Genomic DNA, 55568 nt, shown 5'->3' with positions numbered 1-55568 from the left:
CCCCCCGGATGTGTTAGGTGGTTGTGTGGGCTCGGAGGGGTGTAGAAGAGACAGGATGGGGCTTTATCGATAAAGCCCTATCGCGGCTGACGCCGCTCCTACGAGGAGCTGGGGGCAATCAGATTTCCGCTTCGTCGTCGGTGGTATCGGCTGCATCCGGTATGGCCGGCTCATCCAGCGCCGCGTCTTCGCCCAGCAGCGCCGTGGCGTCCTCGCCCGACAGTGACTCGACGCCGCGCAGGCGGCGTTCGATGGTGCGGGTCTTGCGGCTGGCCTCGCCCAGGCTCTTGCCGACGGTGTTGATCTGCTTCTCGGCCTTTTCCAGGATGCCGGCGAACTTGCCGAACTCGCTCTTGACCGCGCCGAGCAGGCCCCAGACCTCGCTGGAGCGCTTCTCGATCGCCAGGGTGCGGAAGCCCATCTGCAGACTGTTGAGCAGCGCGGTCACCGTGGTCGGACCGGCGATGACCACGCGGTGCTCGCGCTGCAGCAGGTCCATCAGGCCGGGGCGGCGGATGGTCTCCGCATACAGGCCCTCGGTGGGCAGGAACATCACCGCGAAATCGGTGGTGTGCGGCGGCACGATGTACTTGTCGCCGATCGACTTGGCCTGCACGCGGATCGCACGTTCCAGCTGCGCGCCCATCACCAGCACCTGTTCCTGATCGCCCAGCTCCTGCGCATCGAGCAGGCGCTCGTAGTCGTCGCGCGGGAACTTGGAATCGATCGGCAGCCACAGCGGCACGTCGTCCTGGCCGCGTCCGGGCAGGCGCACGGCGAAATCCACCGCCTCGGCGCTGTCCGGGCTCAGCCGCACGCTGCGTGCGTACTGGTCCTGGGTCAGGGTCTGTTCGAGGATGTTGTCCAGCTGCACCTCGCCCCAGCTGCCGCGGTTCTTGACGTTGCTCAGCACGCGCTTGAGATCGCCCACGCCGGTGGCCAGCTGCTGCATCTCGCCGAGCCCGCGCTGCACCTGCTCCAGCCGCTCGGAGACCAGCTTGAAGCTCGAATCCAGGCGCTGGTTGAGCGTGCTCTGCAGCTTCTCGTCGACGGTGGCGCGCATCTGTTCGAGCTTGGCCGAGTTGTCGTTCTGCAGCGCCTGCAGCTGCTGCTCCAGCGTGGCGCGCATCTCGCCGATGCGCTGCTCGTTGCGCTGGGTCAGCTCGACCAGGCGCAGGTTGAGCGAATCGGCGAAGCGCTGCTGCGACTCGCCGGACTCCTGCCGCCCCTTGCGCGCCTCCTCGGCGATCGATTCCTTGAAGTTGCCCATGTGCGCGTCGGTGCGCGTGGTCAGCTCAGCGAGCTGGCGGCCGAAGGCGAGGATGCGGGTTTCCTGCTGCTGGCCGAAGGTTTCCAGCTGCTGGCGCATCTCCTGCAGGCGGCCGGCGAGCAGATCGGTGCCGCGCTGCTGCGCCTGCACGCTTTCCTCGCGCGCCTTGCGGCCGTCCTCGGTCAGCGCCTCGCGCAGCTGGTCCAGGCGCGTGTCGGTGCGGGTGGACAGGTCGGTGAGGTTGCGTGCGAACGCGTCGAGCTGCTCACGCAACTCACCGCGGCTGGCGCGTGCTTCCTCGCGCAGGGATTGTTCGAGGCGGGAGGCGTCCTGGCGCCACAACAGCGCCACGATCTGCAGGACGAGGACGACGCAAAGCAGGCCGCCGAGGATCATCAGTTCAGGAGTCATGCCACCAGTGTAGCGGTGCCGGTCTCAGTGGTTGCGCCGGAGACGCCGGGGCGTGTTTTCATTGCCGCCTCCTCCTTCCCACCTGTCGAGATCCGCCATGCTGGAGCTGTTCGGTCATTCGCGTTCGATCAACGTGCGCAAGGTGCTGTGGCTGCTGGATGAACTGGCGCTGCCGTTCACCCATGACGAAGCGCCAACGCCCGACACGTTGCGCACGTTCAACCCGAACGCACTGGTGCCGGTACTGCGCGATGACGGCTTCGTACTGTGGGAATCCAACACGATCTGCCGCTACCTGGCCGCGCGCGCCGGCCGTACCGACCTGTTGCCGGTGGAGCCGGCGGCGCGGGCGCGGGTCGAACAATGGATGGACTGGCAGGCGACCGAACTCAACAACGCCTGGCGCTACGCATTCATGGCCAAGGTCCGGCACAGCGCGGCGCACACTGATCCGGCAGCGATCGCCGCCAGCGAGGCGACATGGAACCGCCACATGCGCATCTTGAATACGCAGCTGGCGCAGGGCGGCCCGTACGTGCTGGGCGAGACCTTCACCCTGACCGATATCGTGCTGGGGCTGTCCACCCAGCGCTGGTGCGCCAGCCCGATCGAACGCGAGGATCTGCCGGCAGTGGCGGCGTATTACGCGCGGTTGCAGGAACGTGCGGGGTTCCGTCGACATGGATGTAATGGATTGCCGTAGAGCCGAGCAAGCTCGGCTCTACGATTCAGGGCGCAGGGATGATTGCTGTTGCTGTTGCTGTTGCTGTTGCTGTTGCTGTTGCTGTTGCTCGTGATTTTGCTGTCGCTTTTGACTTCCCGGGGCCCCCATCCACAGCGACGGAGCCAGCGGGAAAAACCCGAAGGGCGACGCACATGGATGTGCGTCGTTTTCTGCCGCGGCATGGATGCCGCGTCAGAAAATCCCGCTGGCGCAGTGGACCCGTAGCGCAGCGAAGGGCGCGAGGACTGGGGCGTGCTTTCTTTGGGTTACCTTTCTTTGCACGAGCAAAGAAAGGTAACTCGCTCCGAAGGAGCGAAAGCCGTTGCCTTTGCCGTCGCTGTTGCCGTCACTGCAACGTCAAACCCAACAAGCAACGTCCATGGATCTTCGATCCCCGGCCATCGGGCATAGCTCGATGTCGCTCAGCACCACGCGAGCCAGTGGCTCGCAAGCAGTGGCGCTTCGCCCCCGCGTTCGCGGGGATGACGATAGACAGATAGTGACAACGGTGAGACGACGCGGAAGTCGCTGGGTCCCCGCCTCGCGGGAACGACGGTTGATAGATGACTTGGAAGGCGCAGGCCCTCCGTGTCGCCTCGCTCAATCAAACCCTTCCAGCACGATCTTCCCGCACGCGCGACCACTCTCGATCAACGCATGCGCCCGCCGCAAATTCTCGACGGTGATCGCACCATAGTGCTCACCCAGCGTAGTCCGCAGCGTGCCGGCATCAACCAACTCAGCAACACGTTCGAGCAAACGATGCTGCGCGATCATGTCCTCGGTCCCGAACAGCGAACGAGTGAACATCGACTCCCAATGCAACGACACACTCTTGCGCTTGAGCAGCAGCACGTCCAGCGACGCCGGATCGTCGATCAGCGCGAACCGGCCCTGCGGCGCCATCAACTCGGCGATCTGCGGGTAGTGCACGTCGGTGTGGGTCAGGCTGATCACCAGCGGCACCTGCGTGATGCCGAGCCGCTTGAGGCCCTCGGTCAGCGGCTCGCGGTGATCGATCACGTGATGCGCACCCAGCGCCTGCACCCAGTCCCGGGTCTCCGGGCGCGAGGCGGTGCCGATCACGGTCAGCCGGGTCAGCTGGCGGGCGAGCTGCACCAGGATCGAGCCGACGCCGCCGCCGGCGCCGACCACCAGCAGGGTCTGGCCCTCGCCGCCACCTTCGGCAACACCGAGCCGGTCGAACAGCAGTTCCCAGGCGGTGATCGCGGTCAGCGGCAATGCGGCGGCGGCGGCATCATCGAGGCTGCGCGGGGCGTGGCCGACGATGCGCTCGTCCACCAGGTGGTATTCGGCGTCGCTGCCGGGGCGGGCGATCGAGCCGGCGTACCAGACCCGCTCGCCGGGCTTGAACAGGCTGACTTCGGCGCCGACCGCATCGACGATGCCGACCGCGTCCCAGCCGAGCACGCGCGGGGTTTCGGTCGGCATGTTGCGGCGGACCTTGGTATCGACCGGATTGACCGAGACCGCGTGCACCTTGACCCGCAGGTCGCGCGGGCCGGGTTCGGGCGTGGGCAGGTCGACCTCGACCAGCGCCTGGGGATCTTCGATCGGCAGGCCGTTGCGGGTGTAGGCGATGGCTTTCATGGCGGGTACTCCAGCGGGGACAAGACGGCCATGGTCGACCGCGCGGGCCATCCCGGAAAGCCGCAAAATGCACCAGCACTTTCATTGCTGGAGTGAAAATGATCCGGTTCGACGATCTTGCCCTGTTCGCGCGCACCGCGGCGCTGGGCAGCTTTTCGCGGGTCGCGCGCGAAGTCGATCTGCTGCCCGGGCAAGTCAGCGCCGCGATCGCGCGGCTGGAGCGCGAGCTGGACCTGCGCCTGTTCGTGCGCACCACCCGCAGCCTGCGCCTGACCGCCGAGGGCGAGCAGTACCTGCCGTATGCGCAACAGGTGCTGGACACGCTGCGCGAGGGCCGCGAGCGCCTGCACGGTGCCGATGCCGAGCTGCACGGCCTGCTGCAGATCGCCGCGCCGTCGGACCTGGGCCGCAATCTGCTGCTGCCGTGGCTGACCGAATTCGGCCGCGCGCATCCACGGTTGAGCCTGCGGCTGCATCTGTCCGATCAGGTCGCCGATGTGTTTCGCGATCCGGTGGATGTGGCGCTGCGACTCGGCCATTTCGACGATGCACGCTACGTCGCGTTGCCGCTGGCGCCGGACAATCGCCGCATCCTGGTGGCCGCACCGGACTATCTGGAGCGCCACGGCCGTCCGGCCACATTGGACGCGCTGCGTGAACATGCCTGCCTGACCTATGTGCTCGGCAGCCGCGCACACGACCGCTGGAGCTTCAACCTCGATGGCCGCCGTCATACCGTCAGCGTGCGCGGCGCGATGCTGTGTGACGACGCCGACGTGGTGCGACGCTGGGCGATCGCCGGTGAAGGCATCGCCTACAAGTCGTGGCTGGACGTGGCCGAGGACGTGCGGGTCGGACGACTGGAGGCGCTGTTCGCGGGCCATGGCGAAAGCGTGCCGTTGAATCTGGTGTGCCCGCATCGCAAGCAGTTCTCGCCGGCGATCCGGCGGTTGCATGAACTGCTTGGGGAGCGGTTGCGGGAGTTTTTGCGGCGGTTTCCGCTGCCAGGATAGGCAGCTATTCGCCTTTGTGGGAGGGACTTCAGTCCCGACGGGCTTTACCGGTAACGCCCGTCGGGACTGAAGTCCCTCCCACATGGGGCATTACCATAGCTCCCCCGCACACCGACCTCGCCGCCATGTCCTGGATGGGCATCCATAACCTGTGGACCTTCGTCATCGCCGTGCTGGTGTTCCTGGCCTTGCCCGGTCCCGGCACGTTCACGCTGCTTACCGCGACCGGTCGCAGCGGCATCCGCGGTGGCTACACCACGCTGGCCGGGTTGCTGCTCGGCGATCAGGTGCTGATGTGGCTGGCGGTGGCCGGGGTGGCCGCGCTGTTGAAGGCCAATCCGCTGCTGTTCCATGGCATGCAGTACCTGGGTGCGGCGTATCTGGTGTGGATCGGACTGCAGCTGTTGCGCACGCAGAAGCCGGGCGCGCCGAGCGGCATGATCACGCTGCGGCCCGGCCATTATTTCCGTCAGGGATTGCTGGTCACGCTGTTGAACCCGAAGGCGATCGTGTTCTACATGGCGTTCTTCCCGTTGTTCATCGACCCGGCCACGCACCGCGGGTTGCCGACCTTCGCGACGATGGCCGCGTTGATCGCGCTGCTGGGCGTGGCGTGGTGTTCGCTGCTGATCCTGCTCGGCCATGCGCTGACGCGGCGGTTGTCGGCGCATCCGCGGGTGGGGGCGTGGCTGCGGCGGGGTGCGGGGGTGTTTCTGGTGGGGTTCGGGGTGCGGCTTGCGGTGAGTGGTTAGTTGGAAAGCGCGAACACTTTCACTCGTCATTCCCGCGAAAGCGGGAATCCATGGACGTTACTCATTGAAAACAACGTCCTTGGATTCCCGCTTTCGCGGGAATGACGAGTGAAAGAGTGGAGCGGCTTGGGCCTCTCCACACCTCAATCCCGCGTACTGATTTCCCAGCTCGCATGCGCGACACCAGGTTGGCGTTCCAACTGGCTGACCACCGCGTCCATCTCCTGCGGATCGACCGCGGTGCTGACCAAAGTCGCGACCAGTTCGACCTGCTCCTCGCCCTGTTCGTGCTGTTCGACATCGCCGACCGGGTAGTCGGCGGCCTCCAACTGCTCGACCAGCCGCGCGCGCAGCCGGGGCAGCGAATCGGGATCGGTGGTCAGCCGCACCTCGTAGGTCGCCTCGCTGGCCTTTTCGTTGATCGGGATGCGGTTGATCGCGTTGACCAGCGGCCGCAGCAAGGTGTTGCCGGCGATCACCAGCACGGTCAGCAGCGCGCCTTCGGCAAGCATGTCCGCGCCGGTGCAGCAGCCGACCGCCGCCGAGCACCACAGCGTGGCGGCGGTGTTGAGGCCGCGCACGTTCATGCCCTCCTTCATGATCACGCCGGCACCGAGGAAACCGACGCCGGAGACCACGTAGGAAATCACCCGCACCGCTTCGGCATTGCCGGCGATGCGCATGCCCAGATCGACGAACGCGGCCGCGCCCACCGCGACCAGCACGCAGGTGCGCAGGCCGGCGGTGCGTTGGCGGTACTGGCGCTCGGCGCCGATCAGGGTGCCGAGCACGAACGCGGCAACCAGGCTGATCACCGTGTCGAGGAAGGGCCAGAGCTGGAAGGTTTCGATGAAGCGCATGGCCGCTCCCGTCAGGTCGGGTTGTCCAGGGTGAGCAGGCCGGCCTGCTCGTCGTAGGCGAAATATTCGCCATAGCGCGCCCAACTGATCACCGCGCGCAGGGTCTGGGTCGCGCTGTCTTCGGACATGTGGTCCTCGAGCTCGTCGCTGAAGCGGCTCAGCGGCGCGCGGTGGCTGGCGCGGTCGTCGAGCACGCGGCGGATGTGCATGGCCAGCGGCACGTAGGTGGCCAGCTGCTGGCTCAGCAGATGCTTGCGCGCATCGGTACCGGCCTCGACGAAGCGCTGCCCGGTCGGGGTCAGGCGCAGGTCGCCGCTTTCCAGTTCGGCCAGGCGTAGCAGCTGCAGCACTTCGGCGATCGGGAACAGTTCGTCGATCTCCAGTTGCAACCCCGCCGCCAGTGGCGGCAGGTCGGCCTGGCCGTGATAGGGCTCGGCGGCGACCGCTTCGAGCAGGCCGGCCAGCAGGTTCGGCGACACCCGCGGCAGCACCATGCCGATGCCGGTGCCGGGGAACAGGCCCTCGCGCGCCGGTGTCGTCGGGCGTGCGGTCATGCGCGCATAGATGTCCTCGACCAGCGCGCGGAACGCCGGGTCGAGACGGTTGCGCGGCTGCGGCAACGTCACCTCGATCTCGCCGATCACCCGCCCCGGGTTGGAGCCGAAGATCACGATGCGATCGCACATCAGCACCGCTTCCTCGATGTTGTGGGTGACCATCAGGATCGACTCGATCGGCATGCGGCCTTCGCTCCACAGATCGAGCAGATCGGTACGCAGGGTTTCGGCGGTGAGCACGTCGAGCGCCGAGAACGGCTCGTCCATCAGCAGCAGCTTGGGATGCACCACCAGCGCGCGCGCCAGCCCGACACGCTGGCGCATGCCGCCGGACAGTTCCTTCGGATAGGCATTCTCGTAGCCGTCCAAGCCGATCAGGTCGATTGCCTCCAGCGCGGCCGCGCGCCGCTGCTCGGGCGCGACGCCGCGTGCTTCCAGGCCGACCTCGACGTTCTGCTGCACGGTCAGCCACGGGAACAGCGCGAAGCTCTGGAACACCATCGCCAGCCCGTCCGGGCCACCGTCGCGATAGACGATCTCGCCGGCGCTGGGCTGCAGCAGTCCGGCGATCGCACGCAGCAGCGTGGACTTGCCCGAGCCGGAGCGGCCGAGCAACCCGACGATCTCGCCCGAGCGCAGGCTCAGGTTGACGTCCTCCAGCACCACCAGCGAAGCGGCGGCACCCTTGTCGTAGGTCTTGCACACGTCACGCACGCTGACCAGCGGGCGGTCCTGGACCGGGGCGGACACGTTCATCGGCAACTCCTCACATCGAAAGCGTTGGAAATCGGAAGCAACATGGAAGTCAGTCCAGGCGCAGCCGGCGCTCGGCATAGGCATACAGGCGGTGCCACAGCGCGCGGTTGAAGGCGGTCACGAACACCGACATCACCGCCACGCCCAGCACCACGCGCGGGAAGTCGCCGGCAGCGGTGGCACGGGCGATGTAGGAGCCCAGGCCGTAGGCCTCGACATGCTTGTCGCCCCAGCTGGCCAGCTCGGCGACGATGCTGGCGTTCCACGAGCCGCCCGACGCGGTCAGCGCACCGGTCAGGTAGTACGGGAAGATCCCCGGCAGGATCACCCGCCGCCACCAGGTCCACGAACGCAGCCGGTACACCTGCGCGGCCTCGCGCAGATCGGTCGGGAACGCGCTGGCACCGGCAATCACGTTGAACAGGATGTACCACTGCGTCCCCAGCACCATCAGCGGCGACAGCCAGATGTCCGGGTTGGCGCCGGTGGCGACGATCGCCACCACCGCGAACGGAAACAGCACGTTGGCCGGGAACGCCGCCAGGAACTGCGCCAGCGGCTGGATGCGTTGCGCCAGCGCCGGGCGCAGCCCGATCCACACCCCGATCGGCACCCACACCAGCGAGGCCAGCGCGATCAGCACCACCACGCGCAGCAGCGTGGCCAGGCCACCGCCGAACGCCTGGCGCAGATCGGCGAAACCGAGCGTGCGGCTGGCGTAGTCGAACACCAGCCAGGCGCCGGCCAGGCTCGCCACCACGATCACGCCCTGCCAGAGCCGGTCGCCCCAGCCACCGATCACGGCCCTGCGCTCGCGCTGCGGGCGCACGCCGGCGCGGCGCGGCCAGCGCACCAGCAGCGCGCGGCGGCCCAGTGCCGCCACCGGCGCGACCAGGCGCCGCAGCAGGCGGGTGCGGCGCATCCCGTCGAACAGCCACGAATGCGGCACCACCGCGCTGGCGGTCTGCTCGACCCGGAACTTGTCGGCCCAGGCCACGATCGGGCGGAAGAACAGCTGGTCGTAGAGCACGATCAGCACCGCCATCGCCGCCACCGCCCAACCCACCGCGGCGAAGTTCTGCTGCTGGATCGCCAGCGCCAGATAGGAGCCGATGCCGGGCAGGGTCACGGTGGTGTCGCCGACCGTGATCGCCTCGGAGGCGACCACGAAGAACCAGCCGCCGGACATCGACATCATCATGTTCCAGACCAGCCCGGGCGCGGCGAACGGTGCCTCCAGCCGCCAGAAGCGCAGCCACGGCGAGAACCCGAAGCCGCGCGAGACCTCCTGCAGATCGGCCGGCACGGTGCGCAGCGACTGGTAGAACGAGAACGCCATGTTCCAGGCCTGGCTGGTGAAGATCGCGAACACCGCCGCGCATTCGGCACCGAGCTGGCGGCCCGGGAACAGGCCGAGGAAGAAGGTCACGGTGAAGCTGATGAAGCCCAGCACCGGCACCGACTGCAGGATGTCCAGCGCCGGCACGATCACCATCTCGGCGCGACGGCTCTTGGCGGCCCAGCTCGCGATCACGAAGGTGAAGACCAGCGAGGCCGCCATCGCCGCGAACATCCGCAGCGTGGTGCGCAGGCCGTATTCGGGCAGGCGCCATGGATCCAGCGACACCGCCTGCACCGACAGCCCGCTCAGCGGCGCGCGCGCATCCTCGGCGCCGTGCACCAGCAGCACGCCGAGCGCGAGCAGCAGCGCCATTGCGGCGAAGTCGTAGAGATTGGGCAGCAGCCGCGGGCGCGCCAGCGACGCGACGGGAGGGGCGGAACGATCACGGAAAGCGAAGGCCATGACGACGTCTCGGAACGGAACAGACAGGATGAGGCCCGCTTATTGCGGGAACAGGACGTTCAAGCCAGGCATCAGCCGGTGGTCAGTGTCGCCATCATGTCGAGGGTGGCGTTGGCAGGCGCGGCAGCGGGCCAGGCCAGCAGCGCGACCCGCGGCAGGACAAGTACGGCGGTGGGCAGCATCGGCGAACTCCGGAACGAAATGACGGAGCGCCCGAGACCGGCCTCCCGGAATCCGGAAGCGGTTCGGTACAGCGATGGGGAATGCGGACGTGGCGAATGCCACGTGCAGGGCCCCGGTCCCGAGTCACGGAACCGGCCCTGGAATCGGACGGTCCGTCGGCTCAGGCGCCGTATCGAGATCGACTGCAGGATTCCAAGGAGCGGCCTCAGGGGCGGCAAAAGGTGGCGCACGATAGGCCGGTCACCCGACCGCGTCAACCAAGCCAGGGCTTCATCTGGGCTGGGGGTGTATCGACGTTCATGGTGTGGGCAGGGGCGGTTGTTTTCAGTCGAAGAGCGCGGGCTCCGGGCACCCGCAGCGTTTTCCCTTCTCCCACTTGCGGGGTGAAGGGAACGATCGGCTTCTTCACCCCTGCGGCCACCGTCGCCACGCCGGGCGATCCCGCCCGCGGATGGCTTTGCTGCACCGCATTCGGCGACACTCACGGCCGTTCTTCTCGCTCCCTTTGAGGTCCGAATGCAGTCCTGGCTCCGGCGCAAGCCCCTCGATCAGGTCACCGTGCACGAAGCCGGTCGCCGCCTGGTACCCACCCTCAGCTGGCCACACCTGGTGGCGTTGGGCATCGGTGCGATCGTCGGTACCGGTATCTACACCCTGATCGGTGTTGGCGCCGACAAGGCCGGCCCGGCGGTGCTGCTGTCGTTCGTCGCCGCCGGCCTGGTCTGCGCCTGCGCGGCCCTGGCCTACGCCGAGATGGCCACGCTGATGCCGGCCGCCGGCAGCGCCTACACCTACAGCTACGCCGCACTCGGCGAGACCATCGCCTGGGTGGTCGGCTGGAGCCTGGTGCTGGAGTACTCGCTGGTGGTCAGCACCGTGGCGGTGGGCTGGTCGGGTTATTTCGTCGGCTTCCTGCATTGGGCGGGGGTGGACCTGCCGCATTTCCTGGTCGCCGGTCCACACGCCGGCGGCATCATCAATCTGCCGGCCGTGGCGATCACCTTCCTGGTGGCCGGCATGCTGATGGCCGGCACCAAGGAGAGCGCCACCCTCAACGCGGTGCTGGTGGTGATCAAGCTGATCGCACTCGGCGTGTTCGTCGCGATCGCGCTGCCGGCGTTCAATGAGGACAACCTGCATCCGTTCATGCCGTATGGCTTCCCCAAGTCGATCGGTGCCGACGGCGCCGAGCACGGCGTGATGGCGGCGGCGGCGATCATCTTCTTCGCCTTCTACGGTTTCGATGCGATTTCCACCGCTGCCGAGGAGACCAAGAACCCGGCCCGTGACCTGTCGATCGGCATCGTCGGTTCGATGATCGGCTGCACGCTGATCTACGTGCTGGTGGCGCTGGCCGCGGTCGGCGCGATGAACTACACGGTGTTCGGCAAGAGCGCCGAGCCGCTGGCGTTGATCCTGCGCGAGCTGGGCCACGGCAAGGCGGCGGCGGCGATCGGTATCGCCGCGGTGATCGCGTTGCCGACGGTACTGCTGGCGTTCCTGTACGGCCAGAGCCGGATCTTCTTCGTGATGTCGCGCGACGGACTGCTGCCGCGCGGCTTGTCCAAGGTCAACGCCCGCACCGGCACGCCGATCGCCACCACGTTGTTCACCGCGATCCTGGTCGCGGCGCTGGCCGGCGTGGCGCGCCTGGACGAAATCGCCGCACTCGCCAACGCCGGCACGCTGGCCGCGTTCGTCGCGGTCGCCGCCTGCCTGCTGGTGCTGCGCAAGCGCGAGCCGGGGCTGAAGCGCACCTTCCGCACGCCGCTGGCGTGGGTGGTCGGCCCGATCGCGATCCTGGGCTGCCTGTACCTGTTCTGGAGCCTGCCGAGCCGCACCCAGCTGTGGTTCCTGGCCTGGAACGCATTCGGGCTGGTGGTCTATTTGTTGTACGGCCGTGGTCACGCATTGCTGGGGCGCAAGACCGCGTGAGGTTGCAGCTGCACCCCTGGCGACCCGCACTGCAGGCAGGACTGCAGTTCGGCATCGTCAGCGCGGTCGGCTATTTGCTCGGCTTGGGCGTGGGCGAACTGATGCACAACAGCTCACCGGCGATTGGCGCGCTATGGTGCGCGATCGCCGCGATGAGCGTGCTGGAAACCACCTTCGTCGCCGCACGCGCCTCCGCACGCGGCCAGATCGTCGGCACCGGCATCGGCGCGGCGATCTCGTCGGTGTACCTGTTCTTCCTGTCCTACAGCGGCATCGGCATGGCGGTCTGCATCGGCGCCACCGTACTGGCCTGCAACCTCACCCGTTTCGCCAACGACGGCCGCTCCGCCGCGATCAACGTCGCGGTGATCATGGCCATCTCCAGCCAGCACCCTGATTTGAACCCCTTCGCCAACGCCGCACTAAGATTTCTGGAAGCCTGCATGGGCACGGCGGGTTCGATGGGCGTGATGTACCTGTGGTATCGGCACAGGTATCTGGAGCGGCAGAGCTGAGCAACGAGCAGCTGTGGGTTGCCGTTGCCGTTGCTCGTGATTTTGCCTTTGCAGTTGCTTTGGACTTTGACTTTCCCGGGGCCCCCATCCGCAGCGACGGAGCCAGCGGGAAAAACCCGAAGGGCGACGTGCATGGATGCACGTCGTTTTCTGCCGCGGCATGGATGCCGCGTCAGAAAATCCCGCTGGCGCAGTGCACCCGTAGCGCAGCGGAGGGCGCGAGGACTGGGGCGTGCTTTCTTTGGGTTACCTTTCTTTGCACGAGCAAAGAAAGGTAACTCGCTCCGAAGGAGCGAAAGCCTTGGCTGTTGCTGTCACTTCAACGTTAAACCCAACAAGCAACGTCCATGGATCCCCGCGTTCGCGGGGATGACGATAGTGAGATGGCTGAAGACTGAGGGATCGTGCGGAAGTCACTGGGTCCCCGCCTACGCGGGGCCGACCGTTGATGGATCACGCGAAGGTGCTGGGTTCGTACCTAGGTGGGCAGATGACGCGCAACGCACCATCCCCTACACCCCATCCAACGCCCGCCGCAAAGCCACCACCGTCCCCACATCACTCCCCTGCCAATCCGCCGCCAACCCCGCCAACACCGGATTGCGCCACCGCATCCCCGAACGCACCACCTGCTTGGCCGAAGCATGCACATCCGCAACACCGGTTGCACGCACCAACCCAGCGATGTTGTCGACCGTAACCCCCGCACCGGCCATCACCTCGATACGCCCGGCCGACTGCCGAACCAACGCCGCGATCACATCCGCGCCGGCCGGCGCACTCGCCCGCCCACCCGAAGTCAACACACGCCGACAGCCCAGCGCGATCACCTGCTCCAACGCACGCACCGGATCCGGCGTCACATCGAAGGCACGATGGAAAGTGACATCCAACCCGGCCGCCGCATCGATCAGCCGACGACACAGCGCCACATCGATCCCACCATCGGCATCCAGCGCACCGATCACCACGCCATCGCAACCCAGCCGCGCGCACAGCTCGATATCGCGCAGCATCGTCTCGACTTCATGCGCCGTGTAGAGGAAGTCACCCGCGCGCGGTCGCACCAGCACATGCAGGCCGATACGCAGACGCTGGCGCGCCAGCGCGAGCGTGCCGTAGGACGGCGTGCAGCCGCCCTCGCCCAGGTTCTCGCACAGCTCGACGCGATCGGCGCCACCGTCCTGCGCGGCCAATGCCGAACCCAGCGAATTGGCGGCGATCTCCAACCGCAATGACGAAGGTGCGCTCACTTCTGTTCGTTGGTGTAGATCGACGCCGAATCGCGCAGGTCGTCCTGGCGCTGCGCATCGCAGACCGCGTAGACGAAGCCGTGATGCAGCGCGAAGCCGCCGACCTCACCGTGCTTGTTCAACGCCAGGAAGCACACCTGCAAGGTCTTGCTGGCTTCCGGGCGCTTGCGCAGCACGCGTTCGATCGCCTCGCGGCAGGCGTCGGCCGGCGAGCGGCCCTGGCGCATCAGTTCGACCACCAGGAAGCTGGCGGCGTTGCGGATCATCTCCTCGCCCACGCCCGATGCGGTGGCGCCACCGACCTCGTTGTCCACATACAGGCCGGCGCCGATGATCGGGCTGTCGCCGACGCGGCCGTGCATTTTCCAGGCCATGCCGCTGGTGGTGCAGGCACCAGCCAGCTTGCCGTCGCGGTCGATCGCGAGCATGCCGAGGGTGTCGTGGTTCTGGCTGTTGCCGGGGATCAGGCGCCGCTCGGCGTTGATCTGCGGCTGGTACTTCGAGGTCTTGCGCCATTCCTCCCAGGCCTGTTTGGCCTCGGGGGTCAGCAGCGGTTTCCTGGCGAAACCCTGTTCGATCGCAAACTGCTGTGCACCACCGCCGACCAGCAGCACGTGCGGGGTCTTCTCCATCACCGCGCGCGCCACCGAAATCGGGTGGTCGATGTCCTCGATCGCCGCGACCGCGCCGCAGCGGCCGTCGCCGTCCATGATGCTGGCGTCCAGGGTCAGCACGCCGTCGCGATCGGGATAGCCGCAATGGCCGACGGTTGGATTGCACAGCTCGCTTTCGACCCAGCGCGCGCCGGCCTCGACCGCGTCGAGCGCGCTGCCGCCAGCGGCCAGCACCTTCCACGCGGCCTGATTGGCCGGTACGCCGAAATCCCAGGTCGACACCACGCGGGCGCCGGTGGCCGTGGTGCGAGCGGTGGTACGGGCGGCGGCGCGCACGTCCGGCAGCGCGAGCGCGCCGGCCACGGCCAGTCCGGCTTGCAGGAAGTGCCTGCGGTCGGTCATCGGGATCTCCTGGGTGGGGGGGTGATCTGGGAGAGAACAGCCTTCAGCGCGTGCTCTGGCGCCACGCATGCCAGGCGGCGGCGCCAAGCACGCCGAGTTCGCCGTGCTCCACGCGCCAGACCGGCACGTGCGCCAGCACTTCGCCGAGCACGCCCTTGCTCAGGAAGCGCTCGCGGAACCCGCCGCGCTTCAGGAACGGCTCGATGTGCCCGGCCAGACCACCGGCCAGGTAGACGCTGCGCGCGCCGAAGTCGATCGCCAGATCGCCGCAGGTGCTGCCGAGCCAGCCACAGAACACCTCCAGCGTCTCGACCGCCAGCGCGTCGTCATCGCCCATCGCGGCCTCGACCAGTTGCTCCGGCGTGGTCCAGCGCGGGGTGGCGCCGCGGATCTCGCACAGGCACGGATACAGGTTCATCAGGCCGGTACCGGACAGCACGCGCTCGGTATCCACATGCGGCCAGCGCTGCATCAGCCGGCCGAGGATTTCCAGCTCCAGCGCATTGCCCGGCGCCAGCGCCGAATGCCCGGCCTCGCTGGCCAGCACCGGTTGTGCACCATCGGCCAGGCGCAACGCCGCGCCCAGGCCGGTACCGGGGCCGAGCACCAGCGCCGGCCATTGCGGCGTGCGCGGCTGTTCGCCGTTGAGCGCGACCAGCGATTGCAGCGGGACATGCGCGATCGCATGCGCCACCGCCTCGAAGTCGTTCATCAACTCCAGCCACGCCAGCCCGGCATCGCGGCGGGTCGCCTGCAGCGACACCGGCCACGGCAGATTGGTATTGACCAGATGGTCGCCGTCGAGCACGCCGGCGATCGCCACCGTCGCCCCGTTCACCGCACGTCCCTCGGCCTGGCGGAACTCGCGCAGGATCGCCGCAAGCGAGGGGTAGTCGGCACAGGCATAGCGGCGCAGCGCGAGGATGCGCGGGGCGCCGTGCCGGGGAATTTCGGCCAATGCCACGCGGGCGTTGGTGCCGCCCACATCGGCGGCGAGGATCGTCGATGCCGGCGCCGGCGCGTCGAAAACCGGGGGTGCTGCCTCCGCCGCGGAGGGCTGCGACGCCGTATCGTCCATTCGCTGCTTCACTACCTGATTCGGGGAAATCGACCAGGCCACGCTGGTCGTCCCCGTAGTCTAAGCGGACGGGGCGGATCGAGGATCGTGCAGGCGTCTCTGTATGAGGGTGTTCGGGTGCGGAATTGCCGGGCGGGCGAAGGCGGGAAGCGCTTTTCAGCCGCCGCAGGCTGATCATCCGGGGGACTTCCACCCTGTCTATCCGCCGTCACCCCGCGAAGCCCGGGCGGGGATCCAGCGACCCATGCCGCTCGCGGCAATGCCGGCATCCCCGGGTCCCCGATACCGGTGACCGGCGCGCGAGCCTGAGGTATTTCAACCCCGCGCGGCTGCGACCGCCAGGCCCTGCACCACGCCGAACGAAGGATCGCCGTGCACCTGCGGCACGCGCGGGAACGCGGCTTCGATCGCAGCGCGCACATACGGCGCACGCGACATGCCACCGGTCAGGAACACCGCGCCCGGGTCGTGACCGATGTCGGCAGCGACCTGATGCAGCAGCGCCGACAGCTCGCCGATGAAACCACCAGCCGCATCGGCCAGGCCGCGCGTCTGCAACGACGCACTCAGGCCGCGCTCGATGTAATCCAGCGCATCGTCGTGCGTCGGCTGCGAACTCAGCGCGATCTTGCTGCGTTCCACCGCCCGCGCCAGCCGCGCGGTGTTGCCGGTGTCCTGCAACGCGCGCATGCGCGCCCCGAACGGCGCCTCGACCCCGGCGTAGTCGTGACGCTGGAAATCGCGCTGCCGGGTCAGGTCGTGCACGGTCGCGGCCTCGACGTAATGATGGTTCGGCACACGCGTGCTGCCCCGCCCGAACAGCGGCATGTAGCCGGCCAGGCTCAACGCCAGATCGACATCGGTACCCCCGCGCGCGATACCCCAGGCGCGATGCACGCGCGGTGCCTGCGCACCGCCGACCTCGGCATGGGCGACATCGCTGGTACCGCCGCCGATATCCACCACCACCACCTCGTGCCGCTCGGTACTGGCGGCGTGATGGCCCATCGCCGCCGCCGACGGCTCCTCCAGGAAGTCGATCGTGTCGAAGCCGGCCGCCTCGGCCGCCGCCTGCAGGATCTCCAGCGCCTGCGCGTTGCCGGCCTCCCCCAGCGAACTGCGGAACTGCACCGGCCGCCCCAGCGTCGCCGCGCGCACCGGGCAACCGAACTGTCGCTGCGCACTCAGCCGGATGTGTTCGAGGATATGCCCGGCGATCCCGGTGATGGTCTGGCGCGCACGCGGATGCAGGTTGTAACCGAGCATCGACTTCGGGCTCTGCACCAGGTTGCCCTCGCCCTCGGCGAAGTAGGCGTCCAGCGCATCCTCACCGTAGACCGCGTTCTGCAGCAGCGTGGTCGAGCTGAGCGGCTGCCGCATCTGCTCCTCCATCCACTCCCGCCGCACCGCCCGCAACGCCTCCCGACGCAGCGCCTGCGGCGTGCGTTCCTGGCCGGCGGCCAATGCCGCCCGGCGCGCGGACTCGATCAGCTGATCAAGCTGGTGTTCCTGCGCCGCACTCAACGTGAAGTCCTCCATGTCCCGCATCACCTCGGGGAAGTACACCGAAGTACGGAACTGCAACGCATCACCGAAGCGCACCTGCTGCAACCGCCCATCCACGATAGCCGCAGCGGCCGAGTTGCTGGTGCCGAAATCGATGCCGAGCTTCATGGAGAATCACCGCAACTGCACAGGGGGCGCGCACTGTGCCGCAATGGCGGGCAAGGCGCAAACGGAGGAGGCGCCTACCTTCGGCGACGCCCATAAAACCCAACCGTCCCCACACCCACGGAGGTTCAACGACGTGGCGTGTTGCAGGAAAGCCAGGGCCCGCACCCAGCGACGTTCAAGTCAGCCCCGCGCTGGTGCCGTCGCCCCGACTGTTGCTGTTGCTCGTGATTTTGCTTTTGCTTTGCCGCTTTTATGGGGCCCCCATCCGCAGCGACGGAGCCAGCGGGAATAACCCGAAGGGCGACGTGCATGGATGCACGTCGTTTTCTGCCGCGGCATGGATGCCGCGTCAGAAAATCCCGCTGGCGCAGTGGACCCGTAGCGCAGCGAAGGGCGCGAGGACTGGGGCGTGCTTTCTTTGGGTTACCTTTCTTTGCACGAGCAAAGAAAGGTAACTCGCTCCGAAGGAGCGAAAGCCTTGGCTGTTGCTGTTGTCTTTGTCGTTGCTGTCACCGCAACGTCAAACCCAACAAGCAACGTCCATGGATCCCCGCGTTCGCGGGGATGACGGTAGTGAGATGGCGCGACGGTAGAAGGATGGCAAGGAAAGCCCCGGGTCCACACCTGCGCCAACCCAACAGCCCAAATCAAGACGGCTGCTTGGCCGCCCAATCCTCAGCCTGCTTCAACACCCGCAACACATTCCCCCCCCAGATATCCGCAATCTGCTGCTCCGTATAACCCTTGCGCAGCAACCACGCCGTGATCTTGGGCAGATCGGAAACATCACGCATGCCCTCCACCCCGCCACCACCATCCCAATCCATACCGATCCCCACATGCTCCGGCCCGATCAGCTTCAGCACGTGCTCGAAATGCGCGAAGAAGTCGTCAAGCGTGGCCTTGCGCACCGGATACCTGGCATCGAGCGCCTTCAGGTCGGCCGCGAGCTGCGTGCCGTTGGCCACCTTCATGTGCTCCCAGTCGCCGTACTTCTCCTGCAATGCCTTCTGAGCTGCCTTGCGTTCGGGCGTGGCGCCATCGTCGATCAGGTAGCCGCTGTAGGAGTTCATCTGGATCACGCCACCGTGCTCGGCCAGCACCTTCAGGCGCGCGTCGTCGAGGTTGCGCGGATGGTCGTGCACCGCCTTCGCGCCGCTGTGTGACAGCAGGATCGGCACCGGCGACAGCGCGATCAACTGGTCGAACACCGCATCGGAGGCATGCGACTGGTCGATCACGATGCCCAGCTTCTGCGCATGCTCGACCAGCGCCTTGCCGGCCGGGCTCAGGCCCTGCCACTGCGGCCCCTTCGGGTCGGTGGCCGAGTCGGCGAACTCGTTGTTGGAGAAGTGCACCGTGCTCATCAGGCGCAGCCCCTGCTTGTAGTAGAAATCCAGCAGCGTCGGATCGGCCACCAGCGGGCTGGCGTTCTCCATGCTGATGAACACCACGCGCTTGCCCGCGGCCTTGATCCGGCGCGCATCCTCCGGCGTGGTCGCCAGCGCGAACTTGTCCGGATGCGCGGCCAGCACCTGCTTGATCACGATCAGGCGCTGCAGGCCGGCATCGCGGTCCTGGCGATGCGCACGTTCGCTGCGATCGCCCTGGCCGGTGTAGATCGCCCAGAAACCGCCATCGAACGCGCCTTCCAGCATGCGCGGATAGTCCACCTGCGACAGCGCGTTACCCCGGTGCGCCGCCAGGACGTCGAAGTCGGCACGCTCGAAATTGGCCGGCGTATCCAGGTGCGAATCCAGCGTCAGCAGCTTCTTCTGCAGCGCGGTGGCGCGTTGCAGCTCGGCCTGCGTGAACTCGATGGCGTAGGCCGGAGTGCTGGCGACAAATGCCAGCACCAGGGACAGACTCAAGGCAAGCGGTTTCATGGAACCTCGTTGACGGGAGCGGGGAAGGCCTCCCGATCATAACGAGACTGAACCGCCATGCGCTTAGGGCGTGTCATCGATTCCAGAGCAGGTCGCGCCACGCATGCGCGCGCCCTGCTCAGGTGTGATGACACACCCTAGTCCAGCACGCGGCAGAACACCGCCTTGAGGTAACGCGATTCCTGCGCGTGCGCCATGAACGGATGATCCGGGCCGGCGCCGGCGATCTTGAGGATCTGGATGGTGCGCCCGGAGAAGTACGAGGCCCGGCGCAGCATGTCCAGGAACTCCTGCTCGGACACCAGCCCGGTGCACGAGAACGTGGCGAACAGCCCGCCCGGCTTGACCACGCCCAGCGCCAGCTTGTTCATGTCCAGATACTTCTTCAGCGCCGGGATCACCTGCTCGCGGTCGCGGGTCATCTTGGCCGGATCCAGGATCACCACGTCGTACTGGTCACCGCGCACCGCCGCGTCGCGCAGGTACGGGAAGATATCGGCCTGCACGAACTTCGGCCGCACGTTGTTGAGCTTGGCGTTGCCCTTGGCGATCTGGATCACGTCCTGGTCGATGTCCACGCCCAGCACCTCGCTGGCGCCGCGCGCCGCCGCGTACACCGCAAAACCACCGGTGTTGCAGCACAGGTCGAGCACGCTCTTGCCCTCGACCTGCTGGCTCAGCCACTGCCGGTTCTCGCGCTGGTCGGCGAAGAACCCGGTCTTGTGCGCACCGGCCGGGTCAGCGCGGAACTTCACCCCGTACTCGGTGATCACCTCCGCCTCGGTGCCACTGGTGTTGTGGAAGTCGAAGCTCTCCTGCTTCTGCACGTGCTCGTCGGCGAAGCTGTGGAAGCGGCAGCCGGGGAACTGCTGGCGCAGCGCGGCGTAGATCCATTCGCGATGGCGGAAGGTACCGGCAGCGAAGAATTCGACCACGATCAAGTCGCCGTAGCGGTCCACCACCAGCCCGGATATCCCGTCGCCCTCGCTGTGCACCACACGCCAGGCATCGCTGATCGCGTCGAGCTTGAGCCAATCGCGGCGCAGGCTGACCGCCTCGGCGATCTTGCGGGCAAACCAATCCTCGTCCACCGCCACCTCCTGGCGGGTCTCCAGGATGCGCACCGCGATGCGCGAATGGCCGTTGTAGAAGCCGCGCCCGATCCACTCCCCATCCACCCCGACCACATCGACGATGCTGCCCGGCTTGGGCCGCACGGTGGGCTTCTCCACCAGTTTCTGGAAAATCCACGGATGGCTGGAGCGCCAGGCGTTCTTGAGGCGTACGAGGGGGTTTGGAGTATTCATCCGCCCATTCTACCGATGGCTCCCGTAGGAGCGGCTTCAGCCGCGATGGCCTTCCCGGGAAAGCTCCATCGCGGCTGAAGCCACTCCTACCAGGCCATCCGGTTTGACGCGCCCCGTGTTGCCCCCCAGAATGCCCGGCAGAAGGGGAGTAGCTCCCAGACGTTGTCGCCGTCAGTTCGAGCCAGCAGGCTCCGGTGCAACGGCAACCGGCCCGGTCCATCGGCGGTTGCGAGCAAGACCTTCGCCGCTCAGGCGAAGGTACGTCACCCGGAATCCATGATCTCCGTGTAACAACGCCTCAGCCGGATGGCTCTGACGTTCTCGACTATTACCCGGAAGAAAAACAATGCAAACGATAGGCAACATCTGGCTGTGGGGCGGCTTCGCGATCGTGGTGATCGTCGCGTTGCTGGTCGATCTGGTGCTGATGCGCCACGGCGGCGCGCACAAGGTCACCTTCAAGGAAGCGCTGTGGTGGTCGCTGGGCTGGATCGGCCTGGCGCTGCTGTTCAACGCCGGCCTCTGGTACTACCTGAACGAGACCGCGGGCCAGGTCGTGGCCAACAAGGTCGGCCTGGAGTTCCTGACCGGCTACCTGGTCGAGAAGGCGCTGGCGGTGGACAACATCTTCGTCTTCCTGATGATCATGAGCTACTTCGCGGTGCCGGAAGTGCAGCGCCAGAAGGTGCTGATCATCGGCATCCTGGGTGCGATCGTCCTGCGTACGATCATGATCTTCGCCGGTAGCGTGCTGATCAACCAGTTCCATTGGCTGCTCTATGTGTTCGGTGCCTTCCTGCTCTTCACCGGCTGGAAGATGTGGTTCGCCGCCGGTCAGGAGCCGGATCTGGAGAACAACCCGGCGCTGCGCTGGATGCGCAAGCACCTGCGCCTGCTGCCGGACTACGCAGGCAACGCGATGAGCGTCAGGCGCGACGGCGTGCGCTGGTTCACCCCGCTGTTCGCGGTGCTGATCCTGATCGCGGTGACCGACGTGATCTTCGCGGTGGACAGCATCCCGGCGATCTTCGCGATCACCACCGACCCGTTCATCGTGCTCACCTCCAACGTGTTCGCGGTGCTGGGCCTGCGCGCGATGTTCTTCCTGCTGGCCGGCATGGCCGACCGCTTCCACCTGCTGCCGTACGGCCTGGCCGTGGTGCTGGCTTTCATCGGCATCAAGATGATGATCATCGACCTCTTCAAGATCCCGACCCCGATCTCGCTGGGCGTGGTGGCGCTGATCATCGCCGCCACCGTGGTGCTGAGCCTGAAGCTGCCGGCAAAGGAAACCGGCAGTCGCTGACGAACCTTACTGCTGTCGTCCCCGCGAAGGCGGGGACCCAGTGTCTTTCGTTCGGCGAAGACAAAGACGCTGGATCCCCGCCCTCGCGGGGATGACGGGTTGGCCGATTGTCCCGCCGTCGGCACGCCTTCATCCCAATGTGGCGACCCTTGCAAATGTACGGGCCGCCGCCATCCGATCAGCATGGACATCCGCGACCCCGAACCCAGTGCCCTGGACCCTGCCGAGCAGGGGCGTTTCGACCGTGCCCGCATCCTGCGCGCCTTCAACATCAGCCTCGGCGCGGTGTTGCTGCTGCTCGCGGTCTACGCCAGCCAGGGCCTGTTCGACTGGCGCCCATGGGCGGTGGCACCGCACGACGTGCCCGGCCTGCTCGGCCTGCTGACCGCACCACTGCTGCACGGCTCGCTGGAACATCTGGGGGCCAACAGCTTCGCGCTGTTGATCCTGGGCACGCTCGCCGGCAGCGTTTACCCGCGCGCGACGGTGTTCTCGCTGCCGCTGCTGTGGCTCGGCTCGGGCCTGGGCGCGTGGCTGCTGGGCGACGTCGGCACCCGCCATCTCGGCGCCAGCGGCGTCACCCATGGGCTGATGTTCCTGGTGTTCGTGCTCGGCCTGCTGCGCCGCGACCGCGCCGCGATCGCCGCCAGCATGATCGCGTTCCTGTTCTACGGCGGCATGCTGCTGACGATCCTGCCGCACGAACCCGGCGTGTCCTGGCAATCGCACATGGGCGGCGCGGTGGCCGGCGTGATCGCCGCGCTGCTGTTCCGCCTGCGCGACCCGCTGCTGCCGCGCAAGCGCTACAGCTGGGAGGACGAGGACGAAGAAGACGAGCGCTTTGACGAGAAGGACATGCTGGAACCGCCCTCCCCGCGCGAAGTGCCGGTGCTGTGGCGCCACGATGAAACCCCGCGCGGCGTAGTGCTGCGCTTCCCCTCCCGCGACGAACGCGACAACCCGTAGGAGCGGCATCAGCCGCGATGGGGCTTTACCGGTAAAGCCCCATCGCGGCTGATGCCGCTCCTACGAAAAGCCGGCTTTACTCAGCGCCCGTCGACAGCCTTGCGCCCCAGCGCCGGATCGTCGGTGAAGAACGCATCGATCCCGGTCTTCAGATAGACCCGCATCTCCGCGACCGTGCCGTCGTCGTTGCGCTTGGCCGGATCATCACCGATGCGGTATTCGGCCGGCAGAAAGTAGTTCTCCGGCCGGAACGTATACGGCTGCACCTGCAATCCGGCCGCATGCGCGTCGCGCACCAGTGATGTCGGCTTGCCTAACCGCTTGTCCGCGTCGAGCGGGATGATCGCGCGCAGGTCCGGGCCGATCGCATCGGCGTATTGCGCGATCGCGCGCAGCCCGTCCGGGGTCAGCATGTCGGCATAGCGCGTGCTGCCGTGCGCGGCGAGCACGTCGCCGGGCACATCCTCAGGCCGTGCGATCAGCTGCAGCAGGCGGATGTTGGAATCACGCCCGATCCGGCCACGCAGATAGCGCAGGTTGTCGCGCTCGAACGACTGGATCACCACCGGCGCGCTGCGCGTGTATGCATGTGCCTGCAAGCTCGCCAGCACCTTGTCTTCCATGCCCAGCCCGAGCGCCTGGAAATAACTCGGATGCTTGATCTCCGGAACGATGCCGATCACCCGATCGCGCGCCGCCGATTCGGCGGCGACGAAGTCGATGATCTCGTCGAGCGTGATCAACTGGAACTGCCCGTCCCAACGCGTGCCACGCAACCGCGGCAGGCGCTCCCGGGCGCGCAGCGTCTTCAGCTCGGCGAGAGTGAAATCCTCGGTGAACCAGCCTTCCACCTGCTCGCCATCGACGGTCTTGCGGGTCTTGCGCCCGGCGAATTCCGGATGCGAGGCCACATCGGTGGTGCCGCCGATCTCGTTCTCGTGGCGTGCCACCAGCACGCCATCCCTGGTCGAGACCAGATCCGGCTCGACGAAGTCGGCGCCGTCGGTGATCGCCTTCGCATACGACGCAAGCGTGTGCTCGGGCCGCAACGCGCTGGCGCCACGATGGCCGTAGACCAGCGGCTTGGCGACCAGCGGGGCTTCCGCCAGCGCCGGCAAAGCGAGGCCTGAAAGCATCATGCACACCAGGATTCGACGCATCGTCATCACCGCACTTTACTCCGCGTGCCTAAAACTTCGCATCCAGGGTCAGGAACAACTGGCGCGGCGCACTGGCATGGAACGCCAACACCCGGCCGTTCGGATCACTGTTGGTGAAGCCGCTCAGGTCGGCCGCATAACGCTTGTTGGTGAGGTTGGTGACGTTGGCGCTCAGCCTGAGCGCCTGCAACGCCGAGACCGCGCCGAAATCGTAACCGGCACCGGCATCGAACGAGGTCACGCCGCCGACACCTTGATCGTTGGTGTAGGTGTAGTAGCGCTGGCCGACATACTTGGCGCGCAGGTTGGCGTTCCACCCGGCGTAGCTCCAGGCCAGTTCGCTGGCGAACATGCGCTTGGGCGTATCCACCGTGGTCTTGCCCGAGGTCGGCACCACCACGCCGTTCTGCACGTAGTTGTCGTCGTAGGTCGAACGATTGAGCGAGGCCGAGTTGTACCACTGCAGGTGCTCGCTCGGCTTCCACAGCACGGTCAGCTCGGCGCCGCGGCTGCTCACCGAACCGACGTTGTAGAAACGCGTGGTGCACGCCGCCGACGTGCCCTGCTGGATGCTCGGGCACGGATTCAACGACAGCAGGCGGTTGTCGAACTTGACGTCGTAAGCGGCGATCGAGGCTTCGATCGGGCCGCGTACCACGCGGTAGCCGCCTTCGATCGTGCGCGACTGCTCCGGCTTCAGATTGCCTTCGGTGGCGTCGAACGAAGCCTGCGTCACCAGCAGCGGGCCGCCGGCACCGCCGCCCTGGAACGCGGCGATGTTCTTGGCATACGACAGGAACACTTCCTGACCCTCGGCCAGGCGATAGCTCACGCCACCTTGCGGCAGCAGCGTCTTGCTCGCCTTCAATTCGCCGTTGGCGACCGGCGCCTCCACCGCGATCCCCGGCGTCTCGCGCGCGGTCATCGTGGTGTGCGGGCTCTTGGCGCCGATGTCCACGCTCAGGCGCTCGTCGAGCAGCTTGAAACTGCCCTGCACGTAGGCCTGCTTGGTGGTGATCACGTAGTCCTGCGAGAACAGCCGGCGATCCGGCCCGCTCAGGAAGGTGTCATCGTCGATCGGCCCATCGATCCAGTAGAAGTTGCGCTCGACGTGATGATTGTTGCGCTCGTACCAGATGCCGGCTTCAAGGTGATGCGGGCCCAGATCCCAACCGATCGAGGCGATGCCGCCGGTGCGGTTGATCTTGTAGTTGGTGCTGCGGATCGAGATCGGCAACGCCCCGGCAGTGCCGGGATTGGAGGCCTGACCCGGCGCCCACCAGTGACCCTGACCTTCGTTTTCGTGGTGATAGACCTGCGCATGCAGCGTGATCGCATCGCTCGGTTTGAAATCACCGGCCAGGTAATACAGATCGTCGTTGCGCAACGCACGGCTCTGGTAATAAGCGTCGTCGACGTTGTCCACGCCGCCGCTGTAGCCGCAGCGGCTGGCGTTGTAGGTCGCGCTGGCGCAATAGGCCGCCGCCAGCGCGCGGTTCCAGTCCGGCGCATACAGATTCCAGTCCCAACCCAGTCCGCGTTGCAGCCCGCTCTTGGACAGGTAGGCGTAGTCGGCCTGCGAGGTACGCGAGGTATCGACGAACGCGGTGATCTTGCCGCCTTCGAACTGATAGACCGCCTTGCCGTTGAACTGACGTGTGCTGGTCGGCGAGTTCGGACGCGCCCACATGTCGGCCTTGGCGTTGATGCCGGACAGGTACGCCGAGAAGCCGTTGTATTCGCCGGTGTCCACGCGCACATAGGTGCGCCGGGTGGAATCCGAACCGAGCGTCTGCGCGACGCGCCCGCCGAACACGCTGGACGGATCATCGGAGTAGTACTGGATCGTGCCGCCCAGATTGCTGGTCGATGCGGTACCGAGCCCACCGATACCGGAGGCCAGCTCGACCCCACCGAAGTTCTCGGCGATCAACGCACGCGAGACGTTCAAACCGTTGTAGTTGCCGTAAGCGTTGTCGCCGAGCGGCAGGCCATCGAGCGTATAGCCCAGGCGCGTGCCGTTGAAGCCACGCAGGCTGATCTTCTGCGATTCCTCGTTGGCGCCGAATGCATCGTTGGACTGCACGTTCACGCCCGGGATGCGCCCGAGCAGCTTCTGGATGCTGGTGCCGGGCGGCAGCACGTCCACGTCCTGGCGGGTGATGCGCTGGACCTGGCGCGTCTCGCCCTGCCCGATCACCGAGACCGCATCGAGCTGACGCACATCGCCAGCCTCGGCCGGCGCGGCGGCGACATCATCGGCCGCGTGCGCATGGAAAGCGGACATCAGGACAACGGCGATCGCCGCCTGCAGCTTGGAAGCTCTGAGCATGGGGAGAGAAGAAATGATGAAGACCGGGTGGCAAGACTGCGACCGCGATCTTTCCCCCATGCGACACGCCGGTTACAACTGGAAAACAGTGTGACGCAGCGACACGGATCAGCCGTCAGCGCCATATACGCCGACCATCACGCCAGCGGCTTTGCTCGCACACGATGACGAGAGCATTTTCAAATCAAGCGACAACGAATGTCATGAACCGTAGGAGCGGCTCTAGGTGGCCTAGGGCCATCAGCCGCGACGGACTTTCCCCTTTGCATCCCGGCACATGGATGTGCGCGCTTCTGCAGAAGGATCTGCATGAAAGCCCCATCGCGGCTGAAGCCGCTCCTACGCCGAATGCGGTTACGTAAGCGCGAGTCGGACACGCCGGCGCCGAGGCTACTTGCCGATGCAGAAGCTCGAAAAGATCCGCCCCAGCAGATCGTCGGCGCTCATGCGCCCGGTGATCTCGCCGAGTGCTTCATGCGCCAGACGCAGTTCTTCGGCGGCCAGTTCGAGCCGCTCGTAGTCCAGTTCCGCACGTGCGGCGGCCACGTGCCCGGCCGCACGCAGCAGCGCCTCGACGTGGCGCGTCCGCGCGGTGAACTCCCCATCGACACTCTCGCCAGCCTCGCCCTCGGCGAGCGCGCGCAGGCGAGCATGCAGCTCGTCCAGGCCTTCGCCCGTGGCCGCCGAAACCGCGACTTCGTCATCGGCCAACACGGCCGGCGTGGCCAGCAGATCGCGCTTGTTGTGGATCCACAGCCGACGCGGCACACCTTCGATCGCATCGGCGACCGCCGCGCGGCCTGCCTGCGGATCACGCGCATCGATCACCACCAGCGCCAGGTCGGCACGCTGCAGTTCGTCGCGGGCACGCCGCATGCCTTCACGCTCGATCGCGTCGCCACCTTCACGCAGGCCGGCGGTGTCCACCAACGTCAGTTCCAGACCATCGATGCGGATCGTCTCGTGCAGCGTGTCGCGGGTGGTGCCGGCGACATCGGTGACGATCGCGCGATCGCTGCCGGCCAGCGCATTGAGCAGCGAACTCTTGCCGGCGTTGGGCGGACCGACCAGCACCGCATGCAGGCCATCGCGCAGTTTGCGGCCGCGCTCGGCGTCGTGCAGCAAGCGTTGCAGCGCGTCGGCCGCTTGTACGAGGCCGGCGCGCACCTGCTCGCCGCCCAAGGTGTCGATCGGTTCGTCGACGAAATCGATCGCCGCTTCTACATGGATGCGCAATCGCGTGAGCTGCCCGGCCACGTCTTCGACGCGGCGCGAGAACACCCCATCCAACGAACGTCGCGCAGCACGCGCGGCACGTTCGTCACCGGCCGCAATCAGATCGGCGATCGCCTCTGCCTGTGGCAGATCGAGCTTGCCGTTGAGAAATGCGCGCTTACTGAATTCACCGGCCCGCGCCTGCCGTGCGCCCAGCTCGATGCAACGGGCCAGCAGGCGCCGCAACACCACCGGGCTGCCATGCCCTTGCAGCTCCAGCACCGATTCGCCGGTGAAGCTGCGCGGTCCCGGAAACCACAACGCGATGCCGTCATCGAGGGTCTCGCCGTGCGCATCCAGAAAGCGCGCGTAATGCGCCCGGCGCGGCACCAGTCCAACGATGCCGAGTCCAGCCGCGATATCGAACGCACGCGGGCCCGACACCCGCAACATGCCCACGCCACCGGCGCCGGCAGCGGTGGCAATGGCGACGATGGTGTCGGTGCTCATTGCTTAGAGCTCACGCAGGCGCGCGCGCACCTGCTCGGCGGATTCGCCCTGCGGTTGCAGCGCCAGGTAGGTGGTGTAGGCGGTACGTGCCTGGGCACGCTGCCCCCCTTGGAAGTAGGCATCGCCAAGATTGAGGTAGGCGACTGCACGCGAAGGGTCGATCTTCAAGGTGTTCTCCAGCCAGCGCGCCGCTTCGGCATAACGGCCCTGACGGTAGTACACGAAGCCGAGATTGTTGGCCGCCAGCGCGAAGTCCGGCCGCTGCTTCAACGCTTCGGCAAACTGCAGCGCGGCCTCGTCGTAGCGCTTCTCCTTGTACAGCTGCAGACCGCGATCGTTGGCCCGCTGCGCGAGCTGGCGATCACTGGCCTTGCCCGCCGCCGGCACCACCAGCTTCGACTCTCCGCCCTGCAGATCCTTCACCGTCACCGGCGTGGCGGCATCGGCCGCCTGCGCACGATCGACGCGGCCATTGAGCGCGATCGCGTCGGCAGGCAGCTGCGCGGTATCGGCGGTGAGGAACTCCTCGGCCTGCGGCACCTGGAACACGAACTCGCCGCTCTGCGAACCGGGCAGGCTGCCGAACGCCGGCGTCTGCTGCGATACCGCCGACACCGCCGGCGCGACATACGCCGCCAGCTCGGTGCCGGTGATCAAACCATCGCCATTGAGATCGGCCTTGCCCGACAGCGCCTGCAACAGCACCCAGGTGAACACCGAATGGCCGTTCGGCCCGCTGTCGGCGACCTGCTGATCGGCGCCACCGGCGGTCAGCATCTGCCGGCCGACGCGGCGCGCGTTCTCGCGCAGATAGGCGTTGGGACCGGCACTGCCGCGGGTCAGACCCAAGCCGCTGTAACAGGCATCCATCACGAACAACACGTGCTTGGCCTGCAGGCTTTCGGCGATGTTCTGGATATCACTCATCGCGATCGCATCACTGGCGAACTCGGCCGGATCCGAATCGGCCGGGATGATGTAGCCCAGCTCGCGTCCGGAGGCCAGCTGGCGGGTCGCGCCATGGCCGGCGAAGAACACGAACACGCGGTCGTTCTTCTGCGTGCGTCCGTCGGCCAGGCGGTCGTGGAACGCGGCCAGGATGTTGTTGCGCGTGGCCTCGCCGTTCTTGAGCAGGATCACCTGCGAGGACGGAAAGCCGAAGCGCCCGGTCAACGTGTCGGCGATCGCCTGCGCGTCATTGGCGGCGTATTCGAGCTTGGGCCACTTGCCGTAGTTGTCGATACCGATCACCAGCGCCCACGACTTCTCGTAGCCGGTGGTGACGGTGGTGTCGGCCGCCACCTCGCCACGTGGACGGGTCACGGTGAACTCGCGACCGTTCCAGCCGGCGAACTGATAACCGTCGGCGGTGAGCTTGTCGAGGATCTGCGGCAGCGCCTTGACCGCACGATCGTGGATGTCATGGAACAGGATGATGCCGCGCTGCTCCTTGGCCACCTGCCCGAGCACGCGCTGGACGATCGAGTCCGGCACCGGGTCGGCCCAGTCCATCGAGTCGATGTTCCACATCACCGATTTCAGCCCGGCCTCTTTCAGTACCTGCAGGCCTTCGGCGTTGCGCGCACCATATGGGAAGCGGAACAACGGCGCGCGCTTGTCATCGACCGCGCGCAGCAGCGTATCGGTATCCAGCACCTGGCTGCGCAACGCGGCGCCGGTGGTCTTGGAAAGCTGCGCGTGGGTCAGGCTGTGGTTGCCGACCGCGTAGCCCTGTTCCATCAGCTCGCGGCTGACCTTGGCCAGCGGCGCCAGTTGCGGCTTGCCATCGGCATCAAGCCGGCCGAGGTTGCGGCCAACCTCGAAGAACGCACCGGGCACGCCGTAGCGCTTGAGGATCGCCACGATCTCGTCGGTATAGGCATTGTGCGGACCGTCATCGAAGGTCAGTGCAACCGTCTTCGGCGGCAACCCGCGTCCGAAGATCTCGCGCTCGTCATCGCTCATCGACATCGGATACGGCTCGATCACGCCGTAGTCGCGCAGGATCGCCTCGCGCGTGTACACGCCGCGCAGGTGGGTGATGTAGTCCTCCCACTTCTCGCGCTTCTGCACGATCGCGCGCGTGGTGTCGAAGCGGCTGAAGATGCGGGTGATTTCGCGGTTGTAGTTGCGCTCGATTTCGTCGAGCGCATCCAGATCCTCGCCGATGCGTTGGTGCAGCTTCACCGCCGGCAGTGCAGAATCGCGACCGATGCGCTCCTGCAGATCGCGCAACACTTCGCGGAACGCCAGTCGATCGGCGTCGTACAGATCGGGGGAAGATTCGATGTAGTCGAGCAGGCTGCCGATGCCGGCCAGGCGATCGGGCGCGCCAGACTTCAACAGCGCATCGAACGCCGCATCGATGGCGGCACGCTGGTCCAGCCCATCATGGAACAGTTGCTGCCCGACCATGCTGGAGGTCGAGCGGTCACGCGCCGACTGCGCATCCTCGTCGGCCAGCAACACGATGATCTTGCGATAGCCCGCCAGCAGCGTCTGCAACTGCTCGCGCAACGCGCGCACCTGGGCGTTGTCGTGCGCGGCCGGCCCGGTTTCAGCGGGCGTCTCGCCCGCGGCGGCGGCAGCTTTTGCCACTTGCTGTCCGGCCTGTTTTCCACAGCCGGCCAACAGCAACACACAGACCAGCACAACGGACAGGGGGCGGCAGGCAACAGGCATCACGGTGCAACTCGACGAGGCAGAGTGCGCGCGATTCTACGGCAGATGGCATCCCCTCCTTCGGATAGGCCAGCTTCTTGTGGGAGGGACTTCAGTCCCGACAGGCTTTGCCTGGAAAGCGTCGGGACTGAAGTCCCTCCCACATCAGCCTCCCCAACGAAAAGGCCCGCCTTGCGGCGGGCCTTCGAGGATCACTTGGCGACGTTGTCGTGGATGATCTTGGCCGGCGATTCGCCGTGCTGCTTGATCATCCACCACTGGATCAGCAGGCCCAGGCCACCGTTGACCACCCAGTACAGCGCCAGGCCGGACGGCACGAACGCCATCATCACGCCGAACACCAGCGGCATGAACTGCATCATCTTCGCCTGCATCGGGTCCATGCCCGGGGTCGGCGTCAGCTTCTGCGTCATCCACATGATCGCGATGTTGATGATCGGCAGGATGAAGTACGGATCACGCGCGGTCAGATCCTGGATCCAGCCCAGCCACGGCGCCTGACGCAGCTCCACCGACTCCACCAGCACCCAGTACAGCGCGAAGAAGATCGGCATCTGGATCAGCACCGGCAGGCAGCCGCCCATCGGGTTGATCTTCTCCTTCTTGTACAGCTCCATCATCGCCTGGTTGAGCTTGGCGCGATCGTCGCCGTAGCGCTCCTTGAGCTGCGCCAGACGCGGCTGGAACTTGCGCATCTTCGCCGCCGACTTGTACTGCGCCGCCGCCAGCGGATACATCGCCCCGCGCAGCAGCACCACCAGCCCGACGATCGCCCAGCCCCAGTTGCCGATCAGGCCATGCAGGTGGTTGAGCACCCAGAACAGGCCCTGGCCGATGATCGCCATCAGCGAGAAGCGGCTGTAGTCGACCACGCGGTCGAGCCCCTTCACGTCTTCCTTGGTGATCGCCGCGACCAGCTTCGGGCCGACCCACAGCCGCGCCTCGGTGCTGGCGCTCTGGCCGGGGGCCACGGTGAAGCCCGGGCCGCGCAGCTCGGCGACGTCACGCGGGCCGTCCTGCGCCAGCACGTACAGCGAGGTCTGGTCCTTCTGCGGGATCCACGCGGTGAAGAAGTGATGCTGCAACAGCGCGATCCAGCCACCGGTGATCTGGCGGTTCAGGCCGCCATCGTCGGCGTAATCCTTGAATGCGCGACGCTCGTAGCCTTCCTGCGGGCTGTACCAGGTCGCCCCGTTGAAACTGAAGGAATCCGGGTTGGTCATGTTGCGGGTGAGGATCGCCGGCACCCGGCTCAACTTGCGGAACACATAGCCGGTCCACGGCGTGGTGCCCTTGTTGATCACTTCATCCTTGACGCTGATCGCATAGCGACCACGCTCCAGGGTGAAGGTACGACGGATGCTGACGCCATCCGGACCATTCCACACGAACGGGATCGCCAGCGTTTCCTGGCCATCGGCCAGGTTGAACTCGGTAGCGGCCTGCTCAAGACGGAAGCCGCCGATGCCCGGCACCGGCGAGTTGGCCTGGCTGGCCCAGCCGCTGATCGCGCTGTATGGATGCGCCGGCTCGTCGGTCAGCAGGTCCACCGGCGGTGCGCCGGCATCCTTGCTCTGCGGGAACTTCAGCAGCTGCGCGTCGAGCACGCTGCGGCCATCCAGCTTCAGGCGCAGCACGTCGGTGGTGACGGTGACCAGCGGCGCCGATTCGGTCGTCGCGGCCGTCACCGGTGCGGGCGTCGAACCCGGCACCTGCGGGACTGTCTGCGCCGGAGCGCCCGGCACGTCGGCATCGCGTGCGGCCGGAACGGTCTGTGTGGCGACGGTCGGGGCAGCAGGAGCGGTCTTCTCCTTGTTCCACTCCATCCACAGCAACGCTGCGACCATCAGCCAGGCGAAGAACAGGAATACACGGGTCTGGTTCATCAGGCAGCAACTCGGCTCAGTCGGAACGGCGTTCCGGCTCGTTCGGTGAAAGGGGGGAAGCGGCCCCGGCGGGCGGCGGCATTGTGACGTCCGCAGCAGGCACGGGCAATGCGCCCGCTCGGCGCAACACGCGCAGCAGGGCCTCACGGATCTGTTGGTTGCTGGCCTGGGCAGCGCTCTGGCGCGCGACCACGACGTAGTCGCCTCCGGCCAGCGCAGGCAGAATGTGGCGAACCGTATCGCGCAGCACGCGCTTGATCCGGTTGCGTCCCACGGCGCGGGGATCGACCTTGCGCGATACCGCCATGCCCAACCGCGGCGGGGTATCGCCCGATCGCCAGTGCAAGCTCATCAGCGGATCGGAGCAGCGACGTGCCTGGTCGAAGACGACCGCGTATTCGGCGCGCGTGCGAACCCGCGCAGAGCGAGGGAATCGCCTGCGCGGGTGGAATTCGATCACGGTAGAAATTGCCTTGGCCGCGTTCAGCGGCAGGGCAATCAAGCGCTCAGGCGCTTGCGGCCCTTGGCACGACGACGAGCCAGGACCTTGCGGCCGTCGGCGGTCTTCATACGGGTGCGGAAGCCGTGGTCGCGCTTACGCTTGAGATTGCTGGGTTGGTAGGTGCGCTTGGTGGCCATGCGGGCCTCTGCATGAGGGATACGAAAGAACCGGAAATTCTATAGAAGACCCGTACTCGCGGTCAAGCTGTTGATTGCCCGGGCTTTCTCGACCGGGGTCGCACGCTGTGGATGTCCCTGTGAATAAGTCTGGGAAAAAACAGGTCCGGGTGGTAGTCTGGCCCATCCGCTTTTTGACTCCCGGGCGATCTGCACGGCGCATTTCTGCGCGCATCTGCCCGGCTTTGGATGAATACACTTTGATGGATGCTTGGCCCCGCTGCCTGGAACGTCTTGAAGCCGAATTCCCCCCGGAAGACGTGCACACCTGGTTGAAACCGCTGCAGGCCGACGAGCGCGCCGACAGCATCGTGCTGTATGCCCCGAACGCCTTCATCGTCGAGCAGGTCCGCGAGCGTTACCTCGCCCGGATCCGCGAGCTGCTGGCGCACTACGCCGGCAACGGCGAAGTGGCATTGGCGGTGGGTTCGCGCCCGAAGCCGATCGAACCTGCACCCGCCCTGGCCGCCGCCACTGCGCCGACCAGCGCGCCGGTTGCGACCACACCGGCGGTGCCGTTCACCAGCAACCTCGATCCGCACTACACCTTCGCCAACTTCGTCGAGGGCCGCAGCAACCAGCTCGGTCTGGCCGCGGCCTTCCAGGCGGCGCAGAAGCCCGGCGACCGCGCACACAACCCGCTGCTGCTGTACGGGAGCACCGGCCTGGGCAAGACCCATCTGATGTTCGCCGCCGGCAACGCGCTGCGTCAGAGCAATCCGAACGCCAAGATCATGTATCTGCGCTCGGAACAGTTCTTCAGCGCGATGATCCGCGCGCTGCAGGACAAGACCATGGACCAGTTCAAGCGTCAGTTCCAGCAGATCGACGCCCTGCTGATCGACGATATCCAGTTCTTCGCCGGCAAGGACCGCACGCAGGAGGAGTTCTTCCACACCTTCAACGCGCTGTTCGACGGCCGCCAGCAGATCATCCTGACCTGCGATCGCTATCCGCGCGAAGTCGAAGGCCTGGAACCGCGCCTGAAATCGCGCCTGGCCTGGGGCCTGTCGGTGGCGATCGATCCGCCGGATTTCGAGACCCGCGCGGCGATCGTGCTGGCCAAGGCACGCGAGCGCGGCGCCGAGATTCCGGACGACGTCGCCTTCCTGATCGCCAAGAAGATGCGCAGCAACGTGCGCGATCTGGAAGGCGCACTCAACACGCTGGTGGCACGCGCCAACTTCACCGGCCGCGCGATCACCGTCGAGTTCGCCCAGGAAACCCTGCGCGACCTGTTGCGCGCGCAGCAGCAGGCGATCGGCATCCCGAACATCCAGAAGACCGTCGGTGACTACTACGGCCTGCAGATCAAGGATCTGTTGTCCAAGCGCCGCACCCGCTCGCTGGCGCGTCCGCGCCAGGTCGCGATGGCGCTGGCCAAGGAGCTGACCGAACACAGCCTGCCGGAAATCGGCGATGCCTTCGCCGGTCGCGACCACACCACCGTGCTGCACGCCTGCCGCCAGATCAAGCACCTGATGGAGACCGACGGCAAGCTGCGCGAAGACTGGGACAAGCTGATCCGCAAGCTCAGCGAGTAAGCGCGGCGTCCGTCGCGCACCTCAAGCACAATTCGGTGCATGATCGGCGGATAAATCGGGGGGAATCTGTGGATAAACTTGCAGCCGGGATCGAGGCAAAAACTATCCACAGGTTCTACCCGTAGTCCAGGACCAGTAATCCAAGGGGTTTCGCGACAAAAATCCCTTTTTGAAACATACACTTAAGGTAGTTTTCCGCGAAATCCGCGACTACCATCACCACCAAGTTTTGATTTATTCCATATCTTTTAAAGCATAGGGGCACGGAACCACATGCGTTTCACACTGCAGCGCGAAGCCTTTCTCAAGCCGTTGGCGCAAGTCGTCAACGTGGTCGAACGCCGTCAGACTCTGCCGGTCCTCGCGAACTTTCTGGTGCAGGTGCAGAACGGTCAGCTGTCGTTGACCGGTACTGACCTGGAGGTCGAAATGATCTCGCGCACGTCTGTGGAAGATGCGCAGGACGGCGAGACCACGATTCCGGCCCGCAAGCTGTTCGACATCATCCGCGCCCTGCCCGACGGCAGCCGCGTCACCGTCTCGCAGTCCGGCGACAAGGTCACCGTGCAGGCGGGACGTTCGCGTTTCACGTTGGCCACGCTGCCGGCGAACGACTTCCCCTCGGTCGACGAGGTCGAAGCCACCGAGCGCGTCGCGGTGCCGGAAGCCGGCTTGAAGGAACTGATCGAGCGCACCGCGTTCGCGATGGCGCAGCAGGACGTGCGCTATTACCTCAACGGGCTGCTGTTCGACCTGCGCGACGGCATCCTGCGCTGCGTGGCCACCGACGGTCATCGCCTGGCGCTGTGCGAGACCGACCTTGAAGGCGGCAGCGGGACCAAGCGCCAGATCATCGTGCCGCGCAAGGGCGTGACCGAGCTGCAGCGTCTGCTGGAAGGCGGCGATCGCGAGCTGGAGCTGGAAGTCGGCCGCAGCCACGTGCGGGTCAAGCGCGACGATGTCACCTTCACCTCCAAGCTGATCGACGGTCGTTTCCCGGATTACGAGGCGGTGGTGCCGATCGGTGCCGATCGCGAGGTCAAGATCGATCGCGAGATCCTGCGCGCGGCACTGCAGCGTGCAGCGATCCTGTCCAACGAAAAGTACCGCGGTGTACGCGTGGAAGTCTCGCCGGGCCAGCTGAAGATCAGCGCACACAATCCGGAGCAGGAAGAGGCGCAGGAAGAAGTCGAAGCCGACACCAAGGTCAGCGACCTGGCGATCGGCTTCAACGTGAACTACCTGCTGGATGCGCTGTCGGCACTGCGCGATGAGTTCGTGATCATCCAGCTGCGCGATGCCAACTCCTCGGCGCTGGTTCGCGAGTCCAGCAGCGAGAAGTCGCGCCACGTGGTGATGCCGCTGCGTCTCTGACCTGGCCGCGTTTGGTTCCACGTGGAACACGCTCAACAAGACGCCCGGCAATGCCGGGCGTTTTTGTTTCTGCTCTGTTCCCGTTCTTGGCTTTTTGTGGGAGGGACTTCAGTCCCGACGGGCTCCACCGGGAAAGCGTCGGGACTGAAGTCCCTCCCACAAGGACTCCATCCGATGCGAGTAGTGGCTTTCCGTTCTCAGGCAACTGGCGAGATTGAACAATCAAGCAACAGCGTTGGATCAACGTACTTGGCCCAGGGTCCATGAAACGAAATCATTGGGGTCCAACATCGCCAGATCTCCGGGAAGTTCGCTTTGATCAAAGCCGGAGCGGAGCAGGCGCGAGCAGATTGCTTTCTTGCGCTCCTGAGCAGTGGCTTGTTTCCAGAAAACACCGCTTTCCATGCTTCAAAAGCTTTAAATATCTTTAATAACTGTAGTGGTGGTGTAGCCAGATTTTATGTAGAAGTGCCTTATCTCAATGATTTTAAAGGACTTTATTGCCTTGAAACCCGGTCTGTTTCTGGCCTTGAAGGTGGGGATAGCATGTGGATAAGCCCGATTCCTTGATGTTGTCCCTTCTGACTGCCCCACTTGTCCACAGCTGATCCACAGGGCAACCAATCCGACGGTGACGCCGGTCGGTTGGCCGGTTTCACGTATGCTTCCCCGCCACGCGCAGATTCGCCTGACGCGGGCCCGTGATCGAACCTGCATGCGCATCCACCGTATTGCCCTCCACCACATGCGTCGCTTCGATGCGGCCGAGCTGCAGCCCGCCGCCGGGCTCAACCTGATCACCGGCGACAACGGCGCGGGCAAGACCACCTTGCTGGAAGCCCTGCATCTGATGGCCTATGGCCGCAGTTTCCGTGGGCGGGTACGAGATGGCCTGATTCGCCAGGGTGCAGTGGCGCTGGACGTGTACGTGGAGTGGCAGGAAGCGGTCGATGGTCCGGAAACCGGCCTGCGGCGTCGCGTCGGCATGAGTCACAGCGGTCAGGACTGGAAAGGTCGGCTCGACGGCCAGGATGTGGGCCAGATGAGCACGCTGTGCGCGGCGCTGGCGGTGGTGACGTTCGAGCCGGGCAGTCATGCACTGATCAGTGGCGGTGGCGAGGCACGGCGTCGCTTCCTGGATTGGGGTTTGTTCCACGTGGAACCTGACTTCATGCCGCTGTGGCGCCGCTACTCGCGGGCGCTCAAGCAGCGCAATGCCCTGCTCAAGCAGGGCGGACACGGCAATGTGGCGTTGGATGCCTGGGACAAGGAGCTGTCCGAAGCCGGGGAAACGCTGACATCCCGGCGTCTGCGCTATCTGGAGCGGCTGCAGGAGCGGATCGTGCCCCTGGCGCAGCGGATCGCGCCGGGGCTGGAGTTGGTCGGCCTGGAGTTCTCTCCAGGGTGGCGCCGTCACGAACTGTCGCTGGCCGACGCGCTGCTGCTCGCGCGTGATCGCGACCGCCAGTACGGCTACACCTCGGTCGGTCCGCATCGCGCCGATTGGAAGACCGAGTACGCGACCATTCCAGGCCGTGAGGCACTCTCGCGCGGACAGGCCAAGCTCACCGCCCTCGCCTGCCTGATGGCGCAGGCCGAGGACTTCGCGGTGATGCGCGGACAATGGCCGGTGGTTGCGCTGGACGATCTGGGCTCGGAACTGGACCGCAACCACCAGCGGCGGGTGCTCGAACATCTGCTCGCAGCGCCGGCCCAGGTGATGATCACCGCCACCGAAGTACCGGCTGCCCTGGCCGAACTGGCCGTCCCCTACACGGTGTTCCACGTGGAACATGGGCTAGTGAGCGCTGGCAGCGCCACATAGGCATACTGGCGGGTCGCAGTCGGCGCCACGGGCCCGGCTGGTATAATTTGAGCGCTATCCCATTCTTCTTCGACGTTGCGCGGCACCCGCCGCGCAGCGGCGATGTAGCGGAGCCAACGGCAAGCGAATGACCGAAGAACAGAACACCCCGGCAAACAACGGCAACTACGATGCGAACAGCATCACCGCTCTGGAAGGGTTGGAGGCTGTCCGCAAGCGTCCAGGCATGTACATCGGTGACGTCCATGACGGCACCGGTCTGCACCACATGGTGTTCGAGGTTGTCGACAACTCCATCGACGAAGCGCTGGCAGGCCACGCCGACAACGTCGTGGTGACCATCCACGCCGACGGCTCGGTCTCGGTGTCCGACAACGGTCGCGGTATCCCGGTCGGCAAGCACGAGCAGATGAGCAAGAAGCTCGATCGCGACGTCTCCGCTGCCGAAGTCGTGATGACGGTCCTGCACGCCGGCGGCAAGTTCGACGACAACAGCTACAAGGTGTCCGGTGGCCTGCACGGCGTCGGCGTCAGCGTGGTCAATGCGCTGTCGGAGAAGCTGCTGCTGGACATCTACCAGGGCGGCTTCCACTACCAGCAGGAATACAGCGACGGTGCGGCACTAAACCCGCTGAAGCAGCTGGAAACCAGTACCAAGCGCGGTACCACCCTGCGCTTCTGGCCGTCGACGAAGGCATTCCACGGCAACGTCGACTTCCACTACGAGATCCTGGCGCGGCGCCTGCGCGAGCTGTCGTTCCTCAACTCCGGGGTCAAGATCGCGCTGATCGACGAGCGCGGCGAAAGCCGTCGCGACGATTTCCACTACGAAGGCGGCATCCGCAGCTTCGTCGAGCATCTGGCGCAGCTGAAGAACCCGCTGCATCCGAACGTGATTTCGGTGACCGGCGAGCACAACGGCATCGTCGTCGACGTCGCACTGCAGTGGACTGACGCCTACCAGGAAACGATGTACTGCTTCACCAACAACATCCCGCAGAAGGACGGCGGCACCCACCTTGCCGGCTTCCGCGGCGCGCTGACGCGCGTGTTGAACAACTACATCGAGCAGAACGGCATAGCCAAGCAGGCCAAGATCACCCTGACCGGCGATGACATGCGCGAAGGCATGATCGCGGTGCTGTCGGTGAAGGTGCCGGACCCGAGCTTCTCCTCGCAGACCAAGGAAAAGCTGGTCAGCTCCGATGTGCGCCCGGCAGTGGAAAACGCCTTCGGCGCGCGCCTGGAGGAGTTCCTGCAGGAGAACCCGAACGAAGCCAAGGCGATCGCCGGCAAGATCGTCGACGCCGCACGTGCGCGCGAAGCCGCGCGCAAGGCGCGCGACCTGACTCGCCGCAAGGGCGCGCTCGATATCGCCGGCCTGCCCGGCAAGCTGGCCGACTGCCAGGAGAAGGATCCGGCGCTGTCGGAACTGTTCATCGTCGAGGGTGACTCGGCAGGCGGCTCGGCCAAGCAGGGCCGCAACCGCAAGAACCAGGCGGTGCTGCCGCTGCGCGGCAAGATCCTCAACGTGGAACGTGCGCGTTTCGACCGCATGCTCGCCTCGGATCAGGTCGGTACCCTGATCACCGCGTTGGGCACCGGCATCGGGCGCGACGAGTACAACCCGGACAAGCTGCGCTACCACCGCATCATCATCATGACCGACGCCGACGTCGACGGTTCGCACATCCGCACCCTGCTGCTGACGTTCTTCTACCGGCAGATGCCGGAGCTGATCGAGCGCGGCCACGTCTATATCGGCCTGCCGCCGCTGTACAAGCTCAAGCAGGGCAAGAGCGAGCTGTACCTGAAGGACGACGCGGCGCTCAACGCCTACCTGGCCAACAGCGCGGTCGAAGGCGCGGCGCTGATCCCGGCCGAAGCCGAGCCGGCGATCACCGGCCAGGCGCTGGAGAAGCTGCTGCTGCTGTTCACCGCTGCCAACGAAGCGATCGCGCGCAATGCGCACCGCTACGACCCGGCGCTGCTGACCGCGCTGATCGACCTGCCGCCGCTGGACGTGGAACAGTTGCAGGCCGAGGGTGACCAGCACCCGAGCCTGGAGGCACTGCAGGCGGTGCTCAACCGCGGCACGCTCGGCACCGCGCGCTACCAGCTGCGCTTCGACCCGGCCAGCGACGTGCATGCCGCCTCGCTGGTGGCGATCCGTCGCCACATGGGCGAGGAGTTCACCCAGGTGCTGCCGATGGGCGCGTTCGAGAGCGGCGAACTGCGCCCGCTGCGCGATGTCGCCCTGGCCCTGCATGGCCTGGTGCGCGACGGCGCGCAGATCATCCGCGGCAACAAGACCCAGTCGATCACCAGCTTCGCGCAGGCGCAGGCCTGGTTGCTGGAGGAGGCCAAGAAGGGCCGCCAGGTGCAACGCTTCAAGGGCCTGGGCGAAATGAACGCCGAGCAGCTGTGGGAAACCACGGTCAACCCGGATACCCGCCGCCTGCTGCAGGTCCGCATCGAAGACGCCGTGGCTGCCGACCAGATCTTCAGCACGCTGATGGGCGATGTGGTCGAGCCGCGCCGCGACTTCATCGAGGACAACGCGCTGAAGGTCGCCAACCTGGATATCTGACACAATCGGATGTCGGCCACCGCCGCGCACGTATGCGTGGCGGTGGCGTATTTCCCGCCGTTCCAGGATCGCGATGATCGAGCCGCAGGCGCCCTCCCCGACCGTTGCCATACCGGCGCTGCCGCCTCGCGCAGGCTCGCCCGTCGCGGGATTCTTCATCGATCTGCTGATCGGCCTGGGCGTGCTGCTGCTGATCAGCGTCGGCGCGACGATGCTGTGGGGCGTCTGGCGCGGCTTCGAAATCGCGCTGCAGGCCCGCCACGAAGGCTTCACCGCCACGCCGGACCAGATCGCGCGGATGATCGGGCAGCCCGGCGCGATGGCGCAGATGCTGATCGCGCTGGTCAGCACCGCCTCGGCCGCCTTGCTGCTGTACTTCTGGCGCCGCCGCGCCAGCGCACAGGAAAAACAGGCCTCGCGCGCCGCGATCGCGCGCCGCTCGACCTGGATTCGCATCGGCGCGGTGGCGCTTGGCGTATTCGTCTTCAGCACCGCGATCGGTACCTTGGCCGAGCAGCTGGGCGTGCATCCGGTACCGACCAACCTGGCGTTGATGGAAGAAGCCATCGACCAGTGGCCGTGGTTCCTGATCGTGTTCGCGGTGGTGCTCGCGCCGGCCTATGAGGAACTGATGTTCCGGCGCGTGCTGTTCGGGCGCCTGCTGGCGGCCGGCCGGCCCTGGCTCGGCATGTTGCTGAGCAGTCTCGCCTTCGCGCTGCTGCATGAAGTGCCCGGCATCAGCGGCAATGGGCCATGGGCGATCTTCCAGCTCTGGCTGGTCTACGGCGCGATGGGCGCCGCCTTCGCCTGGCTGTACTGGCGCACCGGCACGCTGTGGGCACCGATCGTCGCGCATGGCTTGAACAACGCGATCGCGCTGGTCGCATTGCACTGGTTTGGCATCCCCTGACGCTTGACGAAAAGTTAAGCCGTCAACGGCCACAATGAGGCCGGATTCAAGGGGGATTCGATGAAAGCAGTCTTGCTGGCGATGCTGGTGACCCTGGTGGTTTCCGGCTGCGCGACGACCACTTCGCCGACGGGCCGCCGTCAGGTGGTCGGTGGCGTGTCGCAGCAGCAGCTCGACCAGCTCGGCGCCCAGGCCTTTGCCGAGACCAAGAGCAAGGAAAAGCTCAGCAGCAACGGCCAGCAGAACGCCTACGTGAACTGCGTGGTCAATGCGCTGGTGGCGCAACTGCCGCCGCAATGGCGCAGCACGCCGTGGGAAACCGCCCTGTTCGTCGATGCCGAGCCCAATGCGTTCGCATTGCCGGGCGGCAAGGTCGGCGTGAACACCGGCATCTTCACCGTCGCCAAGAACCAGGACCAGCTCGCGGCCGTGCTCGGCCACGAAATCGGGCACGTGATTTCGCGCCACCATGAGGAGCGCATCACCCGCCAACTCGGCGCGCAGACCGGCCTGGGCCTGCTCGGCGCCCTCGCCGGTGCCGCCTACGGCAGTGGCGCGGCCAGCGCGGTCAACCAGCTCGGCGGCATGACCGCGCAGACCGCGTTCCTGCTGCCGGGTTCGCGCACGCAGGAGAGCGAAGCCGACGTGGTCGGCCAGCGCTTGATGGCCCAGGCCGGTTTCGACCCGGCCCAGGCGGTGAATCTCTGGCAGAACATGATCGCTGCCGGTGGCGCACGCCAACCGCAATGGCTGTCCACGCATCCCGATCCCACCAACCGCATCCGCGAACTCCAGCGCGACACCCCGAATCTGGAACCCGTCTACCAGCAAGCCCGGCGCGATGGTCGCGTACCGCGCTGTGGGTGAGTGGAAAGATTTGCGGCAATACAGCACGGAAACCGTTTTCGCGACGGAAAACTTTCTGCTAAGTTTGCTGGCTCACTTTTTGTATAGCCTGCGTTTCACTTCCGTACCGCAGCGTGCGGTCCAGCCGAGGTCATCATGAAACTGCCCACTCGCAACAAAGCATTGCTGTCCCTGTTCATTGCCGTATCACTGGGCGGTGCGGTTGTCGTTGATGCGTTCGCGCAGTCCGACAGCTCTTCCCAGCGCCAGGGGCGCAAGTCGAAGGACGACGGCAAGGCAAAGGATCTGTATCCGCAGGCGACCCGCGAAGCACCGAAGGTCAAGAACTCCTCGAAGATGGGCAGCAAGCTGCAGAAGCTCATCGACACCTTCAACAAGGGCGAGGACTACGCCTCGGTACGCACGCAGGCCGACCAGATCATCGCCGACCCGGCCGCCAACGAAGCCGACAAGGCGCTGGCCGCGCAGATGGCCGCGCAGGCCGCCTACAACCTCGACGACACCGCCGCCGCCAAGGCGTACCTGAAGCAGGTGATCGATCTCAACGCGCTGGACAACAACGGCCACTACCAGTCGATGCTGATGCTGGCCCAGCTGGAACTGCAGGACAACGAATACGACGCTGGCCTGGCCACGCTCGACAAGTACCTCACCGAGACCCACTCGCAGCGTCCGGAAGACCTGATCATCAAGGGCCAGGCGCTGTACCAGACCGAGAAGTACGCCGAGGCGATTCCGGTGCTGAAGCAGGCGATCGCCGCTTCGCCGGACCCGAAGGACAGCTGGACCCAGCTGCTGATGGCCGCCTACTCCGAGGCCGGCCAGAACGCTGAAGCCGTCGCCACCGCCGAGCAGCTGGCCGCCAAGAATCCGAGCGACAAGAAGGCTCAGCTCAACCTGGCCAGCATGTACATGCAGGCCGACCAGATGGACAAGGCCGCAGCGGTGATGGACAAGCTGCGTGCCAGTGGCCAGCTCACGGAGGAGAAAGAGTACAAGCAGCTGTACTCGATCTACGCCAACACCGACAACCACGAGAAGGATGTCATCGCGGTGATCAACGAAGGCCTGCAGAAGGGCATCCTGAAGCCCGATTACCAGGTCTATCTGGCGCTCGCGCAGTCGTACTACTACACCGATCAGGTTCCGCTGGCGATCGACAACTGGAAGAAGGCCGCACCGCTGTCCAAGGACGGTGAGACCTATCTGAACCTGGCCAAGGTACTGCACTCGGAAGGCCGCATCCCGGAAGCCAAGGAAGCCGCCAAGCAGGCGCTGGCCAAGGGTGTGAAGAAGCCGGACGACGCGAAGAAGATCATCAACCTGAAGTAGTTCGGAAAAATAACCCCCGAAAGCCTGTGTATAAGTGGTTACAGGTCGCGGGATTGGTATAAGCTTGGAGGTTCCTGCGGCATGAACGCCGCCCTAATCGGGGATCCCGAAACGGATCCAGGCCCCCACTGAAAGAGCCATTGGCGCATGACGGAACAATTTGTTGTCCACAGGTATGACCAGGATGAAGGGCAGGAGTTGAGCTGGCCCCGCATCATCGGTATTGCCTTTGTAATCGCTCTCCATCTTGCCGCCCTGATGCTGCTCCTGATCCCGGCCGTCGCTCCCAAGGCGCCGGCGGAAAAGGAACGCAACGTCATGGTGACGATCGTTGACGCGCCGCCGCCGCCACCCCCGCCGCCGCCGCCGCCGCCGCCGGAAGACAAGCCGCCGCCGCCGGTGAAGAACCTGGCGCCGCCGAAGACCTCCCCACTGCCGCCGCCGCCGGAAGCCCCGGTCGTGGATGTACCGGAGCCGCGTGCGGCCGACGTCGTCGTCCCGCCGTCGCCGCCTGCGCCGCCTGCACAGGCCGTCGACATCGGCGCCAGCGTCGACATCTCGTCGAAGAACATGAACCCGCCCAAGTACCCGCCGGCCGCATTCCGTGCAGGTATCCAGGGTGAGGTCGTGTTGATCGTCGACGTCGATGCCAACGGCAACGTGACCAACGTGGCGGTCGAGAAGTCGAGCCGCAACCGCGATCTCGACCGCGCCGCGATGGATGCTGCCCGTAAGTGGAAGTTCAATGCTTCCGTCGTCAACGGGCAGAAGGCAGCGGGTCGCGTTCGCGTCCCGGTCAACTTCGCGCTCAATTGATCGCAGGGAACCGGCGTCTGCCGGTTCCGAGCTCTGTCGTTCTTTTAGCACTACCCTTCATCACCACACACAACAAAGGTAAGCGTCATGCTGCAGGATCTCTTCATCGCCGCCGCTGCCGGGGGTTCGAACCCGTCGGCTGCCCTCTCGCAGATGGGCTTCGAGCACCTGATCGGGGAAATGACCTCCAACCCGGGTGACTTCGCGGTTTCCTGGGTCGTCCTGATCGCCCTGGTCACCATGTCGGCTGCGTCCTGGTACTGGACCGTCATCAATACCTTCAAGGCCACCCGCCTGAAGGCTGCTTCGGACCGTGTCGTCAATGCTTTCTGGGAAGCGCCGAACGCGCAGGACGCCATCCGCGCAATGGAAGAGCAGCCGGCTTCCGAGCCGTTCTCGAAGATCGCCCTGGACGCCGCGCAGGCTGCCGCCCACCACCAGCGTGCCGAAGGCAGCAACACCGGCCTGGGTGAGAACCTGAGCCGTTCGGAGTTCGTCGACCGTGCCCTGCGCCAGGCCGTGACCCGCGAGAGCGGCAAGCTGCAGTCGGGCATGGTGCTGCTGGCGACCGTCGGTGCGACCTCGCCGTTCGTCGGTCTGCTGGGTACCGTGTGGGGCATCTACGGCGCCCTGATCAAGATCGGCGCCAGCGGCAATGCCGGTATCGAGGCGGTGGCCGGCCCGGTCGGTGAAGCACTGATCATGACCGCGATCGGTCTGTTCGTCGCTATCCCGGCGGTGTTTGCGTTCAACTTCTTCTCCAAGATCAATACCTCCACGATCGCGAAGTTCGATACGTTTGCCCATGATCTGCACGATTTCTTCGCCACCGGCTCGCGCGTCAAGTAAGACGCGCCTCCGGCAGAGAAGTCATTGCATTGTGATTTAGACGGAGCCCGTTATGGCCTTCAGTAGTGGAAACAGCAGCGGCCCGATGGCCGACATCAACGTCACGCCCCTTGTGGACGTGATGCTGGTGCTGCTGATCATCTTCATCATCACCACACCGTTGATGACCCAGAAGGTCAAGGTGGAATTGCCGAAGGCCAACCTCACCAAGCAGGAAGAGGACGGCAAGCGCCCCAGCCCGATTACGATCGCGGTGCAGGAGAATGGCGATCTGTTCTTCAACGACGAGCCGATCACCAAGGAAGCCCTGGAATCGCGTCTGTCGACGGCTGCGCAGCAGACCCCGCAACCGCCGCTCAACCTGCGTGGTGACCGCACCACCAAGATGAGCACGATCAACGAGGTCATGAAGATCGCGCAGGGTCAGGGCATGCTGGACATCGGCTTCGTCACGACCAAAGACAGAGGGCAGTAAGTATGGCTTTCAGTAGTGGAAACAGCGGAAAGCCGATGGCCGATATCAACGTCACGCCGTTGATCGACGTGATGTTGGTATTGCTGATCATCTTCATCGTGACCGCGCCGATCATGACGTACCCGATCGCCGTGGACCTGCCGCAGCGTGTGCTCAACCCGCCGCCGCAGACGGTTGAGCCGCCGCCGCCGATTGATCTGCGCATCGACGCGGGTAACCAGGTCTACTGGAACAGCAGCCCGGTTCCGGTCAGCGAACTGCAGCAGCGGATGGAGGAAGTGGTCCAGGCGGACCCGACCAACCAGCCGCAGCTGAAGATCGACGCCAACGCGGACTCCGAGTACGAAGTGGTGGCCAAGGTGCTGGCCGCTGCCAAGAATGCGGATATGCAGAAGATCGGCTTCGTCCAGTAACACGAGACGTTCCAACGCTTCAAACAGTCATGACGCGACTGCAACGCCACCGGAAACGGTGGCGTTTTTTTTGCTCCGTTCGCCCAGAGTTCCCTCCCACAAAAAGGCGGCTGCACCGGCAGTACAACGACGTGGGATAGGCCCCCCGCCTCCCGAGGACGCGGCTTTCACCACCGAGTACTTGCGCCACCTCCCGGGTGCCGGCGTATGCTGGCCGTGCAGCCAACAACTCGGAGGGAAGGACGATGGCAATCGGTATCCCTGGCAAGAGTGGACCCCTGGCCGACATCAACGTCACGCCGCTGGTGGACGTGATGTTGGTGTTGCTGATCATCTTCATCGTGACCGCGCCGATCGTGGCCCGGCCGATAACCATCGACCTGCCACAGCGCATCGATACACCGCCGCCGCGCGTGGAGCCACCTGCACCGATCGACCTGCGTCTTGATGCAGGCGGTTCGCTGTACTGGAACGGGACGGCGCTGGCTGCGTCGGACCTGCAGGCACGACTGCGGCAGGCGGCCGAGGTCGAACCGGGGAACCCGCCGGAACTGCGCATCGACGCCAGTCCGCTCGCTGACTATCAGGCGATGGCCAGCGTATTGGCTGCGGCGAAAAATGCCGAACTGCAACGGATCACGTTCGTGCAGAGATAAGCATCGGTTGTCGTTGCGGATGGCGGATGAACCGCGCAGGCCCGCTCAGGACGAGAGCGGGCTCTGCGTCAGGATGTCCAGGTAAGCGCGGACCGTTGCATCGAGTCCGTCGTAGAGGGCTTCGCCGATCAGCGCATGGCCGATCGACACTTCCAGTACGCCGGGTACGGCGGCCAGGAAATCGCCGAGGTTGGCCTGCGAAAGGTCGTGACCGGCATTGATGCCCAGCCCAGCCTCGCGTGCGAGCTTCGCCGAAGCGGCGAACTCGATCAGGCTGGCATGCGGTTGGCCGCCGCTGTAAGCCTCGGCGTAAGGGCCGGTATAGAACTCGATCCGGTCCGCGCCGAACGACGCCGCGCGCGGGATGTCGGGATTGCCCGCATCCACGAACAGGCTGACCCGGCAGCCGAGCTGCTTGAACGCGGCGATCAGCGGCGGCAGGCGCTCGCCTTCCTGGTGGAAGTCGAAGCCGTGGTCGGAGGTCAGCTGACCGTCGCCATCGGGCACCAGCGTCACCTGCTCCGGTCGCGTCAGCCGGCACAGTTCCAGCAGGCCCGGGTAGCCTTCGCGCGGCGGTGCGAACGGGTTGCCCTCGATGTTGAACTCGACGCCGGATTCACGCGTCAGCGCCGACAGCACGATGACGTCCTCGGCACGGATGTGGCGCCGGTCCGGGCGCGGATGCACGGTGATGCCGTGCGCGCCGGCGGCGATGCAGGTGCGCGCGGCCTGCACCACGTCCGGGTCGTGTCCGCCGCGCGAATTGCGCAGGACGGCGACCTTGTTGACGTTGACGCTGAGCCTGGTGGTCACGACGCTTCCCGGCCGTGATCGTCGGCCTGGACGGCGCCGCTCGCGGCCGCCTTGCGGGCTTGGGCCAGTTCGCGCAGGCGCCGCAGTTCGAGCGGATCGACCATGCTGCCGACATCGCGCTGCACGTCACCGATGCGCGAAACGTACCAGCCGCGCACCCAGGCCAGCAGCAGCACCAGCGCGGCCAGCAGCGACAGCACCAGCAACCACATGTGCGGTGTGCTGAAAGCCAGGATCAGCGCGCCCAGCGCCAGGAGCAGAAACAACCAGTGCATGTCGACCTCCCCGGGAAGTGCGCGCAGTGTAGCGCTGCGCCGGCATGGGGTTCCATGGACTGAGGCCGGGTTCGGCAAACGGCGGTTCGGCATCGACAAAGTGCCGCGTCCTGCCGCGCCTGTGCCACGCGCTAAAGCAGCGGCGAAGTCAGCCGAGCGAAGGCCTCCGGCAGGCGTGAACGCAGCAGCGGACGGTTGCGCTCGAAGTGGACTTCCTGCGCCTGTTCCATCTCGTGCGCGAGCAGCCGGGACAGCTCGCCGGCCATCCCACCGTCGCGGAACAGCATCGAGACCTCGAAGTTGAGGCGAAAACTGCGGTTGTCGAAATTGGCGCTGCCGACGATGCAGACCTCGTCGTCGGCAAGGAATGCCTTGGTGTGCAGCATGCGCGGGCCGTATTCGAAGATGCGCACGCCGGCCAGCAGCAGCTCGTCGAAATACGAGCGCGCCGCGTAGGTGACCAGTCGCGAATCGCTCATCCGCGGCACCAGCAGGCGGGTGTCGAGCCCGCCCAGCGCGGCCGAGGTCAGCGCCATCCGCGCGGCCTCGCCGGGCACGAAGTACGGGGTCGCCAGCCATACCCGTTCGCGCGCCTCGTGGATCGCCGCCACGTGCAGGCGATGGATGGTTTCCCAGGACGAGTCCGGGCCGGAGACCAGCACCTGCGCCTCGATCCGGCCGTCGCGTCGCCGCGGCATATCTTCCGGCCACAGCACCTGCCCGGCGAGGTGCCCCCGGCCCTGCCCGCTTGCATAGATCCAGTCCTCGAGGAACACCTGCTGCAGGCTGCGCACGACGTGGCCTTCCACGCGCACATGCAGGTCGCGATAGGCATCGGTGCGCAGCGACTCGTCTTCCTCGTCGGTGATGTTGATGCCGCCGGTGAAGGCGATCTGCCCGTCGACCACCACGATCTTGCGGTGGGTGCGCAGGTTGACCCAGGGCCGCTTGAACGGCTTGAGCAGTTGCGAGGGATGAAACCACGCCGCCTCGCCGCCGGCGTCCAGCAACGGTTGCAGGAAGTGCCGTGACACGCTGGAGGAACCCACCGCATCCAGCAGCAGGCGGACCTTGACCCCGGCACGGGCGCGCTCGATCAGCGCGTCGCGGATGCGGGTGCCGCTGCGGTCGGGGTTGAAGATGTAGTACTCCACGTGGACGTGATCGCGCGCCTGCGCGATCGCTTCCAGGATCGCCGCGTAGGTGGCCGCGCCGTCCACCAGCCAGTCGGCACGGACGGCGCTGCTCGGCGCCAGTCCGGATGTGGACTGGGCGATCTTGGCCAGCTCGGTGCAGTCCGCGTCGGGCGGGCAGACGCTGCTGTAGTGCTCCATGTCCGAGCGCGCGCGGCCGCGACGCAGGCGTTGCCGTTTCACCTTCTGCGGGCCGAGCAGGTAGTAGATCAGCAGCCCGAGGTACGGCAGTGCCGCCAGCGACAGCACCCAGCTCAGCGTGGCGACCGGCTCGCGCTTCTGCAGGATGATCCAGCCGAGGATCCACAGCAGATACATCACATAGGCGGCGGTGATGTAGGCGCCAAGATGGGGAATGCCCGCCAGCCATTCCCACGCGCCCCGCAGGGTTTCGAGCATGCGGCGATTCTATGTCGCGGACGAGGCTGGATTACGTCGGCCTGCCCGTCGAGCGAGCCCCGATGAACGCAGCGACCGACAGTGATCGCAATGACTGAGATCGCGTGCCCATAGCCTTACCCGATGGCACAGGCAATCAAAGGGCGCGGGTCCACCGGCTATCTGCCGGGACGTTTCGAGATCACCGTCAACGAGGCGGTGGACGATGGCTGGTGGCAGCAGGACGACGAGGAGTTCGCCGATCCGGCGCTGCGCACGCGGGTGACCGAGGAGACCGCGCGCAGCATCATCAGTCGCAACAGCTCGCCGGATGTGCCGTTCGCGCAGTCGGTCAATCCCTATCGGGGCTGCGAGCATGGCTGCAGTTACTGCTTCGCCCGCCCCAGCCATGCCTACCTCAACCTCTCGCCCGGCCTGGATTTCGAGACGCGGCTGTTCGCCAAGACCAACGCACCTGAACTGCTGCGGCGCGAGTTGGCTCGGCCGGGTTACGCGCCGAGCACGATCGCGCTCGGCATCAACACCGATGCCTACCAGCCGATCGAGCGCAAGCTGCAACTGACGCGACGGTTGATCGAGGTGCTGTGGGAAACCCGGCATCCGTTCACGCTGATCACCAAGAACGCACTGGTGGTGCGCGACCTCGACCTGCTGGTGCCGCTGGCACGCGAAGGATTGGTCAGCGTGCATTTCTCACTGAGCACGCTCGACCCGCGGCTCACCGCGCGGCTGGAACCACGCGCGACCGCACCGCATGCGCGGCTGCGCGCGATGCGCACGCTGCATGCGGCGGGTGTGCCGGTCGGGGTGATCGTGGCGCCGGTGATCCCGTGGATCAACGACCACGAGCTGGAAGCAGTACTGCAGGCGGCGGCCGATGCCGGCGCCTGCTCGGCCGGCTACGTGCTGCTGCGATTGCCGCACGAAGTGGCGCCGCTGTTTCGCGATTGGCTGCAGACGCATCATCCGCAGCGCGCCGCGCATGTGATGAGAACGATCCAGCAACTGCGCGGCGGCAAGGATTACGACAGCCGCTTCGGCAAGCGTTTCAGCGGCGAGGGTGTGTATGCGCAGCTGCTGGCGCGAAGGTTTGCGTTGGCGTTGCGTCGTACCGGGATGGAGGGGCGGCGCTATCCGCCGTTGGATACGCAGCGCTTCCGGCGGCCGCTGATGCCGGCCAAGGCATCGCCGCCGTCGCCGCAGGGCGAGTTGTTCTGAGCCACGCCATGACCGGCTGCCGTAGGAGCGGCTTCAGCCGCGATAGGGCTTTACCGGTAAAGCCCCATCGCGGCTGAAGCCGCTCCTACGGGCAATCAGCAGCCGTAGAGCGTCTGCGCCGACTGGAACAGGATCCAGCTGGTGGCGATGAACTTGTCGCCGCCGACCGGGCGGTTGCCGCGATGGGTGTGGGTGAAGGCGGTCGGTGCGATCAGCAGGCTGCCGGTGCGCGGCTTGGCCTTGCGCTGCTGGAACAGGAACTCGGTCTCGCCCTGTTCGAACTCCTCGTTGAGATAGAGCGTCCACAGCAGGTGCCGGTGCAGCGTCTCGGCGGCGGGATCGCGCGGATACAGCTCGCAGTGCCAGTACGGATAGCCGCCCTCGCCCGCCGCATACCATTGCAGGTTGATCGCGCCGGGCCGCAGGCAGGTGCGCGCCAGTCCCGCCAGCGCGGTGTCGTCCATGCCGGGGAAATGCTCGGCCGCGAGCCGGTGCGTCTGCCCGTCATCGCCGTTGACCTGCAGCATCAACGGTGAGATCAGCGCCTGTGGATAGCGGCGCAGGTAGTGCAGCAGGCCGCTGAACACGGCTTGCTGCAAACGCTGCTCGACGCTCTGCCATTCGGCTTGGCCGCTGATGCGCAGGTCGCGGCTGCGCTTGAGTTCGGGAAACACGCCCCCGCCGACCTGGCCGGGTTGCAGGCGATCGCTGTCGCGCAGGCGTTGCACGATCGCCGCGCAATCCTCGCGCGGCACCGCGTCGTCGATGATCTCGATGAAGTCGGGCTGGTCCATGACCGCCGACCTTAGCAATGCTGGCGCGCGCATGCACGTCGCGGGGAACGCACCAGGAAAAAAGCCCCGCCGGAGCGGGGCTTTTTTGTACTACGCGTTTGTACTGCGAGCGTGCGATCAGAACTTGTAGTTGAACCCGACCGCCAGCACGTCGCCGGTGACACTGTAGGTGCCGACCACGTTGTTGAGCGTGGCGGAGGTGGTATCCACGTTCGGATCCTTGGTGAACAGGTGCGTGTAGCCGACGCTATACTCGGCGTTCTGCGACGGGGTCCAGGTCAGGCCGAGCGAGAGCCACTTGCGCGAGGTATCCGGCACGCGGACGTCACGATGCGCATCGGTGGTCGGGGTCTGGTCATAAGCCAGGCCGCCGCGCAGGGTCACCGCTTCGTTCAACTTGAACTCGGTACCGATCGAGCCGAAGGTGGTGTCGCGGTAAGCGAACTCGAGCGGCAGCGACTGCCCGTTGTCGAGCGCAACCGTCACCTTGTCGAACTTGCTCCATGCGGTGCGGCTCACGTCGGCCATGACCGACCAACGCTCGTCGATGCGATGGTAGAAGCTGGCCGTGGCGCTGGCCGGCAGGGTGAGCGTGGCTTTGCCCTTGGTGTCCACGTAGTAGCCCGGCTGGGCGACGGACAGAACGGCGGCAGCGGCGGCCGGAACGGTGAAGTCGGCGGTGCCGTCGGTGATCTTGTGCTTGACCTCCGAGCGGTAGCTCAAGCCGATGTTGGTGTTCTCGTCGATGCTGAACAGGCCGCCGAGGGTGAAGCCGGCAGCGGTGTTGTCGCCCTTGATGCGCAGCTTGCCGTCGGCACTGCCGGGGGTGAAGCCCAGGCGCGGGTTGACCGAATACAGCGCGGTGCCGAAGTCGATCGCGTTGCTCAGATCGATGTCCAGACGCTCGGCGAACACCGAGGCGCCGAACGAAACGTACGGGTTCACGTCATAGGAGAACGCGAAGTTCAGGTCGATGGCCTGCAGCTCGGTCTTGAGGCCGCTGTAGCGCCCCTTCCAGTTGCTGTCGTACTCGGTCTTGAAGCCGAACGGCACGGTCAGCGAGGTGCCGAAGTGCATGTTGTTGTTCTCGCCGAACGGCAGGTGGAAATACACCGCCGGCACCGCTGCGACCATGCCGGCGTCGCCGCCATTGCCGCCGGAGATCGCGCCGCCCGTGGCGTAGGTCGCGTCGCCCTTGAACTTGGCGCCGAAGCTGATCGCGCTGACGTCGGCCTGGAACTGGCGGCCTTCCAGCAGGCGCATGCCGGCCGGGTTGTTGGCGATGATCGAGGCATCACCCGGGGCGCTGCCGGAGCCGGCAAAGGCGCGGCCCAGGCCCTTGGCACTGTTTTCCTTGAGCTGGAAAGCGGCGCCGTGGGCCTGGCCGAAAGCCAGGGCGCCGGCGATGCCGACGGCCAGCGCAGTGATGCGGCTGAATGTGGAAACGTTGGACATGTCGATTCTTCTCCGGGAAAACATTGGAATTGTTCTGCGTACGCGCCTGCAACGACCAGAATCGGGAACCCTGGCCGTCGCGCCGGAGACCCCTCCCGACATACGACGCCGTATGCAGTATAGCGCTGTCGATTAACCAGACAATAACGACCTTGGTCTGAAGCAGCCGGATCGGGCGGGATGGGTTCAGGGCCTTGAAGCCGGTATCGTGCCGGCCATGTTCGTGTCGATTCCCTCGCGCCGGAAGCCCGCCCATCGCTGGGCGGTACCGCTGCTGTTCGCGGCGATCTGGCTGGCGTTCCTGTGGTCGATCAGCCGCCCAGGCGAGGCGCGCAACACCCTGTGGCTGGACTGGGGCGCGCTTTCCAGCGGCGTATCGCGGCCCGGCGACTGGTGGGCGATGCTGCAGGACGGCAGCGTCCTGCGCCTGTTCACCGCGTTGTTCCTGCATGCGGACTGGTCGCACCTGATCGGCAATCTGGTGTTCCTGCTGATCTTCGGGCTGCCGGCCGAGCGCATCCTCGGGCCATGGCGGCTGCTGCTGCTGTTCCTGGTCGGCGGGGCGGCGTCCAACCTGGCGGCGGTGGCGGCGATCGGCACGCCCGACCGGGTGGTGATCGGCGCGTCCGGGGCGGTGTCGGCGTTGATCGGCACGTATCTGGCGCTGTTCCCCGGGGCCAAGCTCGGGGTGGTGCTGCCGCTGGGGCTGTTCCTGGAATTCATCCGGGTCCCGGCACCGCTGCTGATCGGGGCGTGGGCGGTGTTGCAGGTGGTGTTCGCCTGGATCGGTCCCGCGTTCGGCATGGTGGCCTGGTCGGCGCACGTGGCCGGTTTCCTGTTCGGCGTGGCCTACGGGGTCTATGTGCGCGCCGCGATCGCGCGGCGGTTGCGCAAGCGGCATGGGTTCTAGCTTGTGTGGGAGGGGCTTCAGCCCCGACAGGTTTTCCTGGCAGCGCACGTCGGGGCTGAAGCCCCTCCCACAGGGGCGCTCTTGAGGCGTGATGTGCGCAGCCCCATTTCCCACGTGTTCCCCAGGTCGAAATCCGCCCCATGTCCAAGCCGCTGTACAAAGTGACGTTCCTCAACCACGGCAAGGTGTACGAGCTGTACGCGCGTCATGTCGGCAGCAGCCATCTGTGGGGTTTCAACGAGATCGGCGAGCTGGTGTTCGACGTGCACGACGGGTTGGTGGTCGATCCCACCGAGGAGCGGCTGCGCGAGGAGTTCGGCAATACCAAGACCCTGCACCTGCCGATGCAGAGCATCGTGCGCATCGAGGAAGTGGAGAAGAAGGGCCAGTCCGCGATCCGCGATGCCGCAACCGGCGAGAAGGTGGTGACGCCGTTCCCGATGCCGTCCAAGCCGCGTTGAACGCGATGCGCATCCTCGTTTCTGACGACTACCAGGATGCGGTCCGCCACCTCGCCTGCTTCGCGCGCTTGCGCGATCACGAGGTGACGGTGCTCGACCATGCGCTGGCCGATGCATCCGATGAGGTGCTGGTGCAAACCGAAGCACTGGTGCTGATTCGCGAGCGCTCGAGCGTCGACGCCGCGCTGCTGCAACGCATGCCGCGACTGCGGTTGATCAGCCAGACCGGCAAGATCGCCGCGCACATCGACCTCGATGCCTGCACCGCACATGGTGTGGCGGTGGCCGAGGGCGTGGGTTCGCCAGTGGCGCCAGCCGAGCTGGCGTGGGCGCTGGTGATGGCGGCGAGCCGACGCCTGCCGGCCTACGTGCAGGCACTGCACGACGGACGCTGGCAGCGGCTCGGCGATCCCGGTCTGGGCCGGGTGCTGCAGGGGCTGACGCTGGGCATCTGGAGCTACGGCAAGATCGGCCAGCGGATCGCCGCATACGGGCGCGCGTTCGGCATGGAGGTGCGGGTCTGGGGCAGCGAGGCGTCACGCGCGCAGGCGCAGGCCGACGGCTATGCCGCGTTCGCCAGCCGTGAGGAATTGTTCGAGGCCAGCGACGTGCTGAGCCTGCACCGCCGGTTGGTGGCGGCCACGCGCCATGCCATCGGCGCGGAGGATCTGGCGCGGATGAAGCCGGACGCGTTGCTGGTCAACACCAGCCGCGCCGAGCTGATCGCACCGGGGGCGTTGCTGGCGGCGCTGGAGGCCGGTCGGCCTGGCCAGGCGGCGATCGACGTGTTCGAACACGAGCCGTTGCTGGATGTCGATGATCCGCTGTTGCGGCATCCGCACGTGCTGGCGACGCCGCACCTGGGTTATGTCGAAACTGGCAGCTATGCGCTGTACTTCGGCGCGGCGTTCGACAACGTACTGGCGTTCGCCGAGGGGCGGCCGCAGGGGATTGCCAATCCTGAGGTGCTGGCGCAGTTGTAGGAGCGGCTCTGGGTGGCCTCTGTCTCTTCTCCACATCTCCGAGCCCACGAGACCACCTAGCACATCTGGGGGGGGG

47 protein-coding genes are annotated in these 55568 nt (G+C 66.0%); 24 read left to right on the top strand and 23 right to left on the bottom strand.

Annotated features, from left to right (window positions below; all coding sequences use genetic code 11):
- Positions 1 to 118 precede the first annotated feature (118 nt).
- Positions 119 to 1681 carry a DNA recombination protein RmuC gene (locus AC3WJE_RS09675; protein ID WP_493730578.1) on the bottom strand — a complete coding sequence of 521 codons (1563 nt, stop codon included), beginning with the start codon at positions 1679 to 1681 and terminating at the stop codon, positions 119 to 121.
- A gap of 97 nt (positions 1682 to 1778) precedes the next feature.
- Between AC3WJE_RS09675 and AC3WJE_RS09670 the strand changes: the two genes are divergently transcribed.
- Positions 1779 to 2384: a glutathione S-transferase family protein gene (locus AC3WJE_RS09670; protein ID WP_493730577.1), complete on the top strand. Its 606-nt coding sequence runs from the start codon at positions 1779 to 1781 to the stop codon at positions 2382 to 2384.
- Between the two features lie 621 nt (positions 2385 to 3005).
- Here AC3WJE_RS09670 and AC3WJE_RS09665 read toward each other — a convergent pair.
- Positions 3006 to 4016: a zinc-binding alcohol dehydrogenase family protein gene (locus AC3WJE_RS09665; protein ID WP_493730576.1), complete on the bottom strand. Its 1011-nt coding sequence runs from the start codon at positions 4014 to 4016 to the stop codon at positions 3006 to 3008.
- A gap of 98 nt (positions 4017 to 4114) precedes the next feature.
- Between AC3WJE_RS09665 and AC3WJE_RS09660 the strand changes: the two genes are divergently transcribed.
- Positions 4115 to 5029 carry a LysR family transcriptional regulator gene (locus AC3WJE_RS09660; RefSeq protein ID WP_493730575.1) on the top strand — a complete coding sequence of 305 codons (915 nt, stop codon included), beginning with the start codon at positions 4115 to 4117 and terminating at the stop codon, positions 5027 to 5029.
- A gap of 125 nt (positions 5030 to 5154) precedes the next feature.
- The gene (gene leuE, locus AC3WJE_RS09655) at positions 5155 to 5781 is read left to right on the top strand and encodes a leucine efflux protein LeuE (protein WP_493730574.1); all 627 of its coding nucleotides are present in this window, start codon (positions 5155 to 5157) and stop codon (positions 5779 to 5781) included.
- Positions 5782 to 5924: 143 nt separating this feature from the next.
- On the opposite strand, the gene AC3WJE_RS09650 is transcribed toward leuE, so the two are convergent.
- Genes AC3WJE_RS09650 through AC3WJE_RS09640 form a run of 3 tightly spaced genes read right to left on the bottom strand, consistent with a single transcriptional unit; the run spans position 5925 to position 9758 of the window.
- Positions 5925 to 6641, bottom strand: coding sequence for an MgtC/SapB family protein (locus tag AC3WJE_RS09650; RefSeq protein ID WP_493730573.1), 717 nt, complete (start codon positions 6639 to 6641; stop codon positions 5925 to 5927).
- An 11-nt stretch (positions 6642 to 6652) separates the two neighbouring features.
- Complete coding sequence (locus AC3WJE_RS09645; RefSeq protein ID WP_493730572.1) at positions 6653 to 7954, bottom strand: ABC transporter ATP-binding protein; 1302 nt, start codon at positions 7952 to 7954, stop codon at positions 6653 to 6655.
- 49 nt (positions 7955 to 8003) lie between these two features.
- Positions 8004 to 9758, bottom strand: a complete 1755-nt coding sequence (locus tag AC3WJE_RS09640; RefSeq protein WP_493730571.1) for an ABC transporter permease — start codon at positions 9756 to 9758, stop codon at positions 8004 to 8006.
- 699 nt (positions 9759 to 10457) lie between these two features.
- Here AC3WJE_RS09640 and AC3WJE_RS09635 point away from each other — a divergent pair.
- Both AC3WJE_RS09635 and AC3WJE_RS09630 read left to right on the top strand, forming a co-directional pair.
- On the top strand, positions 10458 to 11876 hold the full coding sequence (locus AC3WJE_RS09635; RefSeq protein ID WP_493730570.1) for an amino acid permease: 1419 nt from the start codon (positions 10458 to 10460) through the stop codon (positions 11874 to 11876).
- A complete protein-coding gene (locus AC3WJE_RS09630) occupies positions 11873 to 12391 on the top strand; it encodes an FUSC family protein (protein WP_493730569.1) in 519 nt (172 codons plus the stop codon). Before AC3WJE_RS09635 ends, AC3WJE_RS09630 begins: the two co-directional genes overlap by 4 nt.
- Positions 12392 to 12903: 512 nt before the next feature.
- On the opposite strand, the gene AC3WJE_RS09625 is transcribed toward AC3WJE_RS09630, so the two are convergent.
- The 6 genes from AC3WJE_RS09625 to AC3WJE_RS09600 form a co-directional block, all read right to left on the bottom strand.
- Positions 12904 to 13644 carry a copper homeostasis protein CutC gene (locus tag AC3WJE_RS09625; protein ID WP_493730568.1) on the bottom strand — a complete coding sequence of 247 codons (741 nt, stop codon included), beginning with the start codon at positions 13642 to 13644 and terminating at the stop codon, positions 12904 to 12906.
- A complete protein-coding gene (locus AC3WJE_RS09620; protein ID WP_493730567.1) occupies positions 13641 to 14660 on the bottom strand; it encodes a glycosylasparaginase in 1020 nt (339 codons plus the stop codon). Before AC3WJE_RS09620 ends, AC3WJE_RS09625 begins: the two co-directional genes overlap by 4 nt.
- 43 nt (positions 14661 to 14703) lie before the next feature.
- Complete coding sequence (locus AC3WJE_RS09615) at positions 14704 to 15738, bottom strand: glucokinase (protein WP_493730566.1); 1035 nt, start codon at positions 15736 to 15738, stop codon at positions 14704 to 14706.
- A 315-nt stretch (positions 15739 to 16053) separates the two neighbouring features.
- Complete coding sequence (locus AC3WJE_RS09610; RefSeq protein ID WP_493730565.1) at positions 16054 to 17412, bottom strand: Hsp70 family protein; 1359 nt, start codon at positions 17410 to 17412, stop codon at positions 16054 to 16056.
- 647 nt (positions 17413 to 18059) lie between these two features.
- The gene (locus tag AC3WJE_RS09605; RefSeq protein ID WP_493730564.1) at positions 18060 to 19298 is read right to left on the bottom strand and encodes a dipeptidase; all 1239 of its coding nucleotides are present in this window, start codon (positions 19296 to 19298) and stop codon (positions 18060 to 18062) included.
- Positions 19299 to 19435: 137 nt separating this feature from the next.
- Positions 19436 to 20605 (bottom strand): class I SAM-dependent rRNA methyltransferase, encoded by a 1170-nt coding sequence (locus tag AC3WJE_RS09600; RefSeq protein WP_493730563.1) that lies wholly within the window; start codon positions 20603 to 20605, stop codon positions 19436 to 19438.
- 346 nt (positions 20606 to 20951) lie between these two features.
- On the opposite strand from AC3WJE_RS09600, the gene AC3WJE_RS09595 reads away from it, so the two are divergent.
- Complete coding sequence (locus tag AC3WJE_RS09595; RefSeq protein ID WP_493730562.1) at positions 20952 to 21911, top strand: TerC family protein; 960 nt, start codon at positions 20952 to 20954, stop codon at positions 21909 to 21911.
- 183 nt (positions 21912 to 22094) lie between these two features.
- Positions 22095 to 22877, top strand: a complete 783-nt coding sequence (locus AC3WJE_RS09590; protein WP_493730561.1) for a rhomboid family intramembrane serine protease — start codon at positions 22095 to 22097, stop codon at positions 22875 to 22877.
- A gap of 80 nt (positions 22878 to 22957) precedes the next feature.
- Here AC3WJE_RS09590 and AC3WJE_RS09585 read toward each other — a convergent pair whose 3' ends face one another.
- From AC3WJE_RS09585 to rpmH, 7 genes are all read right to left on the bottom strand, one after another.
- On the bottom strand, positions 22958 to 24013 hold the full coding sequence (locus AC3WJE_RS09585) for a glycerophosphodiester phosphodiesterase (RefSeq protein WP_493730560.1): 1056 nt from the start codon (positions 24011 to 24013) through the stop codon (positions 22958 to 22960).
- A 52-nt stretch (positions 24014 to 24065) separates the two neighbouring features.
- Positions 24066 to 26369: a TonB-dependent receptor gene (locus tag AC3WJE_RS09580; protein ID WP_493730559.1), complete on the bottom strand. Its 2304-nt coding sequence runs from the start codon at positions 26367 to 26369 to the stop codon at positions 24066 to 24068.
- Positions 26370 to 26759: 390 nt separating this feature from the next.
- The gene (gene mnmE / locus AC3WJE_RS09575; protein ID WP_493730558.1) at positions 26760 to 28094 is read right to left on the bottom strand and encodes a tRNA uridine-5-carboxymethylaminomethyl(34) synthesis GTPase MnmE; all 1335 of its coding nucleotides are present in this window, start codon (positions 28092 to 28094) and stop codon (positions 26760 to 26762) included.
- 3 nt (positions 28095 to 28097) lie between these two features.
- Entirely contained in the window at positions 28098 to 30692 is a 2595-nt protein-coding gene (locus tag AC3WJE_RS09570) for a polysaccharide deacetylase family protein (protein WP_493730557.1), read from the bottom strand.
- A 275-nt stretch (positions 30693 to 30967) separates the two neighbouring features.
- A complete protein-coding gene (gene yidC / locus AC3WJE_RS09565; protein ID WP_493730556.1) occupies positions 30968 to 32662 on the bottom strand; it encodes a membrane protein insertase YidC in 1695 nt (564 codons plus the stop codon).
- Between the two features lie 16 nt (positions 32663 to 32678).
- Positions 32679 to 33164, bottom strand: coding sequence for a ribonuclease P protein component (gene rnpA, locus AC3WJE_RS09560; RefSeq protein ID WP_493730555.1), 486 nt, complete (start codon positions 33162 to 33164; stop codon positions 32679 to 32681).
- Positions 33161 to 33301, bottom strand: a complete 141-nt coding sequence (gene rpmH, locus AC3WJE_RS09555; protein ID WP_493730554.1) for a 50S ribosomal protein L34 — start codon at positions 33299 to 33301, stop codon at positions 33161 to 33163. Before rpmH ends, rnpA begins: the two co-directional genes overlap by 4 nt.
- 242 nt (positions 33302 to 33543) lie before the next feature.
- Between rpmH and dnaA the strand changes: the two genes are divergently transcribed.
- The 13 genes from dnaA (at position 33544) to AC3WJE_RS09490 (ending at position 46991) form a co-directional block, all read left to right on the top strand.
- A complete protein-coding gene (gene dnaA / locus AC3WJE_RS09550) occupies positions 33544 to 34884 on the top strand; it encodes a chromosomal replication initiator protein DnaA (protein ID WP_493730553.1) in 1341 nt (446 codons plus the stop codon).
- Positions 34885 to 35157: 273 nt separating this feature from the next.
- Positions 35158 to 36258: a DNA polymerase III subunit beta gene (dnaN, locus tag AC3WJE_RS09545; RefSeq protein ID WP_493730552.1), complete on the top strand. Its 1101-nt coding sequence runs from the start codon at positions 35158 to 35160 to the stop codon at positions 36256 to 36258.
- Between the two features lie 315 nt (positions 36259 to 36573).
- Complete coding sequence (locus AC3WJE_RS09540) at positions 36574 to 36828, top strand: hypothetical protein (RefSeq protein WP_493730551.1); 255 nt, start codon at positions 36574 to 36576, stop codon at positions 36826 to 36828.
- A 145-nt stretch (positions 36829 to 36973) separates the two neighbouring features.
- On the top strand, positions 36974 to 38083 hold the full coding sequence (recF, locus tag AC3WJE_RS09535) for a DNA replication/repair protein RecF (protein ID WP_493730550.1): 1110 nt from the start codon (positions 36974 to 36976) through the stop codon (positions 38081 to 38083).
- 127 nt (positions 38084 to 38210) lie between these two features.
- On the top strand, positions 38211 to 40673 hold the full coding sequence (gene gyrB / locus AC3WJE_RS09530) for a DNA topoisomerase (ATP-hydrolyzing) subunit B (RefSeq protein WP_493730549.1): 2463 nt from the start codon (positions 38211 to 38213) through the stop codon (positions 40671 to 40673).
- A gap of 73 nt (positions 40674 to 40746) precedes the next feature.
- Positions 40747 to 41583, top strand: a complete 837-nt coding sequence (locus AC3WJE_RS09525; RefSeq protein ID WP_493730548.1) for a CPBP family intramembrane glutamic endopeptidase — start codon at positions 40747 to 40749, stop codon at positions 41581 to 41583.
- 60 nt (positions 41584 to 41643) lie between these two features.
- Positions 41644 to 42450: a M48 family metallopeptidase gene (locus AC3WJE_RS09520; protein WP_493730547.1), complete on the top strand. Its 807-nt coding sequence runs from the start codon at positions 41644 to 41646 to the stop codon at positions 42448 to 42450.
- 135 nt (positions 42451 to 42585) lie between these two features.
- On the top strand, positions 42586 to 43782 hold the full coding sequence (locus tag AC3WJE_RS09515) for a tetratricopeptide repeat protein (RefSeq protein WP_493730546.1): 1197 nt from the start codon (positions 42586 to 42588) through the stop codon (positions 43780 to 43782).
- Between the two features lie 147 nt (positions 43783 to 43929).
- Positions 43930 to 44598, top strand: coding sequence for an energy transducer TonB (locus tag AC3WJE_RS09510; RefSeq protein ID WP_493730545.1), 669 nt, complete (start codon positions 43930 to 43932; stop codon positions 44596 to 44598).
- Between the two features lie 87 nt (positions 44599 to 44685).
- Positions 44686 to 45447, top strand: a complete 762-nt coding sequence (exbB, locus tag AC3WJE_RS09505) for a TonB-system energizer ExbB (RefSeq protein ID WP_493730544.1) — start codon at positions 44686 to 44688, stop codon at positions 45445 to 45447.
- Between the two features lie 52 nt (positions 45448 to 45499).
- Complete coding sequence (locus AC3WJE_RS09500; protein ID WP_493730543.1) at positions 45500 to 45922, top strand: ExbD/TolR family protein; 423 nt, start codon at positions 45500 to 45502, stop codon at positions 45920 to 45922.
- A 35-nt stretch (positions 45923 to 45957) separates the two neighbouring features.
- Complete coding sequence (locus AC3WJE_RS09495; protein WP_493730542.1) at positions 45958 to 46335, top strand: ExbD/TolR family protein; 378 nt, start codon at positions 45958 to 45960, stop codon at positions 46333 to 46335.
- Positions 46336 to 46580: 245 nt separating this feature from the next.
- Positions 46581 to 46991: an ExbD/TolR family protein gene (locus AC3WJE_RS09490; protein WP_493730541.1), complete on the top strand. Its 411-nt coding sequence runs from the start codon at positions 46581 to 46583 to the stop codon at positions 46989 to 46991.
- A 45-nt stretch (positions 46992 to 47036) separates the two neighbouring features.
- On the opposite strand, the gene AC3WJE_RS09485 is transcribed toward AC3WJE_RS09490, so the two are convergent.
- The 3 genes from AC3WJE_RS09485 to cls all read right to left on the bottom strand — a co-directional run bounded on the left by AC3WJE_RS09485 (position 47037) and on the right by cls (position 49671).
- The gene (locus AC3WJE_RS09485; protein WP_493730540.1) at positions 47037 to 47804 is read right to left on the bottom strand and encodes a pyridoxine 5'-phosphate synthase; all 768 of its coding nucleotides are present in this window, start codon (positions 47802 to 47804) and stop codon (positions 47037 to 47039) included.
- On the bottom strand, positions 47801 to 48079 hold the full coding sequence (locus AC3WJE_RS09480) for a hypothetical protein (protein ID WP_493730539.1): 279 nt from the start codon (positions 48077 to 48079) through the stop codon (positions 47801 to 47803). Before AC3WJE_RS09480 ends, AC3WJE_RS09485 begins: the two co-directional genes overlap by 4 nt.
- A gap of 131 nt (positions 48080 to 48210) precedes the next feature.
- Positions 48211 to 49671 (bottom strand): cardiolipin synthase, encoded by a 1461-nt coding sequence (gene cls, locus AC3WJE_RS09475; protein ID WP_493730538.1) that lies wholly within the window; start codon positions 49669 to 49671, stop codon positions 48211 to 48213.
- Between the two features lie 123 nt (positions 49672 to 49794).
- On the opposite strand from cls, the gene AC3WJE_RS09470 reads away from it, so the two are divergent.
- Positions 49795 to 50889 (top strand): PA0069 family radical SAM protein, encoded by a 1095-nt coding sequence (locus tag AC3WJE_RS09470; protein ID WP_493730537.1) that lies wholly within the window; start codon positions 49795 to 49797, stop codon positions 50887 to 50889.
- A 95-nt stretch (positions 50890 to 50984) separates the two neighbouring features.
- On the opposite strand, the gene AC3WJE_RS09465 is transcribed toward AC3WJE_RS09470, so the two are convergent.
- Positions 50985 to 51683 (bottom strand): 2OG-Fe(II) oxygenase, encoded by a 699-nt coding sequence (locus tag AC3WJE_RS09465; protein WP_493730536.1) that lies wholly within the window; start codon positions 51681 to 51683, stop codon positions 50985 to 50987.
- Positions 51684 to 51800: 117 nt separating this feature from the next.
- Entirely contained in the window at positions 51801 to 53138 is a 1338-nt protein-coding gene (locus tag AC3WJE_RS09460; protein ID WP_493730535.1) for an outer membrane protein transport protein, read from the bottom strand.
- Positions 53139 to 53355: 217 nt separating this feature from the next.
- Here AC3WJE_RS09460 and AC3WJE_RS09455 point away from each other — a divergent pair, with 217 nt between their 5' ends.
- The 3 genes from AC3WJE_RS09455 to AC3WJE_RS09445 all read left to right on the top strand — a co-directional run bounded on the left by AC3WJE_RS09455 (position 53356) and on the right by AC3WJE_RS09445 (position 55492).
- Positions 53356 to 54048 carry a rhomboid family intramembrane serine protease gene (locus AC3WJE_RS09455; protein WP_493730623.1) on the top strand — a complete coding sequence of 231 codons (693 nt, stop codon included), beginning with the start codon at positions 53356 to 53358 and terminating at the stop codon, positions 54046 to 54048.
- A 140-nt stretch (positions 54049 to 54188) separates the two neighbouring features.
- Positions 54189 to 54509: a DUF1820 family protein gene (locus tag AC3WJE_RS09450; RefSeq protein WP_493730534.1), complete on the top strand. Its 321-nt coding sequence runs from the start codon at positions 54189 to 54191 to the stop codon at positions 54507 to 54509.
- A gap of 5 nt (positions 54510 to 54514) precedes the next feature.
- A complete protein-coding gene (locus AC3WJE_RS09445) occupies positions 54515 to 55492 on the top strand; it encodes a D-2-hydroxyacid dehydrogenase family protein (RefSeq protein WP_493730533.1) in 978 nt (325 codons plus the stop codon).
- Positions 55493 to 55568 lie beyond the last annotated feature (76 nt).

The organism is Pseudomonas sp. GW821-FHT07E12, assembly GCF_058986605.1.
The sequence above is the reverse complement of the archived record's forward strand: the minus strand, read 5'-3'. Positions and strand labels throughout refer to the sequence as shown.

What these genes read in the sequence shown, in the direction of transcription:
- AC3WJE_RS09620 (WP_493730567.1), bottom strand. Translation starts at nt 14,660, where the DNA reads ATGACCGACCGCAGGCACTTCCTGCAAGCCGGACTGGCCGTGGCCGGC.
- rpmH (WP_493730554.1), bottom strand. Translation starts at nt 33,301, where the DNA reads ATGGCCACCAAGCGCACCTACCAACCCAGCAATCTCAAGCGTAAGCGC.
- mnmE (WP_493730558.1), bottom strand. Translation starts at nt 28,094, where the DNA reads ATGAGCACCGACACCATCGTCGCCATTGCCACCGCTGCCGGCGCCGGT.
- AC3WJE_RS09675 (WP_493730578.1), bottom strand. Translation starts at nt 1,681, where the DNA reads ATGACTCCTGAACTGATGATCCTCGGCGGCCTGCTTTGCGTCGTCCTC.
- AC3WJE_RS09465 (WP_493730536.1), bottom strand. Translation starts at nt 51,683, where the DNA reads ATGGACCAGCCCGACTTCATCGAGATCATCGACGACGCGGTGCCGCGC.
- yidC (WP_493730556.1), bottom strand. Translation starts at nt 32,662, where the DNA reads ATGAACCAGACCCGTGTATTCCTGTTCTTCGCCTGGCTGATGGTCGCA.
- AC3WJE_RS09520 (WP_493730547.1), top strand. Translation starts at nt 41,644, where the DNA reads ATGAAAGCAGTCTTGCTGGCGATGCTGGTGACCCTGGTGGTTTCCGGC.
- recF (WP_493730550.1), top strand. Translation starts at nt 36,974, where the DNA reads ATGCGCATCCACCGTATTGCCCTCCACCACATGCGTCGCTTCGATGCG.
- AC3WJE_RS09585 (WP_493730560.1), bottom strand. Translation starts at nt 24,013, where the DNA reads ATGCTTTCAGGCCTCGCTTTGCCGGCGCTGGCGGAAGCCCCGCTGGTC.
- AC3WJE_RS09510 (WP_493730545.1), top strand. Translation starts at nt 43,930, where the DNA reads ATGACGGAACAATTTGTTGTCCACAGGTATGACCAGGATGAAGGGCAG.
- AC3WJE_RS09525 (WP_493730548.1), top strand. Translation starts at nt 40,747, where the DNA reads ATGATCGAGCCGCAGGCGCCCTCCCCGACCGTTGCCATACCGGCGCTG.
- AC3WJE_RS09460 (WP_493730535.1), bottom strand. Translation starts at nt 53,138, where the DNA reads ATGTCCAACGTTTCCACATTCAGCCGCATCACTGCGCTGGCCGTCGGC.
- AC3WJE_RS09500 (WP_493730543.1), top strand. Translation starts at nt 45,500, where the DNA reads ATGGCCTTCAGTAGTGGAAACAGCAGCGGCCCGATGGCCGACATCAAC.
- AC3WJE_RS09590 (WP_493730561.1), top strand. Translation starts at nt 22,095, where the DNA reads ATGGACATCCGCGACCCCGAACCCAGTGCCCTGGACCCTGCCGAGCAG.
- AC3WJE_RS09660 (WP_493730575.1), top strand. Translation starts at nt 4,115, where the DNA reads ATGATCCGGTTCGACGATCTTGCCCTGTTCGCGCGCACCGCGGCGCTG.
- AC3WJE_RS09635 (WP_493730570.1), top strand. Translation starts at nt 10,458, where the DNA reads ATGCAGTCCTGGCTCCGGCGCAAGCCCCTCGATCAGGTCACCGTGCAC.
- AC3WJE_RS09605 (WP_493730564.1), bottom strand. Translation starts at nt 19,298, where the DNA reads ATGAAACCGCTTGCCTTGAGTCTGTCCCTGGTGCTGGCATTTGTCGCC.
- AC3WJE_RS09490 (WP_493730541.1), top strand. Translation starts at nt 46,581, where the DNA reads ATGGCAATCGGTATCCCTGGCAAGAGTGGACCCCTGGCCGACATCAAC.
- cls (WP_493730538.1), bottom strand. Translation starts at nt 49,671, where the DNA reads ATGCTCGAAACCCTGCGGGGCGCGTGGGAATGGCTGGCGGGCATTCCC.
- leuE (WP_493730574.1), top strand. Translation starts at nt 5,155, where the DNA reads ATGTCCTGGATGGGCATCCATAACCTGTGGACCTTCGTCATCGCCGTG.
- dnaA (WP_493730553.1), top strand. Translation starts at nt 33,544, where the DNA reads ATGGATGCTTGGCCCCGCTGCCTGGAACGTCTTGAAGCCGAATTCCCC.
- AC3WJE_RS09650 (WP_493730573.1), bottom strand. Translation starts at nt 6,641, where the DNA reads ATGCGCTTCATCGAAACCTTCCAGCTCTGGCCCTTCCTCGACACGGTG.
- exbB (WP_493730544.1), top strand. Translation starts at nt 44,686, where the DNA reads ATGCTGCAGGATCTCTTCATCGCCGCCGCTGCCGGGGGTTCGAACCCG.
- AC3WJE_RS09600 (WP_493730563.1), bottom strand. Translation starts at nt 20,605, where the DNA reads ATGAATACTCCAAACCCCCTCGTACGCCTCAAGAACGCCTGGCGCTCC.
- AC3WJE_RS09455 (WP_493730623.1), top strand. Translation starts at nt 53,356, where the DNA reads ATGTTCGTGTCGATTCCCTCGCGCCGGAAGCCCGCCCATCGCTGGGCG.
- AC3WJE_RS09445 (WP_493730533.1), top strand. Translation starts at nt 54,515, where the DNA reads ATGCGCATCCTCGTTTCTGACGACTACCAGGATGCGGTCCGCCACCTC.
- AC3WJE_RS09645 (WP_493730572.1), bottom strand. Translation starts at nt 7,954, where the DNA reads ATGAACGTGTCCGCCCCGGTCCAGGACCGCCCGCTGGTCAGCGTGCGT.
- gyrB (WP_493730549.1), top strand. Translation starts at nt 38,211, where the DNA reads ATGACCGAAGAACAGAACACCCCGGCAAACAACGGCAACTACGATGCG.
- dnaN (WP_493730552.1), top strand. Translation starts at nt 35,158, where the DNA reads ATGCGTTTCACACTGCAGCGCGAAGCCTTTCTCAAGCCGTTGGCGCAA.
- AC3WJE_RS09610 (WP_493730565.1), bottom strand. Translation starts at nt 17,412, where the DNA reads ATGAAGCTCGGCATCGATTTCGGCACCAGCAACTCGGCCGCTGCGGCT.
- AC3WJE_RS09640 (WP_493730571.1), bottom strand. Translation starts at nt 9,758, where the DNA reads ATGGCCTTCGCTTTCCGTGATCGTTCCGCCCCTCCCGTCGCGTCGCTG.
- AC3WJE_RS09450 (WP_493730534.1), top strand. Translation starts at nt 54,189, where the DNA reads ATGTCCAAGCCGCTGTACAAAGTGACGTTCCTCAACCACGGCAAGGTG.
- AC3WJE_RS09515 (WP_493730546.1), top strand. Translation starts at nt 42,586, where the DNA reads ATGAAACTGCCCACTCGCAACAAAGCATTGCTGTCCCTGTTCATTGCC.
- AC3WJE_RS09580 (WP_493730559.1), bottom strand. Translation starts at nt 26,369, where the DNA reads ATGCTCAGAGCTTCCAAGCTGCAGGCGGCGATCGCCGTTGTCCTGATG.
- AC3WJE_RS09615 (WP_493730566.1), bottom strand. Translation starts at nt 15,738, where the DNA reads ATGGACGATACGGCGTCGCAGCCCTCCGCGGCGGAGGCAGCACCCCCG.
- AC3WJE_RS09495 (WP_493730542.1), top strand. Translation starts at nt 45,958, where the DNA reads ATGGCCGATATCAACGTCACGCCGTTGATCGACGTGATGTTGGTATTG.
- AC3WJE_RS09480 (WP_493730539.1), bottom strand. Translation starts at nt 48,079, where the DNA reads ATGCACTGGTTGTTTCTGCTCCTGGCGCTGGGCGCGCTGATCCTGGCT.
- AC3WJE_RS09470 (WP_493730537.1), top strand. Translation starts at nt 49,795, where the DNA reads ATGGCACAGGCAATCAAAGGGCGCGGGTCCACCGGCTATCTGCCGGGA.
- AC3WJE_RS09665 (WP_493730576.1), bottom strand. Translation starts at nt 4,016, where the DNA reads ATGAAAGCCATCGCCTACACCCGCAACGGCCTGCCGATCGAAGATCCC.
- AC3WJE_RS09670 (WP_493730577.1), top strand. Translation starts at nt 1,779, where the DNA reads ATGCTGGAGCTGTTCGGTCATTCGCGTTCGATCAACGTGCGCAAGGTG.
- AC3WJE_RS09595 (WP_493730562.1), top strand. Translation starts at nt 20,952, where the DNA reads ATGCAAACGATAGGCAACATCTGGCTGTGGGGCGGCTTCGCGATCGTG.